The sequence below is a fragment of the Primorskyibacter sp. S87 genome, assembly GCF_049801055.1.
Lineage (GTDB): Bacteria > Pseudomonadota > Alphaproteobacteria > Rhodobacterales > Rhodobacteraceae > JBNAGF01.
Genome location: NZ_JBNAGF010000003.1, coordinates 1 through 57671 on the forward strand (window position 1 = coordinate 1; position 57671 = coordinate 57671).

Genomic DNA, 57671 nt, shown 5'->3' on the forward strand with positions numbered 1-57671 from the left:
GCTTTGTTGCACAAATCCTGTGAGGATGGGACTTCCCCTTTCCCCGGACGGATTTAGCCTACGGCTTCTGTGACGGGAATGCCAAGAGCGGTATAGCGGTTGAGGACTGCGACACGGATTTGGATCTCTGCGACCTGCCGATCAAAGTCTCTCGCCATGAGACTTTGCCCCATCAGCTTCACACAGTGCATCTTGGTCTCGACACGGCTTCTTCGGTGGTATCCGCTCCATTGTCGCCAAATGGCGCGGCCCAAGTATCGTGAGGCGTTAACCGCTTCGTTCCGGGCGATGGCTCCGGCGCTGCTGGGTTTCCACGGCTTGGCGTTCTTACGCGGCGGAATGACAGCGTGGGCATTCCGGGCGGCAATCGCGTCATGGCATTTGCGCGTATCATAGGCCCCGTCGCCGGTTACTGATCCGATGTCCTGGTCGTTGGGGATCTGGTTCAGCAACTCAGGCAACATGGGCGCGTCACCGATGTTGCTGCTGGTAACCTCGACCGCTCGAACCTCCAACGTTTCCTCGTCGATCCCTATGTGTATCTTGCGCCAAATGCGTCGTTTGGGACCGCCATGCTTGCGTGCGTTCCATTCGCCTTCACCTTCAGCTTTGATGCCTGTGCTATCAACCAGAAGGTTCAGCGGGCCGGTACTGCCACGATACGACAGGTCCACGTTCAGCGTCCTCTGGCGGCGGCACAGCGTGCTGAAATCGGGAACTGCCCAGTCCAGCCCGACCAACTGCAACAAGCTTTCCACAAAGCCTGTCGTCTGTCGGAGCGGAAGGCCAAACAGCACCTTGATCGTCAGGCAGGTTTGGATCGCAGCATCACTAAAGCTGTGTCGCCGACCGCGCTTGCCGCTCGGTGGCGGAACCCAGACCATATCAGGGTCAAACCAAATCGACAGCGACCCGCGCCGTCTCAACGCCTCATTGTAAGATGACCAATTCCTGGTCTTGTATTTCGTGGGGGCCCAACTGCTCATGACGCACAGCTATCACGCTGGATTCACACAGTGAATCCCTCAACCGATTTGTGCAACAAAGCCCTGTTGCGATCAACTACGGTGTGGCTGGTTTGCAGTTTGACAAATCAGGAAAATTCGATTGGCTTGTGAAATCCGGGCAGGGAAGGCGCCAAATGGACAGAAACTTGATAATTCGACCATTGAAGCGGAGCGACCACGATGAATGGCGGCGGTTGTGGACGTCCTATCTGGATTTCTATGAAACCGCTGTAAGCGAAGAAGTGTATCAGGTTTCCTTTCAGCGATTGTTGTCCCATGAAATCGGAGAATATCGCTGTTTCATTGCTGAAATGGCAGGCAAGCCGGTGGGCTTGGCGCATTTTCTCTATCATCGGACCATGTGGTCGGTGGAGGATACGTGCTACTTGATGGACCTTTTTATAGATCCCGAAGTGCGTGGGAAAGGGATCGGGCGGGCGCTCATCGAAAAGGTCCACGAAACCGCAAAGCAGGATGGAGTTCCCGGGATCTATTGGGCAACGCAGGAATTCAACTACAAAGGCCGAATGCTATACGATCAGGTGGCCACGCGTACGCCCTTTATCATTTACGAAAAGAACGACTAGAGACCGGCTGGCACTCCCCTGACGAGCCGACGTTTTGAGCCTGCATTGGGTTGCTCGGCACCGTCAAAGCGCCCGTAGGGCCAACCAAAATGCATTCACTGCCGGGCTGAATCCTTCGTTCGTACGAGAGATCTTTCTAAGGTCGCGGCGGGTTCGGGGGTCGGATGGAACAAGGAAAACCAGATCATCCTGTCCCTCGTCAACGGCGCTGCGCGGCAGGATCGTTGCGCCCAGACCTGCCCGGACAAACGATAGCAATGCGGACGTGTTCCGGGCCTCGAGATTGCAGCTTTCGATTGCCCGATCGACAACCGGGTGAGAGACCAGCTTGCAAAGCGGATTGGCGATCAACGCCTCAAGCGCAAGTAGATCCCACGACAGGGCACTGCCCGCGTTCACGTGACTACGGATCCGTCCGTCTGGTTTACACGCGATGCCCAGATCATCCCTAAAAATGGTGATCCCCCCCGAATTGTCGTCAGACAATGCCGAAATTATTCCGATATCCGCTTCGTCCAGCATGACACGCCGACGCACCCGGTCGCTGTCGACATCACTGATTTCGAGGCGCACATCAGGCCGCTCGGCGCGAAACTCTGCAATGACGCCCGGCAGAACGGTCGCAACGGCCGAAGGAACTGCTGCAACGCGAACCGTGCCCGCCAGAGATGCAGCATGGCGGCGGATTGCGTCGAGACTGCGAGAGAATGCGTCAGTGGCGCGGCTGCTTTCATCGAGTACGAGTTGTCCTAACGGGCTGAGTTTGCTCTTGCGGTCAGTTTCGAACAACTGGGCACCGATGTCGTCTTCGAGTTGGGCCAGCATCATGGATATGGCTGAGGGCGTGCGGCCCAGTACTTCGGCTGCACCGGCCAAGCTTCCTTTTTCGGCAACCGTTCGAAAGACACGGAGCATCTCAAGCTTTATCAATATTTCAACTTTCCTGAAGTTATATTAAGTGCTTCAAGATTGCCTAAAGCAAATTCCCTCGTCTAGTAGTAAATTTAACAGAAGCGAGGCACCGATGACCGATATGAACGGTATTTATGTAGGGGGTCGCTGGCGCCAGGGCGCATCGACCATCGAAAACCGCAACCCTTCCGATTTGACCGACGTTATCGGGCAATTCGGGCAAGCCAGTGCGGCGGATCTTGACGAGGCACTGATCGTGGCCCGCAAGGCGCAAGCTGAATGGTGGGCGGCCGGGGTGCAGAAGCGGCACGACGTGCTGATGGCAATCGGCACCGAGTTGATGGCACGCTCCGCCGAGATCGGACGTCTGCTGTCCCGGGAAGAAGGCAAGCCGCTGGCCGAAGGAACCGGTGAAGTTTACCGCGCCGGTCAGTTCTTTACCTATTTTGCTGCTGAGGTCCTGCGTTTGCATGGCGACCTCGCAGAAAGCGTGCGGCCGGGTATCGAAATTGACGTGCGGCGTGAACCGGTTGGAACGGTCGCAATCATTAGCCCTTGGAACTTCCCGGTGGCCACCCCGGCGTGGAAGATTGCCCCGGCGCTGGCCTTTGGGAATGCGGTTGTCTGGAAGCCGGCAAACGCCACCCCGGCCTCTGCCGTTGCCCTGACCGAGATCATCTCCCGGCAGGATATCCCCGTAGGACTGTTCAACTTGGTAACCGGCCCTGGAGCTGAAGTCGGCCAACGTTTGGTTGAAAGCACCGCTGTAGACGCGATCAGTTTCACCGGGTCGGTTCCGGTCGGGCGCGGTGTCGCGGCTTCGGCAATTTCGACGATGCCGAAACTGCAGATGGAAATGGGATCAAAGAACCCGTTTCTTGTTATGGATGATGCGGATCTTGATCTCGCCGTCGCGCATGTTACCAACGCCGCCTTTGGTGGAACTGGCCAAAAATGCACGGCGGCTTCACGGGTCATCGTCCATGAGCGGATCCATGACGTTTTTGTCGAACGTTTGGTGGCTTCTGCGCAAGGTCTTCGCGTGGGACATGCGCTGGAGGATGGCACGCAGATCGGGCCCGTGGTCAGCCAGAGCCAATTGGACAAAAACCTTGAATATATCCGGATCGGTCAGGAGGAAGGTGCAGAGTTGCTCTGTGGTGGTCAACGGCTGGAAAGGCCAACCGACGGATTTTACATGGCGCCGGCTGTGTTTGCCGGAACCAGCAATGACATGCGCATCAACCGCGAAGAAATGTTTGCACCCGTCACTTGCGTTATCAAGGCCGGTGGATATGAAGAGGCTCTTTCGGTCGCCAATGACAGCGAGTTTGGCCTAACTGCTGGAATCATGACGCGTTCACTGGCACGGGCATCGCACTTCCGCGCTAACATGCGGGCGGGATGCGTAATGGTGAACTTGCCAACCGCAGGAACGGACTATCACGTGCCGTTTGGCGGTCGTGGCGCATCTTCTTATGGGCCCCGGGAGCAAGGCAGCTACGCCGCCGAGTTCTATACCACGGTCAAAACCGCATATGTCGCAGCGGGAGCACCGGAATGAGCGTCCTGATCGATGGCCTGCAATACGCAAACTGGTCCGAACAGATCTTTCGGCAGTTGAAGGAAGGCGGCGTTGACGCCGTGCATGCCACGATCACCTACCACGAGACGTTTCGCGAAACTGTCCTGAATATTGAACAGTGGAACCGTTGGTTCGAAGCCTACCCTGACCTGATTTTTCAGGGCTCGACGGCAGCTGATGTCAAACTGGCGCAAGAGACAGGGCGCACGGCCATTTTCTTCGGGTCGCAAAACCCGTCCTGCATGGAGGACGACATCGGCCTGGTCGAAGTTTTGCACAAACTCGGACTCCGGTTCATGCAGTTGACTTACAACAACCAGTCTTTGCTGGCGACAGGTTGCTACGAAGCCGAAGACAGCGGTTTGACCCGGATGGGCCGCGAAGTGGTGGCAGAGATGAACCGCGTCGGGCTGGTTGTGGATATGAGCCATTCTGGCGAGCGATCGACGCTGGAAGCTATTGAACACTCGGCGCGACCGATTGCTATCACCCATGCCAATCCGGCCAGCTGGCACCCGGCCCTGAGAAACAAGTCTGACACTGTGCTCAGAGCATTGGCGGAAACCGGTGGAATGCTCGGCTTTTCGATTTACCCTCATCACCTCAAGGGAGGTGGCGACTGCGCGCTCGAGGATTTCTGTTCGATGATTGCTCGCATGATTGACGTTATGGGGCCGGACCATATCGGGATCGGCACCGATCTCTGTCAGGAGCAGCCGGATAGTGTCGTAGACTGGATGCGTATGGGACGCTGGACAAAACGCATGGACTACGGCGAAGGCAGCGCCGCCGCGCCGGGCTTTCCTCCGATGCCGTCGTGGTTTTCGGACAATCGCGATTTCGGTAATATTTCCAGTGGACTTCGTGCCGTGGGCCTGAGTGACGACGAGGTTGGCCGGGTTATGGGCGGAAATTGGCTCCGATTTTTTGAGGAAAGCTTCGGAGCGCAGGCCGCCGGCACTAAGGTGGATACACGCGTGGCCCAATAGCCAACAAGGGGATCGTCATGTCAGCACTGCCGGAGCCCGATGATGTCGCCCGTTTCAGGCGCTCTCCGGATGTCGTGATGCGCCTGTCCCGGATGGGATCTGCACATCCCACTCGCCTTTCGTTTTTGCGCTCCCTGATGCGGCGCATTCAGCGGGAACAGTGGCAGTTCGATCGCCCGGTCTGGGACGTGAATGAAAATGGAGTAGGCCGTGCAGTTTACCGCGCCAAAGGGCCGGATGGAACTTACTCACTGGTTGCCTTTTCGCATGACTTACCCGCTGCCATGCGAACCGACAGGGTTATCGCCACCGCTTGGGATGCAACTTTTGCGCTGTTCGATGGTGAGCCTACCGAGGCAGATCTTGACCGTTTGGAAGCCAATGTTCCCCTACAGGAAGCAGGCAGGATCAGCCCCCGCGAACTTTGCCTGAGCCGCGCCAACCGGTCAGTTCGGTTGTTTGCACATGTTGTGGATCGCCTATCCTCGGGAAAGCAGCCTGACCGGAAAGAGGTCGAGGCCGTCGGATATCTGATGCGCACAACTGCCGTTTATGGATCTGGCAAGTTCGGTGCCGCCGATCGCGACCAAATTGCCAATCGGCCCGAGCTGTCTGCGCCATTTCAGGCAGAAATGCTTCTGGTCTGGTTGGTCCGGGATTTCACGGTAGATATTGTGGAACATCTTGCGGCTGCCCGTGGAGGGTCGGATGCCGTGCGGCTGGATCCAGAGATCAAGCGCGGATTGGGCGTCGGAAATTCGACGGGGTTGGGCATGGCTCCGTTTATCGTGCGTCACCCGGTTTTGCTGAACAATTGGATGTTTGCTCGCGAAGAGGCACTTGCCCGCGTCCGGTCACTGAAACGGGCAACCCCAGAGGCCATATCAAAACTGCGGGCTGCTCTCGAAGCCGCACATGAAAACGCGGCACATTGGCATTCGGAACATCCTATACAGACCGTTAAACTCGCCGATCTCAACGCCGATCTCGACAAGATTTCAGCACAGTTAGAGAATTGGTCCGGCCCCAGCACGCACCCTTGGGACGCGCTTTGGACATGGGGAGAGCAAACCCTTTCTCTGGAAGGTCAGGAAGTACTGTTGTCATTGCTTTTGGAACCGCACGGGGATCTCGTCGATGGGCTTGCCGATTGCATGTATGCAGACGAAGCAGCGAATTTCCCGATCGACGGAACGATGACTGTGGGTGAGATGAAGGCTTTGCTGGAAAGGAACTTTGCCTGGGCGCTGGGCATGGATTTCGAGCAACCGCGAAACGTTGCAAGATTCTGGTATGTTTCCGAGGAGAAACTCGAACCGCGTCTGGGAAACCGGCAGGACGACGCCGGCGCTGAACTAGAGCAACCTCTGGGAATTGCATGGTTGGCAAAGGATCTGCACGACGCTTTGAATGAGGTGGATGAGCAACTAACGCTGGCAGAGTTTCTGCTGTCGAACCCCGACCACCGCCTGATGGCTCGCCGGGCTCAGGTCAGTTTGCGCCACCCGTATTCGGAAGTTCGCGACAACCTTCTCGGCCACGAGATGCTGCCGATCGATCTCATGCGCTGCAAGCTCGCCTTTTTTGGTGCCAGCAGGTTTGATCCCCGGTCAGATAAATGGGTCAGGATAAGCCTGTTTCAGGATTTGCCCTACCCATCCGAGATAAGCCGAGATCATTCGTTATGATGCGTGAAAAGAACGACCCGACTCGTGCCGGTTTCACTCCGGTTTCGGTACCAAATGCGAAGCTTTCTGGTAACGAGATCGACGCGATATGCCAGAAGGCAGCTCGGGGCGCCGGGTTCAGCTGGGGGTTGGCCGAAGAATCAGGGTTTGCCGCGCGCTGGCTATGCATGCGGGGCATTGACGGGTGCGGTTCGCTGCTGGCTCGTCTGGATTTTGAAACCGGGATTAGCCGCAGCATGGAACTAAAAGACGGAGAGATCCAATCGTTGGACGCTTCGCCGCTTTGCCCGATAGCTACGGGCGCAGCTCTCTCGGACTTTGCCGGTTCTCAGAAAAAATGCACCAAAGCCGGTCCGGTTTTTCTGCCTGTTCTGGTCCTGCCGTTTGCTCACCAGATTGCCCGCGTTGCTGGCGGCACCGTTGGGCTGGAGTGGCAGCAAGGTAAGGTCACGGTCTCCGAAACCGGACAGATTAACGGCGCGCTGGACAGGCTTTTTTTGACCAAAATCGCAGATATTGGCATTTCGCCGGTTGCCGGGGTTATTGATGGAAGCGCAGGTGAGCACGCGCCTGTCAGCGCCTCGAAAGACACGCTCGAACAGCTGAACACCTATGCGTCGCGAACCTATGTGCCAGCCTCGGCAGCGTCACGCGCAGATGCCGGTTCGGCTGGTGGCGACAATGACTAGTTGGCCCGCGAAAACTTGCGTTGGGCCTATGGACGATCCAAAGGAGTGACCCTCGATGCAAGTTGCTGTTGAAGACATCGAACGCAAGAGCGCCGATGCCCTGATGGCGCACGGCGCCGGGCCTTGGCAGGCGGCCGAGGTGGCAAGGGCCGTGGCCCGTGCAGAAGAGACCGGCAACATCATATGTGGGCTATACTATCTGGAAAGCTACTGTGTGCAGCTTGCCTCCGGGCGGGTGAATGGCACGGTCGAGCCTGTGGTCAATGCATCGCGTGCGGGCGCCGTGGCCGTCGATGCAGGTCTTGGGTTTGCACAACCTGCTTTTGCACGGGCGCTGCCCAAGGCCGTCGAAGCTGCGCGGGCATGCGGTATCGCCTCGTTGTCCGTCTGTCATTCACACACCTGCACGTCGCTCGGCTTTTTTACCGAACAGATCGCCGCCAAAGGGTTGATCGGTATCGGGTTCACGAATGCGTCGGCTATCGTGGCCGGACCCGGTGGCCGGAAACGTGTCGTTGGGACCAACCCGATTGCGTTCACTTTGCCAGGTGAGGACGGGCCGGCAATGCACGCTGATTTTTCGACGGCGGCAGTGGCTTTGGGCAAGATCACAATGGCAAAGGCTGCGGGAGAAAGCATTCCACTGGGTTGGGCCGTTGACAGCGAAGGCCGTCCAACCACCGACCCGGATGCTGCGCTTCAGGGGTCGTTGGTCAGTGCGGCGGACTACAAAGGTTGGGCCTTGGGTCTTTTGGTCGAGTTTCTTGCGGCTGGCCTGACCGGTTCCGTCAACTCCGTTGACGTAATGGGGCTGAAACTGCGCGACGGACTGCCTCACGATCTTGGCCAGTTCTACATTCTGATTGATCCGGCAGGCCATGCGAATGCATTGGCCGACAGGATTGGCCGTGTGGCATCCGAGATTTCCGATGATGCCCCGGTTCGAATTCCGGGGTCCCGCAGCAAAGCGAGGCAGCAGATAACGGTGGACGCAGATCTGTGGGCAAAAGTCGGCGCATTGGCCGCGGGTTCATCAAGCTAAGCCCGACGCATCCGGAAGGTAAAGAAAATCTGAAATTAGTTTCAGAAGTTTCTGTTTGAGTGAAGTGCAGCCGCTGCTTACGCTGAGGCGAACGAGAGTTTGCCGCGCCGCTTTACCGACGCTCGTGGTTGACGGTGCGACTGAACGTGACAATGGGGAGGAAGACCATGAAATCACTCGTAACCGCCGGAGTTTTCGCTTTGGCATCAGGAATCGGACTTGGAATTCCCGCAGCAGCGCAAGCAGACTGTGGCGAAGTATCGATCACCGAAATGAACTGGGCGTCGTCCCAGATCATCACCGAAGTCTCGAAGTTCCTGATGGAACAGGGCTATGGCTGCACGGTGGAAAAGGTTCCATCTGCGACCACTACATCGGTTGCGTCGCTGGCTGAAAACGGTGAGCCGGATATCGTCACCGAGCTCTGGCTGAACTCGACCGGTGATGTTTATGCCAAGCTGGAAGCCGAAGGCAAGGTGTCACGCCTTGCCGACGTGTTCAATCCCGGTGGCGTCGAAGGATGGTGGGTTCCGAAATACCTCGCCGACGCACATCCCGAACTGACCACGATCGAAGGTATCCTTGCCAATCCCGATCTGGTTGGCGGCCGCTTCAACAATTGCCCCGACGGGTGGGGTTGCCGGATTGTAAACGACAATCTGATCACCGCGCTGGGCATGCGCGACGGCATCGAGATCTTCGATCACGGATCGGGCGAAACGCTGGCAACCTCGATTGCTGCAGCCTACGAGAACAAGGAACCCTGGTTCGGGTACTACTGGGGTCCTACTGCGGTTCTGGGCAAGTATGAAATGACCAAGGTCGAGATCGGAAGCATCGACACTGATGTCCACGCAATGAACTCGAACAAGGACAATGCCAATCCGGGTGTATCCGATTTCCCGCCGGCACCCGTTCTGACGGTTGCTACGGCCGCTCTGACCGATCGTGAACCCGAGGTTGCGGAGCTCATGGGCAAGGTCAGCTTTGAAATCGGGCTGCTGAGCTCACTGTTGGCATGGCAGGAAGAAAACAGTGCCTCGGCCGAAGAAGCAGCTGTGTATTTCCTCACTACTCAATCTGGTGTCTGGTCCCAGTGGGTGAACGATGGAGCGCGCGAGAACCTCAAGGCGTTCATCAAGTAAACCCGTATGTTAAGCCAGGTGGCTCCGAACAGTGAGCCACCGCCTGAACATGCGACAGAATTCCGGTCCGGGGCGGGAGAGATTCCGCCCCGAACTGTCAGAAAAGGGGATCGACGATGGCCACCTACGACTTTGTTTTTGATGGCCTCGGGTTGCGCGACTGGTGCGATGCGGGTGCTGAAAGTGACGCTCCGCTGTCAATGGCGGACCTGCTGGCAAAGGGCGGGGCAGGTGAGGAAGTGTCGCTTTGGACACTACCGTTCCCGTCGCTGGATGCTCTGAACGAGGCTTGCGGTCGCATCCCCCAGTCCCGCGATCTGAGCAAGGGTGTCGAAAACGGGTTCCTTGCGATCAAGGATGCTTTGCGCGTTGTGCTTGATCCGATCACCCAGCCCTTGTCCTGGATACTCGATTTTGCGCTGGCGGTTGCCGAAGGAACTCCTTGGTGGATCATGTTCCCGGTATTGCTGGCGGTTGTGTATCTTGCCTCGAAATCGGTCCGGCTTGTGTTTCTCGTCCTTGCCTGCCTGGGTTTCCTGGCATTCATCGACCATTATGACTATGCCATGCAGACGCTGGCGATCATATTCGTTTGCGCCTTCCTATGTGTCCTGCTGGGTGTCCCCATAGGCATTGCCATGTCACGCAGTGACCGGCTCCAGAAGGCGGTGATACCTGTTCTGGACATGCTTCAGACACTGCCACCTTTTGTCTATCTTATTCCGCTGATCTTCCTGTTCTCGGTGACAGAACCAAAGCTCTACGGAATTGCCATCATCCTCTATGCGATTGTTCCGGTGATCCGACTGACCGATCTCGGGATACGGCTGGTGGATCAGGATGTAATCGAAGCCGCGGATTCCTTTGGTATGACGGATCGGCAAAAACTGTTTGGTGTGCAGATCCCACTGGCTCTGCCCAACATCATGGCCGGTGTGAACCAGACAATCATGATGAGCCTCGCGATGGTCGTGATTGCGTCGCTCGTCTCTGCGCCGGGTTTGGGTGTGCTGGTTCTGCGCGGAATTCGCAATCTTGAACTCGGCGTAGGCCTGATTTCCGGGCTGGGCATCGTGCTTCTCGCGATCATTCTGGACCGGGTGACAAAGGCAGCACTGGACCGCGTGAACGCGGCTCAGAAGCACTAGAAGGAGCAGGGACGTGACCGGCAAGATCAAGATCTCGATCCGCAATCTCTATAAGTTGTTCGGCGCCAATCCCAGCGCCGCACTGGAACATGTACTGGCAGGTGCCGGAAAGGCGGACCTGCTGAACCAGCACGGGCACGTGCTGGGCCTGAAAGACATAAACGTCGATATGCGCGAAGGCGAAATCACCGTCATCATGGGGCTGTCCGGGTCTGGGAAGTCGACTCTGATTCGTCATTTGAACCGCCTGATCGAGCCAACTTCTGGCCGGATCGAAGTCGATGGAAACGACGTGCTTGCCTATGACGAGGAACAGCTTCGCAACTTGCGTCGCGAAGTCATGTCGATGGTTTTTCAGAAATTCGCACTGCTGCCGCACCGCACAGTCGCCGAAAATGCGGGAACCACGCTCAAGGTCCGTGGCGTCAGGCACAGTGAATACCTGGCCGAAGCGCACAAGTGGCTTGAGCGCGTAGGGCTCAAGGGGTTCGATGGCCACTACCCGCATCAATTGTCCGGCGGAATGCAGCAACGCGTTGGAATTGCACGGGCGCTGACGTCAAACTCGCCCATCATGCTGATGGACGAAGCGTTTTCAGCGCTTGATCCGTTAATCCGAACTGACATGCAGGACCTTCTGTTGGAATTGCAGACCGAGCTGCACAAGACGATCGTCTTCATCACCCATGATCTGGACGAGGCCCTGAAGCTGGCTGACCATCTCGTCATTCTGAAAGATGGTGAGGTTGTTCAGCAGGGTGAGCCGCAACATATCCTTTTGAACCCGAACGACCCCTACATCGAAGACTTCGTAAGCGATATCAACCGAGCCCGCGTCCTGCGGGTGCGTTCGATCATGACTCCGCTTGAGGGCGGAGTCGTTCCGCCGGATGCGCACGGCGAAGTTGGCATTAACGATACCCTTGAGAGTATGATTGCCAAGTCTGGTGGGGATACGTCTCATTCCTATGTCGTCTTGCGCGATGGTGCGCCGGTCGGGACGCTGGAAATGACCAACCTCGTGAAGGCTCTGGTCCCCCGGGTGGCGTCGGAAGCAGGCGCCCGAAACTTCTGAGCAGGAGCCATCACCCATAGCGGGGCAAGGGCGCTGCTACGGACCAGACCTATCCGATTGGAGATTTGGGTGAACGGGATGGTCTTTTTCCGCTCAGGACCTGTCGCTCTGTTCGAGGTGTATTTCCCGGTCCGATTTGTCACCGGCTTGCCGCGTATAGGAATCGTTTGTCGCAAACTCAGTATCTTAGGTGCCGGTCGCATACTAAGCTGAGACAGGCTTGGTATGGGGTGACAGAATGGCTGGAACAATACTGGACGAGGCAATTTCCAGAACGTCTGAACTTCAGGCGCGGCTGAGGGATCAAGGAATTGCTCATGCCGTTTTCACATCAGAAAGCTCAATTGCCTATCTCGCAGGGTTCTGGGGTTATCTCGGGATAGAATTTGGCCGGCCCACCATGCTTGTCGTTCCGGCAGACGCAGCCCCCATCGTCATCACGCCTTTGATGGAAAGTGAGATGGTCGCCGAGATGACTTGGATCGAAGACGTTCGGACATGGGAGGATGCGGGTCAGAAGAGTTGGGGGCGGGCTCTTGCCGGCACTTTGCCCGAGAACCCGGCCGAGATATGGGTGGAGTGTTCAGAGTTGCCGCCGATCGTCCGCAACTTTCTGGATGACCGCTACCCCGCCTCTTTGCTCAAAGACGTTTGCCCGGTTCTGGGCGCACAGCGCATGATCAAATCTCCGCTGGAAGTCACCATTATGAAACAGGCGGGGAAAATCGCGGGCGCGATGATGGCCGCAGCCCACGGCTCCCTCCGGGAGGGGGTACGTGAATACGAGAGTGCGCTGGCCGTAATCGATGCGGGAACCCGAGCTGCCGCCGATTTTCTGACGGACAAAGGCTGGGAGCGGTTCGTTTCGCCGTTGATCCACAATTTGCAGATCCTGCAAAGCGGCAAGGATGTCTCGATGGTGCACCGTCGCGCATCCGTCAAACCTTATGAGCGTTTCGACCCGGTCTATTTCTGTTTCTGCAACATGGCCCAGTTCCAACAATACAAGCTGGGCTTCGACCGAATGTTTCACGTTGGTGCCGTGACGGACGAAGCCGCACGGGTCCAACAGGCCGCCATTGACGCGCAACAGGCTGCCATTGCCGCGATCCGCCCGGGGATAGAAGCACAGGACATCGCGGCCGCCGCCAACGAGGTTTATGCAGAAAGAGGTTACCAAACCGGGTATCGGACAGGCCGTTCCATCGGAATGGCCTATCTTGAAGCGCCTGAGTTAAAAGCAGGGGACACCACCGTCCTGAAGCCCGGCATGACATTTGCAGTGGATGGTGGGATTTCTGTCGACGGGGTGACCGCAGGGCGTATCGGAGACAGTATTGTTGTGACCGAAACAGGCTGTGAGTATCTGACCGACTACCCGCGTGAATTGATGGTTACGGAGGCATAAGCGGTGAACAGGTTCCGGCTGTCAGTCGCTCAATCGCCGGCCGGTCTGAAAACATCCTCGGACCGGTTGGGCTGGCTTCGCGCAAAATTGCCGGGTATCGCTGCAAACAAGGCGGACCTGGTTCTTCTGCCCGAGCTGTTTGCTTGCGGCTACAACATCGGTGATGAAGTTGAGCGCTGCGCGGAACATCTGGATGGTCCCAGTTTTGCGGCAATCTCGAACTTGGCGCGCGAATTTGGCGTCGCGATCCACTACGGGTTTGCCGAACGAGCGAAAGAGGGGATTTTCAACTCGGCAGTTTGTGCATCTCCGACCGGACAGTTGCTGGGCCATCAGCGAAAGCTGGCAATTCCTCCGGGGTTCGAGCGGTCGTATTTTACACCAGGAACTGGATGTAATCTGTTTGACTATGGCGGACTGAGAATTGCGACCCTGATTTGTTACGATGCTGAGTTTCCCGAGACCGTCCGCCATGTGACCGAGCTTGGTGCGGAACTGGTACTTGTGCCAACGGCTCTCGGTTCCCAATGGTCATGGGTGGCGCACAGTTTGATTCCGTCCCGCGCTTATGAGAACGGCGTATATCTGGCCTATGCAAACTCTGTGGGTGAGCAAGGCGATACGGAGTTTCTGGGGGCCAGTGTCATATCGGCACCTGATGGTATCGAACTGGCACGGGCCGGTCGTGACCCGGAAATCATCCACGCCGAGCTGGACAAGGCGCGACTGGTCGCGGCGCGTCGTCGTTTGCCCTATCTCGAAGACCTTCGTGAAATCAGGTTTTGATTTCGGAATGCGCGACCGACGTACCCGGAAGACGTTGTGCACCTATCCGTTTCAATCAGAACCGAGAAGGCGCCGAACGCTTCCAATCTGACTATGTGTGGAGAATGGTGGGTGATGAGAGACTCGAACTCCCGACATCTTCGGTGTAAACGAAGCGCTCTACCAACTGAGCTAATCACCCTTGCCGGACGCATTTAGCCAAGACTTTCCGACCCTGCAAGGGGGGGCAGCAAATATTCTGAGTCAATTGGTGGTAAGACGCTGATCTGTATCCAAGCGCTTTCGGCGGTGACGAGGTTGCTTTCGCAATCCGGCCTGCTCTGCAAAAAAGGCTGAGCCGGACCAAGCTGCGATGCCCGTCCGGCTCATAATCAGGCGTCAGAACGTTCAGATATCGAATTTCACGCCTTGCGCAAGCGGCAACTCGTCAGAGTAGTTGATCGTGTTGGTTTGCCGGCGCATGTAGCTTTTCCATGCATCCGAGCCGCTTTCACGCCCACCGCCGGTTTCCTTTTCTCCGCCAAACGCACCGCCGATTTCGGCGCCTGATGGGCCAATGTTGACGTTGGCGATGCCACAATCTGACCCGGCCGCCGACAGAAACTGCTCAGCCTCGCGCATGTTGAGCGTGAAAACGCAGGAACTGAGGCCTTGCGGAACACCATTCTGGATCGCCAGTGCATCCGCAAAGTCATCATATCCCATCACATAAAGAATGGGTGCAAAGGTCTCGGTCTTAACGGTGGCCGTCTGATTGGGCATCTCCACGATGGCCGGTTCCATGTAGACGCCTGATGGGACGCCTTCGGTTACGCGCTTGCCCCCGAACACGAGACCGCCCTCAGCTTTGGCAGCTTCCAGTGCAGCGGTCATTGCCGCTCCGGCTGCCTCATCCACCAGTGGTCCGACAAGTGTACCCTCTTGAAGGGGATTGCCAATTGGCAGTCCCGCATAGGCGGAGCGAAGCCGCGCAACGAGATCATCGCGGATTGAGTTATGCACGATCAGACGGCGCAGACTGGTGCAACGTTGACCTGCGGTTCCGACGGCAGAAAACACGATCGCTCGCACTGCCATTTCCAGATCCGCGGAGGGGCCCACGATCATTGCGTTGTTCCCGCCAAGTTCCAGAATGCACTTGCCGAACCGTTCTGCCACGACAGGTGCAACAGCGCGCCCCATCCGGGTCGACCCGGTCGCCGAAATGATCGGGACCGTCTCGCTCTGCACCAGTGCTTCGCCCAGATCGGCTTGACCGATCACGGTTTGCAGCAGGCCGTCCGGAGCATCACCGAAACGTTCCGCCGCCCTAAAGAAGATCTTGTGACAGGCGAGAGCTGTGAGTGGTGACTTTTCGGATGGTTTCCAGATTACCGGGTCACCGCACACGAGTGCCAGCGCAGCGTTCCAAGACCATACGGCAACGGGAAAATTGAAGGCGGTGATGACGCCAATCGGGCCAGCCGGGTGCCATGTCTCCATCATTCGATGCCCAGGGCGTTCGCTGGCGATGGTGAGGCCATAGAGCTGACGGGAAAGGCCGACGGCGAAATCGCAGATATCGATCATCTCCTGCACTTCGCCAAGGCCCTCGGACGTGATCTTGCCTGCTTCCCAGCTGACCAGCGCGCCAAGTTCATCCTTGGCTGCTCGCAGTTCCTCGCCCAGAAGGCGGATCAGTTCTCCGCGCCTTGGGGCCGGAACCGTTCGCCATTCCCTGAAAGCCTTTGTTGCGCGGTCAAAGACATCGCCCATCTTTGAAACAGGGGTTTCGTGCACGTTGCCGAGCAGGGATCCGTCGATGGGTGAGTGAACCGTCAATGTGCCGCCGGTCAGTTCTGCGGCAGAGAATCCCAGTTTGGCAAGGGTGGTATCGGGGGTCATGACAACATCTTTCATGTCTCAGGCTGCCTTATTCTGTTGGGTAACATCGCCCGCCCGGTATAGGCGGCCGAATTCTGTTTCGAGGAAATCTGCTAGCTTGACCTGCTCCTGGCGGACAAAGCCCTGACTCGGCAGCGCGGCTGAGCGCATCAGATCAACCACACCAAGGATGCCCGCGGCAGTCGTGACCTGGATAGCGCTCCAGACCTGTCCATCAATCACTCGCGAGAGCGACTTGTTGATATGGCTCTTTTCTCGCAGTTCACCGCCGATCATGCCCTTGGCGGTGCAGTAAACCAGCACGACATCCTGATCCGTGCGCGGCAGGGCTGTTTCGAACACATCCTTCAGAAGGTCGCGTCGACGCTCAAGCCCAAGGTCGTTGAGCAGCATCTTCAGAATGTCACGATGGCCGGGATACCTGATCGTGCGATAAGATACCGCGCGCGCCTTGCCCTCAAGCGTTTCCGGCAAGGTGCCAAGGCCGCCTGACGTGTTGAAACACTCGTATTCCACACCGTCATGTCCAAGGATTTCATAGTCTTCCAACGGCGCGGTCTTTACACGTTCGCCGTTCACGATGGCGTCGCAGGGATTGCAATACTCGTTGATCAAACCGTCGGTCGACCAGGTCAGATTGTATTTCATAGCGTTTGTCGGGTAGAGCGGCAGCGCTCCCACTCGCATGTGCAAACTGTCCAGCGTATCGAACTCGGCGGCCAGAGCTGCGCCGGAAATGCCGACGAAACCCGGGGCAAGCCCGCATTGCGGCATGAAGGCAGTATTGCTGTTTCGGGCCAGTTCCCGGACCGCGTTTGTGGCCGCTACGTCTTCGGTCAGATCAAAGTAATGGGCGCCTGCCTTTTTGGCTGCTGTCGCAATTGCCGGGGTCAGGAAGAATGGTGCCGCAGACAAAACGGCGTCAAACTCCTCAAGTGCTTTGGCTAACCCGGCGTCGTCTCGCGCGTCAATTTGCTTGGTGGCAATTCCCATTCGGTTAATCACGCCGAGTGCGGCCAAATCGTGATCGGCCACGGTCACGCTGTAGTTCGGTGAAATCTTCAACAGTGTCGCGATCATCTGCCCGATTTTCCCGGCGCCGATGACACAGATGTTCCAGCTCGTCATGCCTCTCTCCTTTTCTATCGCAAGGATGAGTGGCGAAGCTGTCGAATCGAAGGATGATTTTTGCCGAATAGCTAAATGTTTTCGGCAAAACGAATATAGATTTCGGCAAACTGCCGGATTTAAAGAGGAGTGTCTCTCTTTCGATCAATCCGGCTGCCGAAAACCACTGATGTGTTTGTGCGTATCACACCGGGGATTTGGCCAATCTCGTCGACAAGAAGATCGAGGTCTTCTATTTGCGGGGCCTCGGCGCTGATGCACAAATCATACTCTCCGTTGATCGACAGGCATTTTCGGATCTCGGGGTAGGATTCCAGCCGGGAAATCACCTTTTTCGTTTCCTTTTGCTGCACTTCCAACAAGATCAGGACCTGCACGCGCGGAGCATCGGGCCGGGCATTCAGAATTACGGTGTATCCGTCGATTATGCCGTCGCGCTCCATTCGGGATATGCGCTCCTGAACCGTCGTGCGGGCCAAGCCCAAGGTGGCGGCAATTCTGGTCGCGGATTCCCGGGCATTGGCTTGAAGGAGGGAAATGATCTTTCTATCTGTCTCGTCCCTCATCTCCCAGTCCTGTGCTGCTCAAAAAAAACTGTCACTGGGGCATTGTCGCCACCTGCATAGTGTCGGTTTTTTGCCCACCAGTGTCACGGAGAATTCTAGGCGGGCCCGAAACGACTAGCTGATCCTAGCTCCTTGCGGATTGTTCCGCTTGAGCTGCGGTGACAGCAATCATGTGGAGAATATCCTCTGAGCTGCATCCTCTCGAAAGGTCATTCGCGGGTTGGGCAAGGCCCTGTAGGATCGGGCCGATCGCTACGGCACCGCCGACCCGTTGTGCGATCTTGTAGGCGATATTGCCGCTTTCTAGATTGGGAAATACAAAGATGTTCGCGTCACCGCCTAGCGGTGAGTCACTGGCCTTGGAGGCGGCCACATCCGGAACGAAAGCCGCGTCGAATTGCAATTCTCCATCAATCAGCAAATCCGGGTTTGCCGTCTTGGCCTTCTCGGTCGCAGTTACCACTTTGCTCACGGCGTCGTGGCTGGCACTGCCTCGTGTCGAAAATGAAAGCATCGCCACCCTTGGGATCTCCCCAGTAAGGGTCGCAAAGGATTGAGCAGAAGCAAGCGCGATCTGTGCCATTTCGTCGGCTGTCGGATCAACGACTAACCCGCTGTCGGCAAAGATATATGCACCCTTCTTTTCGTGATGGGACTGGCAGAACAACATCAGAAAGAAACTGGAAACCAGAGGCGACCCGGGTTGCGGACCGATTACCTGAAGCGCCGTTCGCACAATATTTGCCGTTGTAGCAACCGCGCCCCCGACCGTTCCATCGGCATAGCCCGCTTTTACCAGCAGGGCGGCAAAGACATGTGGTTGCGAAATGGCCGCCTGCGCTTCTTTGGTGGTGACACCTTTGTGCTTGCGCAACTGACAATAGAGCTCTGCCAATTCGCTGCGGATTGAGGAGGATTGCGGGTCGTGGATCTCGATACCCTCGTCCGGGGCAAGGTCGAGCTGGCCGAACTGCCGCTTGATCCGGTCTTCGGATCCGATCAGGGCGATCTGAGCTATTCCGCGATCCCGCGCCACAATGGCTGCGGCAATGGCGCGGGGATCTTCGCCTTCGGACAGCACGATCTTCTTCTGTGACCGGGCAGCATTCCGAAGCAGCATCTCCAGAGGCTTCATGGCAGATCCTTTGAACCAAAGGGCAGCGCCGCGATCAGATGATCGCGCCTGCCAGCCTACAGTTGGGCCAAGATAGCCCCTAGCCTGTAGGGCCAGTGGTGTCGTGTCTCTATGTCCAAATTTCGAATGTTGCGGTGTCAGCGCTGTCCGATCGCTACGGAGATCGACCAGGTGCCGGACAAAAGGCACCAAATGCACTGTTTGGCGGCTTGCCAGTTGTCTGCTGGCTGACTTACCGTTGGAGACCGCGCCGCGGCAGAATGCTGGAGAACCCGGAATGCAAACCGAATCCGAGACCCGCTTTAGGGCTTACCGGGAGACCCGGAGATTTGCCAATCTCGACGGTCTTCGGTTCATTTGCATTACCATGGTGATGTGGCACCACGCACAGCCAATAGAAAAAGGCGCGGTCCGGTTTCTGGATCTCGGTTTTCTGGGGGTCGACTTCTTTTTCGTGCTGAGCGGTTTTCTGATCACGACGCTTCTATTGCGCGAGGTGGATCAATACGGGCGATTCTCGCTGAAAAATTTTTACATCCGCAGGGCTCTCAGGATTGTCCCGGTCTACTTCTTCGTCGTGAGCTGCGTGTCATTGTATTACATAGTTTTAGACGGGCAGAGCGAACTGGCAAAACTGGTTCCGTATTACTTTCTCTTTCTGTCGAACTTCCTGGTCGATCATATTCCGCTGCTCTCAATAACTTGGTCCTTGTCGGTGGAAGAGCAGTACTATCTGCTCTGGCCGCTTTTGCTGTTGCTGCTGCCGGTTCGGGTGTTGCTGCCCGTCGGAATCGCGCTGGTAATCGTGAATGTAGCAGGAGGACTTGGTCTGTTCGGGCGGGATCCACCAGTGCTCGGACCTCTACGTTTTGCGCTGCCCAATGCGACTTATGCCCCTATTATTCTTGGATCTTTATTGGCGTTGTTGATGAATCGGGAGCGTGGATTTGCCGTTCTGTTCCGACTGCTCGGGCGAAGATGGACAGCCTTGGCCGGGTTCGCGGTGCTCTTGATCCTCTTTCAGATCGTGCCTGAGGATATCAGAGGGCTTCCAAACCTCGCCATTCATCTGACGATGACGTCCACGCTGGCCGCATTGGTTCTGCGCGAAGACAATACCCTTTTGGGCTTTCTGCAGAACTCCGTGTTGGCGCGGATCGGGGCTATCAGCTATGGCATCTACCTTTACCATCTGATCGGGTTGGATATCGTCAACCGCGTGTTTGCGAAACTGGGCGCAGAAAATCTCTGGATCGTGTTTTTTGTCTACTACGCGGTGTCGGTGGCAATCGCAGAGTTCAGCTTCCGAACCCTCGAAGCCTATTTCCAGAACCTGCGGCCCAAGTTCTTGCGGAGCCCTTCCTCGCGCAAAGTCGACCCAAAAACCGGCACGGCGAAGAGTTGGCCTAGCGACCCAAAAACCGACTACTGATATCGGGTTCATGCGTCCAAGTCGGTCTGCAATCTTCTGGATCGTCTTCGGCAGGGCGTAGGAAAGGAATCATCGCCGAATTTGGTAACCCGGCCCAATCGTGGATATGTCTTCCGAGGGATTCTCTGACACAATCGATCCGCCTTTGGGTGGATTGTTCGGGTATCGACGAAAGTGCCAAATGCCTCGGACCAAGGGTTTCGAATTGCGCCCGGACTGGTTCAATCTGACCCGCCGCGCTCCTTACGTTCCGCCGCCCTTGCTTCGTTGGTCAATGGTTCGCGGGCTCCGGCTCGGATCACGGCCGGGTCGTAGGGCGTCCGAGAGAAAACTTCCCTTACCAGTCCGGAAAAAAAATCCAGCGATTTGCTCGGGTAAGACGGATCAAAGCTTGCCTGATCCCAGCGCTCACAGAACTCAGAACAATCGTCAAAATATGGGCTGCCCTTGTGGCTCTCTCTTTTATTGGGATCTGCGCCGACATGCTCTCCAAAGTAACGCAGCTGAAAGTCCCCATGCGCTTGCACGCACCATGTGACTTGTTCCCGGACAAAAGGTTTCAGGATCGTCGCGGCGTATTCGTCGTGGTTATGGGGCGCAAAGATGTCTCCGATGTCGTGCAGAAGCGCTGCCACGATCCAATCTGTGTCAGCCCCGTCGCGCCACGCACGTGTGGCGGATTGGACAGAATGGCCAAGGCGAGTGATCTGATATCCCGAAAGGCTTTCGTCCAACTCCACCAGCGCACCCAGAAGCCGATTTGCGGTTTCCTTCGTGTATTCGCGCTCTAGACGATCGAGCAGGCGATAGTCTTCCTTATCGCCGTCCTTCATCTGAGTGAACTTGACCTTCTCCATGGCTGACCTCCGAGGTTTGTCGCCGCTCTCAAGATTTACTGCCGCGATCCAACAAGAAATCAATGAATTTGTGTGTTCTAGGCTTGTCTGACTACAAAGGCGCCGAATGAAACATGATACCCAGTCCGATCACCGCGCCTGCTCAGCGAATACTTGAACAAAAGGCTGATGACGTTTCTACTGCTTTCGAAAAGTCAAAAAGCTGAGCCGAATGAACCCTCGACCCTCAAAGAGAACGCAATTTTCGACATGGTTCTTTGCTCTGGGAACTATGACGTTGATTGTTGGCATCCTGTGGGTTGCCCGAGATTTTTTGATCCCTTTGGCCATAACGGGATTGCTATTCATTCTTTCCTCTGCGCTTGTAGACAAGATCCGCCGATCACGGTTGTTTGGTTGGTCACCGCCCAATTGGCTGGCCCAAATTCTCAGTGTTGCGGTGATCATTGGCGCACTCCTTTTACTTGGGCTGATTGTCTCTTCTTCCGCAGATGACCTGCAGAGCGCCCTGCCCAGATACCGCGAACGACTGACAAATCTGATCGGCAAGATAGAAGGCCTCTTGGGCCCGAGACTTGTCGATGCTGGGCACAAAGCGGCTGAAAATGTCGAAATCGGGTCTTGGTTGGGGGCAGCGGTCGGCCAGTTCGGCGGCGTGCTTTCGACCTTGGGTCTTGTTGCTCTCTATCTGGCGTTTCTGGTTTCCGAAAGACTCGCATGGATGGAGAAACTGCCTCGGCTTGTCGCGTCAGAAGAGGAAGCTCAACGCACCCAGAATATCCTGACGAGAATCTCGATTGGCGTGAAGCAGTACATGTGGGTCAACGCTGTCACCAGCGCGATGAGTGGCGTGGTTGCGTTTGTGATCTTCTCTTGGGTTGGGCTCGATTTTGCCCCTCTGCTGGCTCTCACAGTTTTTGTTGCCGGTTTCATTCCGAATATCGGGGCCTTTATCGGGATCGCTCTTCCGTCTCTCGTCGCATTGATCCAGTTCGACAGCCTGACACCATTCCTGATCGTGCTCTTTGGTTACGGGGCCGCCGATCAGTTCATCGCTAATGTCATCCAGCCGTCTATGCAGGGAAAATCCCTGAACCTCAGCACCTTTATGGTCATGGTTTCGCTAACGTTCTGGGCAACCTTATGGGGCGGCATCGGTGCTTTTCTTGCTATTCCACTGATGGTTGTGACGATGGTTGTTTGTTCGGAAATTCCCGCGACTCGTTGGCTAGCAGTCTTGCTGTCAAGCGACGGCCAATTGCAGGACGGGCAATCTGCGGAACCAAAAAACCAAAAGGTCGATTCCGAAAAGCCCGTGCGGCGCAAACGATCTAAGGAGCAACAGGAATTTGACGAAGAACTGGAACAGTTGCGCGCGGAGTTCGAAGGAAGAGATCGGTAGTCCGGTCCATGTCCAAGGCCTGAAATGAGTCCGTGCCGAAACGTCTTTGGCAATGAAATGAGTAGCATTGCCACTCGGGACCAGAACCGGAGCCTGTAGAGCGGAAGGATTCTCGCTCATCTGAACCATCAATGAGTGAAGGCCAGGCGAAATTCTGGAAACGACAAACCTTCGGTCGAAAGAGGCGCCGGTGGTTTCGGCCGCAAGTCTCGCGAGTCGGCGCGTCGAGACCTTCAACACAATCTCCGCACAGCGGACCTTGGGTCGATTCAGCGGCTCAAAGCCCGACTGAGAGTGCAGATGACCGGATTGAGCCCAATGCGGGCCTAACCTTCTTACTTTCTTACGCAGTGCATTGGAGCTTGCAGTTGAGCCGCGGAGCAGGCAAGCGAGGTGTATGAAAGCTGCTGGTTTCTTCGTCCAGAATGCCCCTTTTCTCGCCGCCGGGGCACTGATGACGTTCATGTCCAGTTTTGGGCAGACGTTCTTTATCTCGATTTTCGCAGGTGAAATTCAGGAGGCCTTTGGCCTGAGCCACGGCCAGTGGGGCGGTATCTATATGATGGGTACAACCTTGTCGGCCTTGGTGATGGTCTGGGCTGGCGGGTTGACCGATATTTTCCGGGTTCGCGTTCTCGGGCCGGTGGTTTTGATCGGGCTGGCAGCAGCCTGTATGGCTATGTCGCTGAACCGGCTGGTTTGGTTGTTACCCTTGGTGGTTTTCTCTTTGCGGTTCTTCGGTCAGGGTATGAGCAGTCACATTGCCGTGGTCGCTATGGCGCGCTGGTTCGTGGCAACGCGCGGACGGGCATTGTCGACGGCATCGCTCGGGTTTGCCTTTGGCGAGGCTTTTCTCCCTATCCTGTTCGTAGCATTGATGACCTTAATAGATTGGCGATACCTTTGGCTTGTGGGTGCAGTACTTTGTCTTGCAGGTGTTCCGCTGCTGGGTTGGTTGCTTGGCAAGGAGCGCACACCAAAAAAGCTGGCGAAAAGTCCGGGCAATGTGGGTATGCACGGATTGCACTGGACCCGCGGCCAAGCGCTGCGAGCCCCGTTATTCTGGATCATGGTGCCAGCAACTTTGGGACCGGCGGCTTTCAACACCGCTCTGTTCTTTCATCAGGTCCACCTAGCAGAGGTTAAGGGCTGGAGCCATATTGAGCTGGTATCGTTCTTCCCGCTCTACACGCTGGTGTCGATCATGGCGATGGTGCTTTCGGGCTGGGCGCTTGATCGGTTTGGCGCTGCCCGGCTGACGCCTTTCTACCAATTGCCGATGGTCGCAAGTTTTCTTATTCTTGCTATGGCATCAGGGCCGGTTGCAATGTTTTTTGGCTTCTTATTCCTCGCGCTGACAACAGGAGCGAATGCAATTCTGCCCAACGCCTTCTGGGCGGATTTCTATGGCACCGCCCATATCGGCTCGATCAAGGCGATGGCGGCGGCGGTGATGGTCTTGGGATCGGCCATTGGCCCGGGACTGACAGGGCTGATGATCGATCTAGGTTTTGGGCTGGAAAGCCAGTTCATCGCAATTGCAGGGTATTTTGTCTTTGCAACGGTTCTGATGGCACTTGGAATCGGAAAAGCGGCACCAACACTGCGCCGCGGTTCGGACCAGCCAAACTCGCGCAGCCAAAGTCACGAGAGGACATGAGGTAGCGTGTTATAAATCAAATGAAGTTGCGCGATTGAGTTGCCCGCTTTTAGCGGGCAAACAGGCCATCGGCACCGAACCTAATTCGGTCATTCGTTGAGCTGCATCCGGGGCCTTGAAGGTAGGAGAATAAATTACTCGAGGTGTCTTTGCCCCCTTAAAACTGGGCCACTATTTTGGCTGAGAAAGGGAACTATGAAATGGGTCGGAAGCGATACTCGGACGAAGACATTCTGAAGCTGCTGTGTGAGATCGAGTTGAAGCTGGCGGATGGCAACGATGTGCGTTTGGCCTGTCGTAGCGTTGGCGTCAGTGATGCGACTTTGCCCGGCGTCGCCAAGCAGATCCTCAGGTCGCTCGCAGCCTTTCAGAATTTCATCCAGCATTTCTTTGGAAATTGTGATCCTTGCTTCCTATTGAAGAAACATGGACCAGATCAGCCATACACAGAAGATCCGACACTCTCGCTGCGAGGACTAGGTCGAGGAACCACTGCCTTTGGCGAAATGCCCTCAGACTAAGAAAATTTCCAGCCGCAATTTCTCGCGGCTGGCCGTGTTTTGCGCTTGCGCAACTACTCCAGTGTAAGATTCACGACGACTTTCTCGATCCCACCGGGGAAGTCGAAGGGAACATGGTAGCTTTCGCTCACCGGCTCACCTGCATCCGACCCGACGTCGAAGGTCTCGTCCAACGAGATCCGGTAACCCATGGTCCGGTCGATCCGGCCTTCGGCAACCATTGTATCGTCGACAAACAATTTGCCTGTGCCACCCTTGCCAGCTCCGCCGCCGTCATACTCGAACTCGTAGTGGATCACGTGCTTGCCGGGTGTCAGTACATCGCCCTGAATGTTGTATCGCTCCAGGTTGGCAACATTGTAGGTGTAGATGGGTTTGCCATCGAGCACATAGAGCGCCCAGCCGCCGAAGCGGCCGCCCTGAGTGACCAGCATTCCGTCCGTGTCGCCTTCGCCGATCTCAATATGTGCCGTGATCGTATGTGACTTGTTCTTGAAGTCAGGTGCAGTGCCTTCCGGGATACGCCTCATGTTGTCGTAATAGGTGAACGTATCCCGTCCCAAAGTCAGGCTGGGGCGTAATGCAACGTCCAAACGCGGAACCTTGTCGTTGTCGATGGGGAACACGTCATACTTCCGTGCTTCGCCATAGAACAGGTACTGAAGCTCCTTGAGTTTCTCAGGATGTTTGTCAGCCAGATTCTCCGATTGCGAGAAGTCTTCTGCCACGTTGTAGAGTTCCCACGGCCAATCGTTGATGACGTCACTTTTCTTTGTCACACTGATCCAAGGTGCTTCTGGTGGTGTCGTAGTGGCAACCCATCCGTCACTGTAGATGGCACGATTGCCCATCATTTCGAAGTATTGGGTTCTTCGCGTCGATGGCGCTTCGGCATCATTGAATGCATACATCATGCTGGTGCCTTCAATCTGAGACTGTGCCACTCCATTGATCGAATGTGGTGCTGGAACGCCGACCGCCTCCAGGATCGTTGGCATGATGTCGATCACATGGTGGAACTGGCTGCGCACCTCTCCTTTGCCTTCAATCTTGGCAGGCCAGGAAATGATCATCCCGTTCCGGGTTCCGCCAAAGTGGCTGGCAATCTGCTTGGTCCACTGGAACGGTGTATTCATTGCGTGCGCCCAGGCCGCGGGGAAGTGGCCAAAGGTATTCGGGCCCCCGAGTTCATCCATGCGTGCATAGGTGTCTTCAAAGGGCACCATAATGTTGTTGAAGAACGTCATTTCGTTCAACAACCCATCTGGACTACCTTCGGCGCTCGCACCGTTGTCACCCATGAGATAGATCACCAGCGTGTTGTCCATCTCGCCGGTTTCCTCGATGGCATCCAGAATCCGGTTGATCTGGTGGTCCATGTGCGCAAGCGCAGCGGCATAAACCTCCATCATCCGGGCATAGAGCTCCTTTTGTTGGTCATTCAACGAATCCCAGGCCCGCAGTTGCTCAGGGCGAGGTGTCAACTTGGTGCCTGGTGGGATGATCCCTTTTTTGATCATGTTGGCGTGGATCTGCTTGCGCATCTCATCCCAACCCATGTCGAACTGACCCTTGAACCTGTCGATCCATTCTTTGGGCGCATGGTGAGGCGCGTGAGACGTGCCAGGCGCATAGTAGACAAAGAATGGCTTGTCAGGTGCCAGAGCGTTTTGTTCGCGGATATAGTTTATGGCTCGATCCGCCATGTCTTCGTCGAGGTGATAATCCTCGGTGTTCGGTGGCTCAACCGGCTTTGTGCCGTCAAAGATAGCCGGGGTGAACTGGCTTGTATCGCCGCCGATGAACCCGAAGAACTGTTCGAAACCAAGCCCTGTTGGCCACAGATCAAACGGGCCGGCCTGGCTCGATTGCCAATCTGGGACATTGTGGTTCTTCCCGTACCAGGCCGTGTTGTAACCGTTGCCCTTGAGAATCTCGGCAATGCTTCCGTTTTCCTTGGGCATCAAGGAGTTGTACCCTGGAAATCCGGTTCCGATCTCCATGATGACGCCAGTGGCGTTGGAATGGTGGTTGCGGCCGGTAATCAGAGCAGAGCGTGTCGGAGAGCAAAGAGCCGTGGTGTGCATCTGGGTAAAGAGAAGCCCTTCAGCCGCCAACCTGTCGTACGCCTCTGTCGGAACCGGACCACCAAAGGCTGTCGGTGCCCCGAAGCCTACATCATCCGGCATGATCAGAAGGATATTTGGAGCGCCTTCCGGTGCAGTAACCTGTCTCGGAAAATCCAGGGTAGATTCGCCGGTCCGAAGCCCCATGTGGCCCTGAAACTCAGTCATTGGAATTGGAAGGACCGATCTATCCCAACTGTCTCCGTCTGCGGCTTGTCCCACTGACGGCGACAAGCCCGCCAGCCCTACAACTCCAGCCAGCGCAATAGATAACGCCACTCTCATAGTTTGCTCTCCCGTAACCAACTAAAATGTTTTGAAATGCGGCTATCAAAATGACCGAGGGAACGTTCATTTCGGAATCAGCCGCTTCTCGGTGAACCCGCTGAGAATACCGGCCCAGACGGCTCAAATGTCGGAAAATGCGCGGCCCCGAAATTTTTCTTCAATGCCATGATCAGGACAACCAAATTTGGCTTCCACATAGATCGGGGCTGTGTAGACCAGTCACCCGAGCGCTTCCCTACAGCCGAGCTTCGGCTGTAGGGAATACAAGGGCACATTGGTCAGCCTAGCGTATACCAAATTGGTGCACTTGTTCTTCGGGTTCTCAATTTTTTGGAACCTGGATCCATCGCAGGTGCGGTCAGTCGAAAGGGCGGCCCGTGACCAGGCCGCCCCCTTTTGTTCAGTCTACTTTGTCCACTTGTCGAAACTCTCGACCCGGTGGATGCTGGGCAGTTGGAATGTGCCGTCAAAGAACTCGGCATGCGCCCCATAAGCCCTGATGTAGGGGAACCAGCCACGGTCCGGCAGGGTGCGGACATAGTTGCTTTCCCATCCCTCCGGCGCGGCATCTGGCCCGAGCATCACGACAAAGGACCCATCGTCGTTCTTCTTGGGCTTGTGGTCCAGCTATCGACGGTCACATCATCGCCGGACTCCAGCCCACGATTGTCCAGAAGGACCCGGGTGTCTGGGTCGTATATAGTCAGCGACCAGAACAAATCGGTCTCGGGCTCTCGGTCGAATTTCATGACATAGCGCTCTTCGCCCTTGAGCCGCTCGCCGTCGGAACCCTCGAACTTGGCGACATATCCCTGCGCCTTGCCCGGTCGCGGAACGGTCATTGATGGAGACGTCAACTGCGCCTCGTAGGTGTAGCGTGCACGGGGGTCGAAGATGTCGAAATTCTGTGTGCTCTGATCATACTTGATGCCGTCGCCCCATTCGCCGCCCAGGACATAACGCCAGTCAAATTCACGCAGAACACCGTCCAGACGTTCGCTGAAGACAAAGGATTTGGCCATCATTTCGCCGACTTTCGCACCGTCCAGCAATGCAGCAGTCTGCCGCTCGTTCGGCTCGAACGGCTTGCCACGCTCTATGCCGAGCGACCGCAGCCAGTACATGAACAAGCGGTCACGTTCGGCCAGGGCCTCGTTGTTGATTGCTGCATGAAGTACCTTCCAGAAGGCCATGCCCCGAGGCTGAATCGTGGGAAGGAACTTGTCCCCGCCCGGGTGAACCGTAGTGTCGGGCTCGGACCCGTACTGGTACATCTGAATCTGGTTCCAGGTTTCCTGAACCAGTTCGACATCTGCACCGGCAACCCTAGCGAGTACAACCGCTCGGTCTGTTCCGATCTCGTGGACCTGGAAGTCGTCACCTAGTTTCTTCTGGTCCGGGCGCATATGTTGTGGGGTGTTTGGACCCACGATCACGTGCTTACCGCCCTTGCCCGAAAACGGACCAAAGATACCGATGTCTGTAGGGGATTCCTGCCACATGTCGATGACCATACCGATTACAATGCCCGGCGGAACCTCGAGCACTGTTGCGGCACCTTTGGTGTTGAGCAGGCCCAGGGCATAGTTGGTGGTCTCATTCGCGGTCAGGTATCCACGGCGCTCGTTGAACGATTCTATTCGCACGAAATCGCCATAGTCGAAATCGAAGTTCCGGAAATAGTTCTGAGCCATTCTTTCCTGGGCAACGATGGGCAGAGCCCAAAGGTACAACTGCGCCGCACGCTGGTGGTCAATCAGTTCATAGATACGGGCTGCGGTCTCCTCTGTGGGAAAGCTGTGCTCCAGTTCAAAGTCGCCGAAGAACGTTTCTACTGTTCCCGTCACCGGCATTTCAGCAGCGAATTCCTCTTGGGATTGAACCACAGGAATTCGAATTTCCCCTGACGCCAACACGCCGTGTCCAAACGTCATCGTGGCGACAGCGACACCGGCCATGAAACTTGATTTCATCAGTGCATTCTCCTTCGGAACACTGGAACAGAAATGAGGGGAAACGTGACACCGCCGGGTGGCAAACCCGGCAGCATCGGCAAAGCTTAGCCCGCCGGAGATACCGGACACGCGAGGAAGCGCGGCAAGATATCTTTGAGTACATTGAGCTATTCTACAACCCGAAGCGCAAGCACACCAACAACGGCTTGCTGTCGCCGATTGACTTCGAAGAAAGACAGCGCAAACTGAAAAAGGCAGGTGTCTAGGAAACTAGGGGGGTAATCCCCCCGGAAATTGGGGGTGTTTAGAAGTAGAATTTTCTCAACATTGAACGAGGAGATTCTGATGAAGAAATCAAAGTACAGCCACGCTCAGATCCTGAGTATTTTGAAGCAGGCGGAGAACGGTGTGCCTGTTGCTGATCTGTGCCGTGAGCATGGAATGAGTTCGGCCAGCTTTTACAAATGGCGTGCGAAGTATGGCGGGATGGATGCGTCGTTGATCTCGCGGATGAAGGCGCTCGACGAAGAGAACAAGCGTCTGAAGAAGATGTATGCCGAGAAAAGCATGCAGAATGATTTGCTGAAGGAGGCCCTGGGAAAAAAGTGGTAAGGCCGTCTCAGCGCAAGGAGATGGCCCAATGGGCCGTAATGTACAGGTCGGCCAGTATCCGGTTTGCGTGCCGAACGTTCAGCATCAGCGAGACCTGCTATCGGTATCAACCAAAGCTGAGTGACGAGAATGAGCTGATCGCCGATTGGTTGGTGGCATTGACAAATGCCAAGAAGGCGTGGGGCTTTGGCCTGTGCTTTCTGCATCTGCGCAACGTCAAAGGCTTTGGCTGGAACCACAAGCGGGTTTACCGCATTTACCGTGAGTTGGAGCTCAATATGCGGATCAAGCCACGCAAACGCCTGCATCGAGACAAGCCTGAACCACTGGCTGTGCCAGAAGCACCCAACGAGGTCTGGTCCATGGACTTCATGGCAGACCAACTGGTGGATGGCCGGTCGTTCCGCACGCTGAACGTGCTGGATGACTTCAGCCGTGAGGGGTTGGCCATCGAGGTGGACTTCTCTCTGCCTTCAGAACGGGTTGTCAGGACGTTGAACCAGGTCATCGGCTGGCGTGGAAAGCCACTGGCCATTCGCGTTGACAACGGCCCCGAATATATCAGTGGTAGGTTGCAGACATGGGCTGAGAAGGCCGGGATCGCGTTGATGTACATTCAGCCCGGCAAGCCCCAGCAGAATGCCTAAGTCGAGCGCTACAACCGCACCGTCAGGACTGAATGGCTGGGACGGTATCACTTTGAAACCATCGAAGAGGTTCAGGATCATGCAACCCGCTGGCTCTGGACATACAACAATGAAAGGCCAAACATGGGCATCGGAGGTATGACACCAATCCAGAAACTGAAAGCAGCATAGATTCTACTTTTGGACCCCATCAAAAATGGGGGGATTACCGGGGCGCCTCACAGATCACGTATCGCATCGGTTCCCCTGAAGGCAGCCTCTTCGGTGTCGAATACAACAGCTACGAATTTTTCCACGCTTCTTCTCCTTGTACAGTTCGAAGGACTTGGTTCAGAGGAATTGCATGTTCAGGGCAAAGTAGACCTGCATCTTGGGTTTGCCGGGCCCCTTGTCGTGAACCGACCACTGTGGCTCGACAAACAGGTTGTACACAGTTTTGTCACGCTTGAAGACTTTGCCGAGACGTATGCCCAAGGGCACCGAGTAGGTGTCGTTCTGGAAGTCGTAGGTCCAGATTGGGGCTCCACCCGTATACCAGCCCTTGCCCAACTGGTAGAATGCGAAAGGTTGGAATGCACCAAGGCTGGCCCGAGGCCTGCCCTTGGTGTCGCCCACGCCGGCACGGTATGTCAGAAGATATCCGTACTGGAACTTGGGCGACCGCGCATTGAAATAGACATTGGCAATGCCGAGTTGCCACTGGTCCGAGCCAACACGATCATCTGTTGCGGTCGGGATGACCAACTGAGGGCCCACAGCAAAACTGACGGCCGGATCACCGGTGTCGATCTGGTAGGCTGCAAACACATCGAAGTCTCCCAGGCCATTTACGGTTGAACCACCAGCACCCACCGGCAAACTATTGTAGGGAAGCGAGGCGCGGATCAGCCATTTCGAGTTGCCCCATTGTACAGGTTTTGCGTAGCGCAGGACAAACTGGTTACCCGATTGGTTACCTGGCCCTGTGAAGCTATCGATGTAGTAGTTCTGAATGTTGAAGGCTGTGATGTCCGCGAGAGGGTTGTTTGCCTGTGCCTCAGCATTGCCTGGCGCCTGGGCTGGGCTTGGGGCTTGGTCTTGCTCCTGAGCCTTCGAGCCACCAACGCCAAACAGTGACAAACTCAAAACAATCCCAAATGTCTTCAGAATTTTAGCGCCTCTAACCCAATGACTCATCTGACAAATTCCACCTTTCTGTTTGCCTTCCTCGGATTCACAATATGATCTGTGAGAATGGAAAGACCAATCGAAACTCATTTCCGCAGCCTCTATCGAAGCACCGAAGCGTCACAGGATTTCTCGGGTGAGCACACGCGGCATTTCCCCGGCAAAGGACCACTGTTCTGCGACGATACGTCAGGACAAAGATGATTCTGTCGGAAAAGGCGCAGAGCACAGGAAGTTTTGGAGATTCCGAAGTGCGACCGACCAAATCCTCTCGATAGTGATCGCGCTCAGGCAAGGCGCAGGTCTTTGACCGGTGGCTCAGGTTTCTACCAAGCGCTCCGCTGGATAAACCTGACGAGACTTCTTGTGGTTAGGGAAATCAGGCCTCAGTTCAGCCTTCCACTGGAAACAAAAACTGAAGGAGTCACCCCTTCCGTAGCCGTGAACGCTTCGGAAAAGGTCTGACGATGCGAATACCCGACCTTTGCCGCAACATCCTCGATAGTATAGCCTTCGAAGAGTGCTTCTCTGGCAATCTTGTGCCGCGCCCGGGATCGAAGTTTGGAAAACCTGGCGCCTTCCAGATTCAGCTTCTCTTGTAGTGTTCTCGAGGATAATCCCAGCAGGGCCGCGGCCTGTCCCAACTTTAACGGTGCATGTGTGTGTTCAATGGAGTTCGTCAACAGCCGCTGTACAAGAGGCTTGTATTCAGTGGTCTCTTCCAGACCAGCGCCCTTGCTTTCCACCAGTGGCTTGAGAGTTGCATACAAACCCGCATCCGAGGTCCTCAGAGGGCTCCGCAGCAAGATATCGTCAAATTCGATTACGCCATTTGGGCTGTGATGCACAATGTTTGCATATGGAAAAAAATGCTTATGATTACTCTTGGCGCCAGGATACCCAATGCGCATGTTAGCTGTGGGCATCCATTTGGCCTGATTGACAACGTTGGCTAACAGGCCAACGGAGTACTGTATTTCCAAATTGCTGCCTAAAGATGGCGGTGTAAGAAGGTCGTAGGCTATTCTGCATCGACCAAACCGCATTGATACCGAAAAATCGCCCGCATTCGTCAGATAACTTAAGCCTTTTCTAACGATTTGAAGACTATCCCAAAGTGTTTCGCTGGTTAGAACCGCCTTACCGAAGAGCCCTAACTCACCTACACTTTGCCCGAGACCCGTCCGAATTAAGAACGCCTCATCATAGGCAGCTTTCTCCATCTTCTCGAACGTTTCAAGATAAAGCCCAAAATCAACATACTCTTCGCTCATGCTTATCTCAGAAGCCATGTCCAGACATGGGGAGATCCGAAGGCACCGCTCCACCGAAAATCTTTGAAGCGGCCCCGCCAGCGCGCCTGCTCTGATGCGCATTGGCATGCTGTCAACGGCGGAACCGTTCGGAGTTCCCTTCACTGTCTTGTTCATTTTTTGACCTCTGACCAGATCTCGGATCACGCTGCGCAGGCCATCTGGTGGTTTCAGCCCGTCGAAAAGGTGAATGCAAATTGTGCATTTATCAATGTATTTGTTGCGAGGCAGCTTGGTCACCAGATTGCTGTTCATACGTTCTGGCGTGGTTGATCGGCCCCACTTGAGTGGTCCCGTTCGATTGTTAGTGCATGACCGGCCTTTGGTCCATCGGGATGACAGTTTCCGGGGCCAACATGATCCGTTGGTGCCAAGCGATGATTATGGCCGGTTCGCCGTCAGTGGTGCTTTATTGACCTCAGACCTATTCAGGGTCAAAGGCGATCATTAAGCTTGCTTTTTCAGATGCAGGTGTGTGGTTCAATCGTCGGAAGCTTGGCGGCTCACGGTTCCAGAACTGGCGAACTGGAGCTAACGGCCCATACCGGTCATGCACCGTGCATCTCGTCGCGCTGCGATGCAGCCCGTTAAAGCAGAAATTCGCTGCGACCGCGAAATTCGACGACCGGTAAATTCACGCAATGCGGGACGAAATTGCCATTCGCTGCATCTGCAACCTGGACAGATCCGAATTTCGGTACTGCGCAGGAAGCTGACTTTGCAAAGCTTCCTGTTTCACCCTCATTCTGCCATTCAAACTCGGATGGCCACTTCAATTCCCGAGGCCAATGTTTTTTGTTCGGAGGCATTTGTCTTGAGCCAACCGAGATCCTTCGAGCACAGGTTCAACAGCCCTCTTTTCGAGACTGGCCCGCTTGAATAAGCTCCACCCAAACAGCAAAGGGGCAAGAAATCAGCTATTTTTACTCAATGGCGGCAGCTATGGGTCTGCTCTTGGGGGGTATTCAGCTCGTAATCTGGGTGCGTCTGAAGTCTGGACCCGAGTTTCTTCTAGCTGCCATTATGGCGTTTTCCGCCGGAGCTCTGGCAATTTGCGAAGCTGGGTTTCTTGGTCAACCCACGGCCCAAGCGATCCAGTTTCGCCTCGAAATCCAGAATGTCGCGATTGCAACCATGCTGATTGCAATGGTTTGGTTTGTATATCTCCGGCTTCAATCTGGCCGAAAATGGCTGGCCTGGAGTATTACCGCCACATGGATCGTTTGCGCGATTTCCAGCCTTGCCAGCCCCGGTAACCTGACATTCTCCTCGGTCGATCACGTCGAGTACCTCACGACGCCCTGGGGCGAAACTTATAGCGTTGCATCAGGGCAGTTTCATCCGCTTAAGATCCTTGCCGATCTGGCCAGCCTCGCGATTGCGGTATTTGTCACAGACGCGACTGTGGCGGCTTACAAGGCGGGCCGGAGGCGGCAGGCCCTTCGCTCCGGGGGTTCGATCCTGCTGTTCATTGTTGTGGCTGGCGTGCACACCCCATTGGTGGACGCGGGCATCGTTCAAACGCCGTTCATCATTTCTCTGGTGTTCGTGGCGATCTGTTTTTCCCTTGCGCTCGACCTTGCCGATGATGCGGCCCGATCCGTGCGTTTGAACGCCGTGCTGCTAAAGGAGCGACAGCGATGGAATGCGCTGACAGAGAATGTCGACCTCGCGGTGATCCGGGTCGATGCCGAGGGGCGCATCGCCTACGTGAACCCTTTCCTGGAGAGGATCAGCGGTAGAGCAAGCGGTGAGCTCGATGGCGTTTTGGTAACAGTTTTGGTTCCCGATGAGCACAAGTCCGAGGTCGCGGAACTCGCGTATACGACACACAACTGGACAACCCGTGCCCGAAAAAGACGGGCACTAAGAACTGTGCAAGGGGATACACGAGAAATTGTCTGGTATAGCGTGGCGCTGACCTCGGAAGCGGGTCATCCTGATGGCTTCATCTCCTTCGGGCAGGACATTACGGATCTGCTGAAAGCCGAAGACGAAAGCCAATCCACCCGGCAAGAGATCGAGCGGCTCACTCGTGCGGTGGCACTTGGCGAGTTGTCTTCCTCGCTCGCGCACGAGCTCAGTCAGCCGATAGCGGCCATCTTGAGCAATACCCAGACCCTGCAAATCCTGCGTGGCAGATCAGGCAAGCAGCTCGATGAAACAGACGAGATCCTGAAAGACATCTTTGCAGACTCCCAAAGAGCCAAGGATCTCATGCACCGTGTGAGGGGCTTCATGTTCAATCAGGCGCCTATTGCAGAACCTTTTGATCTCGGAGAAGCCGCTGCCGAAGTTCTGGATATGGTGTCCGGCGAGGCTCAGAGGAACAGGGTTAGCATCGAACTGCCAGATAAGGACAGGGAGTTTCCAGTGGAAGGTGCTCGACTGGAGATCCAGCAGGTCTTGATGAACCTGTTGCTCAACGCCATTCAAGCGATTGGAAATGCAGGGCCGACCGGAGTGATCTCTGTTACCTGGGACCGAACAGGCGAGAAGAATGTGAAAATCCAGGTTGACGATACCGGTCCGGGGCTGACCGCCGAGATGCGCGCGTCGATTTTTGATCCCTTCGTCACGACAAAGCCAACGGGCACGGGAATTGGACTGGCCGTTTCCAAGCGGATTGTCGAACGTCATGGTGGCGACATCGCTGCTGGTAATAGCGATTTGGGTGGTGCACAGTTTTCACTAGAACTTCCGATATACTTGAACGAGGCAAGCAAGTTACGTGCCTGAACGCCGTGCAGAAATTGTAGTGGTTGACGATGACCGGTCGGTACTCAAGGCCATGTCGCGCCAGATCAGTCTGATGGGGCACAGGCCCGTCGTTTTCGATGATCCTAGGCAAGGCGTTTGCCATGTCCGCGAAGGGAACGGAGATTGCCTGCTTCTGGATTTGCAGATGCCGGATGCTTCAGGTTTGGACGTGCAGGACATGCTTTCCGGGCTGCCTGTTCCGATAGTATTTGTAAGCGGATTTGCGACTATTCCGGCAACTGTTCAGGCCATGCAAAACGGTGCCGTAACCTTCCTTGAAAAACCGGTTGAGTATGCCGAGCTTGAACTGGCGATTGAAACCGCGCTGAAAAAAGGCGCCGATCTGCGCGCCAACCCAGATGACCAGTCTGCTGCGGACGAATTGCTCGCCTCCCTCACCGAGAGGCAGAAGGATGTGTTCCGAATTCTGGTGACGGGGGTCACGAATAAGGAGATCGCCCAAGAGCTCGGCATCGGCGAAAGAACGGTCAAAGCCCACCGGCACGCGATCATGGAACGTCTCGAAGCAGACAGCATCGCAGACATCTACCGGCTGGCGGCCAGACTCGGACTGAACTGATCCCCGGAAACAGACCGGCTTACAAAAAAACGGACCAAGATTCCCTTTGGTACAATATCGGGCTGACCGATACGCTGGCAGAATGGCCTTCAGGAGGACCAATCTGTGTCTCGGTTCCGTGGCCATGTATTTGTTGTGGATGACGATTCCAGCTTTCTGGCTGCCATTTGTCGTCTGATCCGTGTGGGTGGGTTCGAGGCAACCGGCGTGGTTCGGTTAAGCGACCTCTATGCCTACCTGCCCTTTCCGGAAGAGAGTTGTGTCCTGGCAGACATTATTCTCGACGGCGAGAGTGGGTTAGAGATTCCAAGTGTCCTTTTTGACCGGGGTGAACCCGCTCCAGTGATCTTCATGTCGGCAACTGACGACGTCGAGACACTGGTTGCTGCGGATCATGCCGGGTCTGCACGCTGCCTTCGAAAACCCTTCGAAGCTGACGAACTTTTCCACTCCCTGACCGCAGTGTTGCCCGAACCGGGTCAAGCCACTGATCCCAACGCATATGCCAACGAGGATTCCCGATGAAAAAAGATCTTTTGCTCTCAACCAGATTACCGGCCGCCGCATTGGCCTCACTTGTGGTCAGCTCAGCCGCATTTGCACTGGAGGTCACACCCCAACAAGTGGGCGAGGTGCAGCCGGAATACTCGCCCCATGTGAACGAAAGCTTTCCTCAGCGGGTGTTCTGGGGGGACACGCACTTGCACACGACCTATTCCCCCGATGCAGGAATGCTAAAGAACTTCGACCTAGGCCCGGAAGAAGCCTATCGCATGGCTCGGGGCGAGCAGGTGACCGCCAACAACGGGATGCAGGCAAAGCTGGTTCGGCCTCTCGATTTCCTCGTCGTTTCCGATCACTCGGAATACATGGGCCTGATCCCCGAAATCCGCGGGGGCAACCCCGATCTGCTGAAAGACCCTGTCGGCAAGCAATGGTATGACTGGTACAACGAAGGCGAGGACGGTCAGTACAAGGTCTTCCTTAATTTCGCAGAGGACCTGAGCAACAATACCGGCCGGATTGAGTTCAGCAAGATTGCCCGGTCGACCTGGGACTACATGACCGAGACAGCGGATCAGTACAACAATCCCGGGTCCTTTACGGCCTTTATCGGCTATGAATGGTCCTCTACGCCAAAAGGCGACAATCTGCACCGGGTCGTCATTTTCAAGGATGATGCGGACAAGGCCAGCCGGGTTGTTCCGTTCTCGTCCTTCGACAGTGCCGATCCGGAGGATCTCTGGAAATTCCTTGCCGATTATGAGGACAAGACTGGGGGGCGTGTCATGGCCATCCCGCATAATGGCAATGTCTCAAATGGCGCGATGTTCGATACCGAGACCCGCAGTGGCGAACCGATCAGCGCCGAATACGCCAAAATGCGGATGCGCTTCGAGCGACTTCACGAGATGACCCAGATGAAAGGGGACAGCGAAACTCATCCTATGTTGTCTCCAGAAGATGAATTTGCGGATTATGGTACGTGGGACAAAGCCAACCTGACAGGTGAAGCTTCGCCAACTCCGGAAGATCTGCCGGGCAGCTACGCACGATCCGCCCTCAAGCGCGGAATGCAGATCGAAGCCGAAGTCGGAGCAAACCCCTACAAGCAGGGTTTCATTGGATCGACCGACAGCCACACCTCATTGGCGACAGCTGGCGAAATGAACTTCTTTGGCAAAGCGTCTATAGCCGAGCCCTATGCGGGTCGTTGGGATCATGTCCTGATTCAGAGCCAGACCGATGACAGCCTGACCACTTACAACTACGAAACTTTGGCGGCAGGTCTGGCCGGCGTCTGGGCCGAAGAGAATACCCGGGAATCGCTGTTTGAGGCTATGGAACGCCGGGAAACCTATGCCACCACCGGCACACGCATGACCGTCCGCAATTTCTGCGGATTTGGCTTTGAGTCCGGCGACGTGCATCGTTCGGATTTCGCACGTCACGGATATGTCACCGGGGTGCCGATGGGAGGAGAGTTAAACGGTGCTGAGGAAGGCATGGCGCCGACCTGTGTCATCCGGGCCCTGCGTGATCCGGATGGGGCCAATCTCGACCGGTTGCAGATCGTCAAGGGCTGGCTCAATCCGGATGGGTCTACGGGGGAGCAGGTCTATAACGTTACCGTCTCTGACGGGCGAGAGATCAAACCGGACGGTTCTGTTGATCCTGTGGGAAATACGGTCGACCTGTCGATCCCCAGCTACACCAACACGATTGGCGATGCATTGATGTTCGGTGAGTGGACCGATCCGGACTTCGACCCGTCCAAACCGTCGTTCTATTACGTGCGGGTGCTGGAAATCCCGACCCCAACCTGGGCGGCAAAGGACTCCGTGTTTTTTGGGGTTGAGATGCCGGACGAGGTTCCCATGGTGCATCAGGAACGCGCGTACACCTCGCCCATCTGGTACACGCCCGAAAGTTGATCCCCCTTAGTCTTTAGCCGCATGAGAAAGAACAACTAATGCTAAAGAGCCTACTTTTTCCGACCGCCTTGTCGCTCCTGGCCGCGTCAGCTTTTGCTCAGGAAGAGCCGATGTATCCAAACGAAGTTGAGACCCGGATTGGACCGCTGTCCTTCGACCACGGCATCCCGACCGAGGAAACGTCAGAGAAGCTGTACGACTATCTCGACTTCAACAGGGCCGTACAGGCTTATCTGTGGTCGTTGCCGATCATGGGACACACGCAGTGGCGCCAAACCTATCTCGATGAATACGACATAAAGCCAAACGAGTTGATTTTCGCACGCGAGTTTAACGAGCGTTCACTGATCCTGACCGCAAATGAGTCGACCCCGTATCTTTTCGGCTGGCTCAACGTCAAGGAAAAGGCCGCAATCATCGAAGTGCCTGAGGGACCAATCATCGGTCTGATGACCGACTTCTGGCAGCGCGGTTTGGCAGATCTCGGTGTCTTCGGGCCAAACGCAGGGCGAGGTGGAACTTGGGTGATCCATGGTCCGGAAACCCCGGTGGCTGAAATTCCGGTCATCGAGGGCGCGCAATACGTCAAATCCAATACCAACAACCTTTGGTGGCTGATGCGTGTTAACAGTCCCCCGGAAGAGCGCGAAGCACTGGCCAGCGGCATTCTGACCGGCTTTAATGGCGAGGAACTGCGCTCTCAGCTTCGGGACGGCGAGAACAAGGTCGGGCGGAATTTCCAGCCTCGCGGTATGCGATACTGGGAAATGTTACACATGATCCTTCAGGAAGAGCCGGTCGAGGAACGTGACCAGTTCTTCATGTATTTCCTCAAGGAGCTCGGCATTGAAAAGGGTAAGCCATTTAAGCCGACCGAGCGTCAGCGGGCATTGCTCGAAGAGGGTGCCGTACTTGGCGAGGCTATGGCCAAGAATTTTGTATTCCGCGAACGTTTGCCGGGTGTTTTGCGTGACGATGGGTGGCGACTGATCTTAGGTCGGGTTGAGGGAACCGAACCGGGAGACGCCATGGATCATACGCAGACAATCGGAGAAATTGGGCGTTTCGATCCGCGGGCTCGATATACTTATGAGGCCACGACCACGTCACCGAAGATCGTTTATCCCAAGGTTGGGTACGGCATGGGATATGGCGGCATGTTCCTAGACAGTGAAGAGCGCGCTTTGGCGGGCGACAGGTCGTATGTCATCAATGTTCCCGCTGATCCACCGGTCGAGATTTTCTGGGCGATCACGGTTTATGATGTTGATACCCGTGGCATGGTTCGCACCGACCAGGAACGCGCTGAGCGCGGCTCCAAGCACGAAGGTATTCGAGCACTTCCCGACGGAACGACACCGATCCTTGTCGGGCCGGAAGCCCCACCTTCCGACTGGGAAAACAACTGGATCAAGTCAATCCCAGGTCGCGCGTGGTTTCCCTATTTCCGCTTCTATGGGCCGAAGCAGGGGTACTTTGACCAGAGTTGGAAACTACCGCAGATCGAAGAAGTCAACTTCGACGAATTACCAAAGTAAGCGATGGAGCCGCGCTTGAGTACGACTTCTTTTGCCTTCTAACTCAAAGGACCTAAAAAAATGATCCGCCTTTCAGCTGCCCTTCTTGCCCTGTGCTTTGGTTTGAGCAGCACAGCCTCGGCTGAATCTAATCTTGGAGCCGCCGTTCAGAACCCGATCAGTTCTCTGGTGAGTGTTCCCTTCAAGTTTACTTTCGACAATGGTGCTCCAAACGGAAAGGCCAATTCCATGGCCATCCAGCCGGTGATCCCTGTTACCGTCGGCAATTGGAACCTAGTCTCGCGATTCATCATTCCCCTTTACGACGCACCGGGCGGTATTGCCGGCCTGCCGGGCAATCCAGGCATCGGGAATCCATCTACACCGGGGCGGGTCACGGGTTTAGGTGATATCAACTACACGCTGTTCTTTAGCCCGGTGAAGCCAGTCAATGGCTGGATCTGGGGGATTGGACCGTCGATCACCGCCGACAGCGCAACCGATGATCGACTGGGTAGCGGAAAATGGAGCGCAGGCGTATCAGCAGTTGCTCTGAACCAGCCCGGCTGGGGAACCTGGGGCGCGTTAGTCAGGCATCTTTGGTCCTTTGCAGGAGACAGTTCCCGAAAGGATGTGAACCAGACATTGTTCGAACCCTTCATCAACTACAATCTCGACAATGGCTGGTATCTAATTAGCGATATGGTCATCACCTACGACTGGAAAGCGTCCTCCGGGGACGGCTTGTTGCTGCCGGTCGGCGGTGGCGTCGGCAAGATCACAAGATGGGGAAACCAACCGGTAAACCTCCGAGCAGAGGCATATTACAACGTGGAACGCCCGGCCAGCGCACCGAAATGGCAGGTCGGCTTTACCGTGCAGTTGCTGTTTCCGAAAGGGTAAGCATGCTCAAGACAACGGTCATAGGCGGAATTCTGTTCCTGGTCCCGTTTGGAATTCTTCTGTTGGTATTGCACGAAGTTCTTCTGCTGGCGTTGCTGATTGTAGATCCAATTGCCTCCCTGTTTCCGAAAGATGACTACTGGGGGATCTCTCTCGCTGTCATTCTGGCCGTGCTGCTGATCCTTGTCGTGTGCTTTGTGGCAGGTTTGGCCGCCCGACATGCCGCGTTTTCAGGGGTTTCTTCCAAAACCGATCAGTTTCTTGAGCAGATCATACCGGGTTACGAAATGCTTCGAGCCCGGATTTCTGGCGCAATTGCTGAAGGACAAAAGTCGTCGAGCAGCAAGGTTGTTTCAGTTATGTCTGGGGGCTTAAAACGCTATGCACTTTTGGTCGAAGAGTTTGCGGATTCCGAGGAAGCGCTTGTATTTCTCCCAGGATCACCAAATGCCGAATCCGGTGTCATAGGCCGCGTTCCACTTTCCGACCTGGAGTTTGAGAACATCCCAGTCAGCAAACTCCACCGTGCCTTCAAGTTCTATGGTCGTGGATTGGGTGAAATCGAGCTTCAATAACCCGGTCGGTCCTATCAGTTTTGAAATCTTGAGAACTCTGCCAACTTAGCTTTTGAGGCGCTGGATACAGCTCAGCGAATGGCAGCTTTTCGCTTGATGCCGCTGTGTTCCATGTCCGCTTAGGACTGCTTGCGACCGACTGCGCACGCAGCATTAAGACCGCCTAGCCGTGGCGGCTGTGGGCTCAGAGCCGACTTGCGGCAGTGCAGAGAAGATCTCGGTTTCAAGCGAATGTGGATTTCGGCTTTCGACGTTGCGGCTTGATCGGTTCGCACCTGTGGAGAACGACCGGATTCCGCCCAACGTGAGGAATGTAAGCGTCTGCTAGGAACCGCCCGTAGCTCAACGAACATGGAGCGTTTTTGGCTCATCCAGAAAGTCCGCGAACTCCCTTGAGTCCTTGCACGTCACCTTCAATTTCTTCCTATAGTTGAAAACAATGCAATGTTTGGGCATATCGTGCAATGTTATGGGCAAAATGCAAAGCTATGAGCACACCTACAACAACCATGTAGGTGTACGCATAACGCTGCATTCACGACATTGACTTTATTAAAGAAATTCGCGGAGTTTCGCCCATAACGTAGCACAGCGTTTGCGCATAACTTTGCACGATTTGCCCTTAAGATTGCATTGTCACCTGAAGTTGCCGTCTCATTAGACGAGTGGCACTATCGGAATCAACTTTGAGGAACTTCTCTCTAGTATTACGTGCATTTGCTGTCGCAAGTTGCAAGATTTCGGTGAGGTAGGCCCTCGATTTGTGCGTCCTGTTTTCAGGGCCCTGAATGGAAGGACTTGGGGCTCAGCATTCGACAAGATGGGCGGAGAGTGGTCGTTCTGTGCGTTCGACATAAGGGTCAGCTATGCGAACTTTGCCGCCGACCGCTGTAGATATTCCAAAGACTGCTTTGCCTCTGACGCCGAAGCAGATATGCTGGCGCTAAACGCAAAAAAAGGCGAGATATGCGATACTTACTCAGTTGTGTTGTCATCCTAGTTGGATTGTCGACCGCATTATCGGCAAACGAAGATCTCACGGATCCAATTACTCTTATGAACAATTGCGAGCGGATTGCCTCCGGCCGTTTGGGAATGCCAATTGAAGATGTTCGAGTGGAGCTGCAAACCGCGAGGGTTGACGGTTCGATCCCGGTCAATGGCGAAGTTTTAGGGTATGAAGGCGGTGAGCTTACCTTCCAATGCAATTTCGATGCAAAGGGTATGCCTGAAAACTTCTGGAACTCAAAAGACATTGTTGGTTGTCCAGCAGACATCTCTGAGGCTGACCGATGGTTGTTTCCTCGCTGCTGAGATAATGTCTATTCGGCCCCGACGTCGAGTAATTTTTTCCCTGCCGAATAGACAACTGCACGAGATCTACGTGCCAGCGACAAGCATCTGTGCATTTGCTTGTTGAAAGAGGTACGGTTGTCAATTCTTGCATAACGAACCAAACCCGTAACTCGGTCTGGCCTTGGCCGTTGGACCGGCTACGCGTCAATAAACCGACACTTGCGTGTTTTCGCAACACCGTCCGTCGTCAGGGATTGTGGGACAGATGGCCGCCTGAACTAAGAGAGGGTCTGGCTCAACTGGTTGTTGTGATTATGCGGCGGATTTGCGGTGAAGCAAGCGCCGGGTTTCGATGGTCTTTCGTTTGATCCTTTCTCGTTGTTTTAGAATGGTCTGTCCACGCCCGAAGTAGACATCGGCCGGTGTGAGGTTTTGCAGGCTCTCGTGATAGCGCCGGTGATTGTAGTGATCGAAGAAATCAGCGACGGCTTCCAAGTCCGGTCTGTCATCAATAACTGGATGGTATTCTACAACACCGAACGGCCCCATTCCGCGCTTGAACGGCAGACGCCCGACGATGCATATTGGCCTGGCTTGAAAGAGCAAAAGGCAGCATGAAACCTAAACCCGATACACCTTAGCAAAGCTGCAAAACTGTCCGAAAAGGTGGGACCACTTCAGGTCTTCCAACTGCCTTTGCGCGAACTCAACAGCCCTGACATTCCCGGGCTTGAGGACAGCGACAACAGCGACCATCCGGTGTTGTCGGCATTCTTCCCGACTTTGGGGCATTACATGTATGCGTTCACGGCTGCCATTCTCTATCAGTTTCGGGAGATTACACTGCGAGGTAAGACAACCCGAGTTTCGCATTTTGATCAACCCACCTTTGCCTGGAAGTAGTCGCAAGGCGAATGGTCTTCTGATTTTTTGACTGAAGAAGGTATCACTTTTCTGGAACAAAGCGATCCACGATTGCAAAGGCAAAACTGAGGTAGGCGAAGGCAATGCCGAGCTGCCACAAGCGGAAAACCATTTTCGTTTGAGCATCATCAGAAAATGGCATCAGTGTTCCACCCAACAGAATAAGAAAGGCAGTGATTGCTGAAACCATGCGCACGTCGCCGTTTATGAACCTGTGGGAGAACCAAATCATGGCGGCCAGCGAAACCACCAAAATAAATGGCAGGAACGGGACGGCAACCATCAACTCATAAATCATGATGGCGCCGATACCGCCAATGGCGTTTGCGATCAGCATATCCTGAGTAGCGCGCCCCTGTACACTGGTATCTGCTACAAACTGAGACGATTGAATAGCAACAAAGACCAACACAAATGGTGTGATAAAGTCGAATACGAAGGCGCAGAACACAAACGGGATGACGATCACAACCAGACGAAACATGCGCCGCTCAACATCATACGAAGTGTCGTCAGCGACCTCTTTGTCAGATGTGGCTTCCACTAGGGTCGCGTCAGGCAGGAGCAGAAACACCAGCCAGGAAACGATCATTGCCACAGAAACGTTTGCGATTAGCCAGAACGCAATTTGGCCAGCAAGTTCCGGGCCTGTTCGAACGAGATAGGGCACGAGAAGAGCAGCGATTACTGCAAAGACCGAAAGCAACATATCACCGGTTTTGATTTGCAATCGGTAGGCCAATAGTACCCCGACACAGACTACGATCAAGAAGACGACGGGGTATGGAAGCAGCCAGATCGACAACCCCCAGGAGAGTAACAGGATTGCCGCCGACTTTGTTAACAGCGAAATCCCATAGGAGACTGGAACAGGTTTCAGGCCAAGCGCGAACAAGGCCGCAAATACGGAACCTATGAAAGCCAGTTGCAGATATCCCAGAAGCCCCAGCGAAAATACGATCCACGGTGCAAGTGCAAGCCGCAATCCATGGCGCAGGTTCTCTGGAGGGGAGAGCGCAGCAACCGAGCTTGTTTCAGTACGCATAGTTGAGCCACGAAACGACACGAATATAGGCGCTTCCTACTGCATTTAGGACAGTATTTTCTCCGGTGAACACAACAACATCGGCCTGGCCATTCAAAAGAAACATCACATCGTCATCCTGATCGCCGGTCTCGTAGCCTGGCAAGACGATGCGTACAGGATAGCGTTGCGCAGCTCTTAGCCAGCCCGAGGTCGACGGTGGGCGAGGCAATCCATCGCGTGTTGGATTTCCCAAAGACGCTGCCCCGGTAATACTCTCAACTCGCCCAACAAGCACACGCCCAGGATGAGTATCGAGTACAAGCTTTACCGGATCCCCAATTGATATATTCCCCAGATTGTTCTCTTTCAGATATGCCTCGACCCAAACGTTGCGGGCGTCCACAAATGTCATCAAGGGTTGGCCAGCTTGTGCAGATGCACCCTCGGAAATCGTCAGGTCAGCCACGCCGCCCTCGGCTGGAGAACGAAGTTCGGTGTATGCCAGATCAAGCTGGGCTGCGGCTAGATTTGCCAATGCGGCTTTGATACGTGGATTTTCTTCTCCATCAGAACCCAAGTTTTGCCGGGCCCGCTCTAAATCTGCTCTGGCGACATCAACAGCCGCTTCAGCATCTGCAAGTGCCGTGCGTGCATCATCCGCCCTTGCCGTTGCAATAAGCCCCTTATTTTCCAGCTCAAATACACGCGATGACTGAAGCTGAGTGTTTTCCAGATCCGTTTGCGTGCGAACCAATTGCGCTTGCGCACGTTCCACCTCGGCCGAGCTTGCCCCTACTGCCTGAGTTGCGCTTTCAAGTTCAGCCTGAGCCCGAGCCAGATTGATTTCAAAGGGGCGCGGGTCGATCCGAGCTAACAGCTCTCCTCCTGAAACGAACGACGCATTGGCAATCGGCACTTCGATCACTGTGCCCGAAACCTTGGGAACCACCGGAGTAACGATGGCCTTCACACGTGCATTGGACGTGAACGGGGTGTGTCTGTCCGCCATGAGATACCAAACGAAAATCAAGGCTGCGACTGCGACGGCTGCTCGGAACATGGTTTTCATGGAAACCAAGGGGCAAATTCCTTCTCTTGCTGACAATGCTTAGGTCTGATTTTCAAGAAAACAATGCCTTGAACAAACACCAAGTTCATGGAGACCCTCAGCCTTTCGAAACTCTTGTTTCACGGTGAGGCCGTGACATATCTTCTCTGCCATTTTCCCAACCACATCTCCTTGATTTAAATCCGAAAACCGACAACGAAAGCTCGACGCAATTCATACATTCGAGTAACATGATTTTACTACGAATGCGCTGCGTTAGTCGAGTTTTCTTTGTGCCGATTCCGCACTCGAAACTGATGAAGATTTCATATGTGGAGGATCCAAAATTGAAGCCGGAAACAGACCAACTCAGCAAAGCTGTATCTGACGCTCTAACGTCGTCGCTGATACAGTTCTCGATCATCGCCTTTACGGTTTTGGCCTGCACCTGGGCCTTCGCTCCATTCCTGCCGATCATGTTATGGGCCCTGGTTCTGGCAATCGCTTTAAACCCCGTTTACTTGCCGCTCAAAGAGAAAATGGGGGGATCGTCGGGACGGGCGGCCACCCTCTTGGTTGTGGTTGGCCTTCTGTTGATCGGGGTTCCCACTGTCCTGATGGGCAGCACATTTGCCACTCAGCTTCTAACTTTGGCCGAAGGGTTGTCAGAAGGAACCATCAAAATTCCAGCACCAAAACAGGATGTCGCGGAACTACCTTTGATCGGTGAGGACCTGCACGAAGCCTGGGCCGCAGCTTCAAAAGACCTGCCAGCGTTCCTCAGTGATATTGCGCCTCATCTGAAATCCTTTGCGGGATGGATCGCGGGCGTTGCCGCGGGAACTGCCGGCGGTGTCTTCAAACTTCTTGGTGCTTTGATTGTAGCGGGCATCATGTTGGCCTGGGCCGAAGAAGGGTCCCGCGCAATGAGCAAGATCTTCTCGCGGTTTGCGGGTCCGGACAGGGGCCCTGCTCTTCAAGATCTCACCACCAAAACAGTTCGTTCCGTGGCGATAGGCATCATCGGGATCGCATTTATTACCGCATTCCTACTGGGTGTTATTTTCTTCCTGTCCGGTATTCCTGGCGCAGGGATCCTTGCTGTCATCGCCCTGTTGTTTGGGATCATGCAAATCCCGATCACGTTGGTTGCCTTGGTTGGGGTTGCCCTGCTTTGGTCAACCGGGGCCGACAATTCCACAATATTCAACGTGATTTTCACGGTCCTGATGATCGTGGGGAGCATGGTAGACAACATATTGAAACCGGTTGTTTTGGGACGTGGCCTGGATGTTCCAATGCCCGTCATTCTGATTGGTGCACTTGGTGGGATGATGTCGGGCGGCTTTCTGGGCATGTTTGTCGGCGCTTCGTTTCTTGCCGCCGGATACAAACTGTTCATGGGCTGGGTCGATGCAGGGACGTCCGAGAGCGCATCCATGGACAATCAAACCACGTAACACGGGAATGGCGAGCTCAAATCGAGACCGATCTCTGACATCAACCCACTTCTTTGAACTGCGCGGAAAGAGTTAGCTATGCAGATTTACACATTGCGTGAAAACCAAAATGGCAAAACGGCTTTCGAACACGACAACTTGGCGCTGCGTGGTAGTGGGACCATGATGTCAGAGGTTTCGACCTTGGTATCTGATCCTGAAAACTGCGAGCGGTTTTTCTTTGCAGAGTTGCCGCCGGGTACGTCGACGGGTTTTGCCCCCGCGACCCGGAAGCAGCTTTGCGTCTGTTTGTCCGGGCGGCTTGACGTTGAAATTGGGAGCGAACAAAGGCTTGAGTTGGAAGCGGGGGATGTTCTGCGTCTGAAAAACACCTCAGGTTCTGGCCATGCATATACGGTGAAAGGCGAGAAAGCCGTGAAGCTCTTGATTGTTCAGATGGAGTAGTTCGTCGGTGCCGATCTGGCCAGAATGTCGAACCAACAGGGCGCTTTGAAACTGTCAAAGAGCCTATTCGGTTCGACCAAACTCAGGCAAATGAACAACGTTAAATGGTCATCACCACTCGACCTTCGATCTGACCTTCTTCCATCTGTTCAAAGATCGAGTTGACGTTGTCGAGTGTATCCATGCTGAAGTGGCTGGCAACTTTGCCTTCTGCCGCAAACGACAAGCTTTCTGCCAGATCGGCCCGAGTGCCGACAATAGACCCACGAATGGTCTTTCTGTTTAGCACAACATCAAAGATATCGAGTGGGAACTCTCCGGGTGGCAGACCCACAAGGCTCATTGTTCCGCCGGGTGCGAGCATACCGACACCTTGCGAAAACGCCGAGTTCGACACTGCCGTTACCAGCACACCTTCTGCGCCACCCAATCTCGTTACTTCCTCTATCGGGTTTTGAGACATTGCATTGATTGCGACCTCGGCACCCAGTTCACGGGCAAGCGCCAACTTGTCCTCGGCAATATCTACAGCAATGACATGCAAGCCCATTGCTCGCGCATATTGCACAGCGAGATGTCCGAGCCCGCCGATCCCCGAGATAACAATCGTTTGCCCTGGCCGCAGATCGCATTCCTTGATGCCCTTGTAGACGGTGACACCAGCGCAAAGTATCGGAGCCGCGGGCGCGAAATCGAGCTCTTTGGGTAAGTGACCCAGATAAACCGGATCCGCTTCGACGAATTCCGCAAACCCTCCATTCACAGTATATCCAGTGTATTGCGGATCAGCCCGGCAGAGTGTTTCCCACCCTGTAATACAAGCATTGCAGCATCCACATGCATGGTGCAGCCAAGGAACACCGACACGGTCTCCTTCTTTTACGGACGTAACACCTCGGCCAACTTCAGCGACCACACCAACGCCTTCGTGCCCAGGAATAAATGGAGGCTCAGGTTTCACAGGCCAATCGCCGCGCGCCGCGTGCAGATCGGTGTGGCATACACCACTTGCTTCTATTTTTATGACGACTTTCCCTTCGGACGCCGTCGGTTTTTGGACTTCACGGATTTCCAATGGTTTGGAAAACCCCGTGACAACTGCCGCTTTCATCATTTTCATTCGATTGCCTCTCCCTGGCTTGAACTAAAGTGTCTTGGTTGCCCTCCGGCGAAAATCCTCTTGGTTGGAATGGAAGCCCTGCGATTGATGTACTCGGGTGAAGCTTTCATTCCGGCCATTTCTTTCGCGCCTTGTCCGGGCTTGGCAGGAAGGCCATCAGAATTGAAACCGGGACGAGCAGCGCGCCAAAAATCAGAAATGCCATGTCGTATGACTGAGTAGCGTCATAGATGAGACCGGCAAAGAGCGACCCGAAGCTGCCAACAACAAGCACCAAAGTCACGAAACCCAGAACGATGCCGATGGATCTTGTGCCAAATCGTGACGAATACATGATTGGCAACATTGGCAAAGTTGCACCGGATGCACCGCCCATCAATGCTGCGGCCAGGTACAGGGTGCTTTGACTGGGGCCACCGGAAAAAAGGTACATCGCTGCACCCATCATAATTGCCATCACCCAGTAGATTATTCGGTGATCGACTTTTTCGCTCAAACTGCCTGCTGCAAGTTTTCCAACAACCTGTCCGATTGCAGCAACAGTTATCAACTGCGCCGCAAGAGATTGATCATACTGTAAGTCGGAAACATAAGCCCCAAGATTGAACTGAACACCGGTGAACCCTGCCATCAGAGGAATGATACCAAGCACCGGTATCCAAAACATTGGCATCCTGACCACTTGACCCGTTGTCCAAAGTGGTTCCGCGCTTTCTTGCGGCTGTTCGCCCTCGCGCTCGCCTTCAGCTTCTGCCACAGGTTTGGGCGGTTCTTTTCTAAGGATGATCCCATTCAGAGGTATCAGCGTCACAAGGCAAACCACTGCCAAAATTATCAGGGCCTGCCTCCACGAGAAGGCCACGATCAATGCCGAGATTACGGCAGGAAGTATGAACCCCCCAATCGAACTGCCCAGGGAAGATATCCCTAGTGCAAATCCCCGACCCTCGGTGAACCACTTGCTGACAAGGGTCTGAGAGCTCAGCGAGCCACACATGACCAGAGAAACGGGCAAAAGCGTCGCGTAGGCCACAAGGATCATCCAGAAAGAACTTGCGATTGAAATGAGAACCAGCCCTGCCGCCAAACAGACGACGCCCAGCAAAATGAGAGTTCTCAGGCTGAGGCGATCCATAAGTCTGCCTGCAAACGGGCTGAGCAAACTGTTGACGACAAGGATGAATGTCGACCCAAGCAAAACCTGACTACGAGCGACCTGAAATTCCTCGACCCAAGGAACAACAAAAAGGGCGAAACCCGCCAGAAGAATTCCCATCGATAGGCTTTGGTTTACAAGCGTAGTGCCTACAACAAACCAGCCATAATTTTTGTTGGTACTCACAGTCTCTATCCCTTGGCGCCTACCGCTTCTCTAAGCTTCGCGGGTTCTACATTTGCGCCTGCCCGCACTAAGACGCGCGCAGAGCAATAGTAAATTCAATAGTTCAAAGAGCTGTTTGACCGCCGTCCGCCATGTGAACCGTTCCGTTGATCCAGGACGAAGCGTCGCTGCTCATGTAGAGTAGCGCTTCGGCGATCTCCATCGGGTCAGCCCAGCGGTTGAGCGGGATCTTCTGCTTGTATGCCGTGGCCCAGTCTTCGCCCAAACTCTCCTCAACCCTTAGGAACATCGGTGTCGCAATTGGGCCAGGATTCACCGAATTCACCCGAATGTTGTGCTTTGCCAATTGCTTTGCACCACAACGGACAAGCCCCGTGACACCGTGTTTTGACACATTATAGGCAGTGGTTGTTCCACCGTTTGTCGCTCCGACAGAAGAGGTGATCACCACACTTCCGCCGCCACGCTTGACCATCGATGGCACGCAGGCTTGCATGTTGAACAGAGGGCCTTTGACATTGACCGCAAAAGGAAAGTCGAAGTCTGCTTCTGTCACGTCCATGATCTCAAGCGGCTTGCCTTCGACACCTGCATTGGCGACGAGCGCGTCAATGCCGCCGAACTTCTCTTCTGCAACTGCGGCCATTCTGAAACTGTCGTCCCGGTTAGTCACGTCACCTGCGACATAGGTCACATCATCCGACGCAAGATGTTCCACTGCGGCTTGGCACGATTCTTCGTTCAGATCGAAGATTACAACTTTTGCACCCTCTTTGAGAAAGAGTTCTGAAGCGGCGAGGCCGACTCCGCTGGCCCCACCTGTGATAATGGCGACCTTCCCTTGCATTCTGTTCATTTGGTTTATCCCATATTCATGTTTCGTTTCAGTAGTTGTTCAAAGATTTCGCCTTCTTAGATTGGCTAGAAAGTCAGCCTGGTTCGGATACCCAACAGCCAAACCTCATCATCAACAGGATTCAGAAGAGGGTTGCCGATCCGCTGGATATCAAAGGTCATGGCCAGGTTCTTGGCGAAGTAGTAGTTGTAGAAAAGCTCAGTCGCGCTCTGCCAACCGAGGCCCGCCGAGGATTCACCACGTGAATGGGCAAACCCCATAACGTCGGCGCCGTTTCGCATTTTTTTGCGAAACCCCATCAAGAGATGTTTGTTGTATGGAGGGGCATTTCCATTGGACCAACCAACACGAGTGAACGGATTCCAGTCGCCAAATGTCCAGCTTGCCGTAAAAGTGCTACCATAGCTTTCTTCAGTGCCTGCACCGTCTCGAGCGTCAACATGCCAGAGGGACAGGCTGATCTTCTTCTCCAAACGTTCTTTACGAGACGGCACATAGCCTACTTCAAAACCAGACCAGAATTCGGCACCTCCGCTAAAAAATTCCAGGTTGTCGGATGTTGACCCGTTTGCATCAAAAACACCCGCAAGCGCATAGACGTTTTCATTGAAGTAAAGACCGCTCAATATCCCCCAGCTTGACTGAGGCTGTGCCAAGCTGACCGAATTGACGACTTCGTTGTTCATGAAGCCCGTCCAGGGACTCGAAAATCCGTGTGTATTGAAATAGTTATTGGGATCTATACGACCTACGACAAGGCCGGAATCTCCGCGACCAAATGGTCGTACATAGTACAAGGAGTACAGATCGAACTTGGTATCTCCGAGAATTGCGTTTGTTGTTCCAACGTAACCAAATTGACGACCAAGGTCACTTGGAGGTGTCCCATCCCCAATCGCGTGTCGGTAGTCGAAAGTAAACTCCAGCCGCCCGGCCTCGGGGTTGTCCAGCCCTCCGGGTTTCCAGATACCGGTAAAGCGAAACAGCCCTCCGAACCCATAGTCCGGTTGGTTCAGAACGCGGTCAGCTTTTTGGTAGTTGACCTGGTAATGTCCACCGAACCTGAAGTTGGCCTGATTTTCAATTCTGTCTTTGAACGCAAACCAGGGCTCCATTGCCCTGTCGATACCAGGGAAGATGTAGTTCGGCCCCGAATCCCTGCTTCTTTCACGTATGTCATCCAAGAATACCTCAGGTGAGCTGGGCCCGCCAAAGAGTGATCCTGACGTTTGCGATCTATCTGAAGCGGATTGCTGCGCAAACGCACTCGAAGATAAAAGGGCAAAGCCCACCACACAGAACATCAATCCGATCAGGGCATTTGACACCCATTCACGGATGTCTAAGCCGACGGTTTGGACGCTGTTATGGGGCATTGCCATACAGTCTCATCAGTTCGTGCTCCAGCATTCTGAGGATCACAGCAAGCAGGCGCTAAGGTTAGGGGTCCTATTCAAGTGCTCGCTGCTGCTAACTCTCGCTTAGCTGGCAGACCAGCCACTGTCCGCCGGAATGATTGCGCCGTTCACACAGGAACTCTCATCACTGGCCAGGAAAAGCGCCAAATTAGCCACTTCTCTGGGGTGGGCACGACGTGGATTGATCACCGCAGACCCCATGATCCGGTCTTTGATAAGATCAGAAACATCGTCGAAGTCGCCAATTGTCTCTGAGATGTTGGTAGCAGTGGAACCAGGGCAAATCATGTTACAGCGAATGCCCATCTTGGCATACATATGCGCGGCACTCTTGGTCATCCCGACCATCGCATGCTTGGCCGAGGTATAGGAGTATCCCGCTACGCCGCCTTTGATGCCAGCAATTGATCCGTTGTTCACGATAACGCCGTGACCTTGCTCGACGAAGATCTTCGCGGCTGCCCTCATCCCAAAAAACGGGCCATCGACATCTACTTTGTAGATGAGATCCCAGCCCTTGTTCTCGACCTCATGCACGGGCTGGAACTGATCCATAATTCCTGCGTTGTTGACCATGACATCCAGCTTTCCATAGGTGTCCACGGCAAGTTGGACCATTGCCTCTACAGCGGATTGATCAGCTACATTGCAGATTGTGGTAGTAACTTCTTGCCCTTTGGCACCCACCTCGGACTTAAGCTCGTCCAAGCGATCCTGGTTGATGTCAGCGGCCACCACTTTCCCGCCTTCATCTAGAAACAACAGTGCCATTTCTTTGCCCATTCCGGACGCTGCGCCAGTGATAACGGAAACCTTCCCGTCCATTCTTCCCATAGTGTTCTCTCCCCTTGTTTTGCTCACGGTCTCCGAGAAACGTGGCTTAGGCTCCCGCGGTGAACCGTTTGTTTCCATTTTTCAAATAATTACGTTCAGCATACACTGGTCTACTGTGCCATTTTTTTGGTTCACCTTTGCCAGAACCGTCCTTTTTTGCAGCCACGTGTGCTCCGCAAAGCAACCAAGCGATTGAGGCTGTAATGCGTATTTTGAACTCAAGTTTCACAAAAGTGTGCGCTTGAATCACTAGCCGAATATCGCCAAATTCTGGCTATTTCTCGCCATCAAATTACAATTGCTGTGGGCATAGGCCATCATGGAATTAAATTTCTTCAAAGGTTTATCAAGTATGAAAAGACGTATGGGGTCCATCCACACTGTCCGGGCACGCCAACTTCTCCAATTGGTGTCAGATCAAGGGTTGGACGCGCGTGAACTGGCGAAACGCGCCGGTCTCAGTCTGCGCGAAGCCCAATCCGCTGGTGAGACCATGCCAATGGAGAAGTTTGTCACTCTCTTTGAAGAAGCGGCTTCTCTGGTGAATGATGACCTGCTTGGATTTCGGTTTGGTCAAACTCGGGATCCACGGGACATGGGGTTGTTGGGGTATGTTGGTGTGTCGTCCCCGACAGTCCTGTCGTTGTTTGAAAACACGATCAGATACCAGCGCATTCTTGGGTCCGCGATGCGCTTTGACATCAGTTACCTTCGAAACAATGGATTATTTCGGTGGCAAACAGAACCCAGGAACGCAAAACAGTATTGGGAATACAACACCGCAAACTGCCTGAACCAGCTGCGCGCTGCGACGGGAGTGCAGATTAAGCCTGTTCGAGCAAGCTTCACCCACGAGCGTGCCAACGACCGTGACGAAGTCTGTGCGTACCTAGGCTGCCCGGTAGAGTGGTCTACTGATCGAAATGAGATCGAATTCAGGCCAAGCGATCTTTCGCTTGGCCTCAAGTCATCGGACCAACGATTGTTGAGTGTCCTGAATAATAGTGCGGAGCGAGTCGTTGAAATGCTGGCGGAGGGAACCTCTGCAACCCTAACGGAAATCCGCGAGGTATTGGCAAAACAAGCTGCGCAGGGCAGACCGACAAGCGATGCGGTCGCCTCGGCTTTGGGGATCAGCAACAGGACCCTTTCCAGACGGCTGGCAACCGAGGGTACAGACTTCAGAACACTACTTGACGAAACACGAGAGGGGCTGGCTCGTGAGTATCTCAAGGACGTGAACATGTCTTTCGGCGAAATTGCTTACCTGCTGGGTTTCGCAGATCCAAGTAGCTTCAGCGCAGCCTGCAAGAGATGGACAGGAAAAACACCTACCGAACTGCGAAAAGCTACACTTCGCCAATGACAGTCAAACATTTTGCTAAGGCAAAACCGATGGAGAGCATTCAAATATGATTTATTTTGTGGCCAGAATTTTGAAATGGGCACTTGCTCTGGGAATCGCGTTGGTCACAATCGGATGGCTCTTGTTGGCAGCACCGTTCTTTTCGGGCACCCGACAACAGATTGTAGCGGATGTTTTGACTGAACAGTTGGGCCAAGCGGTCATGGTCGAGGACGATGTCAGTGTGGTGCTAGGTCCGATCAGTCGAATTCGCGCTGGAGGGGTTCTAATCCCCAGCGAAAACGTCGATGGCACCAACCTGGCCGAACTCGCACTACTAGAGTTGGATCTGGATGTTCTGGCACTGCTGAATGGTCAGATCGATCTGGACAACATCACCGTCGACGGCTTGCAAGTGAATATGGTGACGTTGGAAAACGGCACGACAAGCTGGACACCGACAAATCGCCCAGAAACGACAGAGGAACCGGAGAAAGCCCCGGAGGAAGTAGCCGAAGCGCCAGAGAGGAGTAACGGTGGCATTTGGGGGTTTCTTCGGCACCGTACGGCGTCATTTACCTCCATCGGGCTGAAAATCGACAACCAGGTTTCCGGCTTTGTCTTTGCCTTCGATTTGGAGCACCTCAAATTCGACCAACTGGACGATGGCAACCGGTTGGGTGTGAGTGGGCGTGGCACATTGAATGAACAGACCTTTGAGCTTGATGGGAGCTACCCGACAGATGCGCCGTTCACCACGCGTGCCAACTTTGGCGAGATGAAATTGACGTTTGATGGAGATCCACTTCCCGCCAACCAGGGCGGTGGGTTTACCGGAGTGCTGACATTGGACACCGGTGAGTTCGGAGATTTCCTCGATGTGATCGGGCTGGATCGGGTGCTGGAAGGATCCGGGAAGCTATCGGCCGGACTAACCAGCCAAAACGGCACACTGAAAGTAGCTGACTTTGCGACCGTGGTGGACTTGGACGAAGGGCAGCAGATCAAGGCCCAAGGTGATGTTGAAAACCTGCTGAAAGCAAAGGGGTTCGATATCAGGCTCAATGCACGGTTCCATCCAGAGGGCGGCCCTCCCGCCGATGCCGCCAATCTGAAAGACCTTAAATTGACGGGTCTGTCCGCACATATACTTGGTGATGGAAAGGCGGTCGAACTTGATGAGTTTCTGATAACCACCAATGCCTTTGACCAGGGATTGGATCAAGTCGGCCCCGTATCCATAGGACGGCTTCGGCGCACTCCTGGAGGCCATTTGGCGATGGAGGAATTTAAGCTCCAAGCCGGACCAATCGATGCACCCTATATTGTGGCGCAAGGAAACATTCGGAACCTCTTACAACTCAAGCAGTTAGACCTGACCGGCAAACTGGCGGCACCGGCCTCTCTGTTGCTCAAAGAACTTGGGGACGATGTGGCCAAGGCATTTGGCGGGGTTGAAGCCGACTTTTCGGTTGATGATACGCAGGGACATCTGAGCTTGAAAACGCTTGATGCTCGCACGGTGAACACCGACGTCTGGGCTCTCGACGCGCATCTGGCTCTTGGGGATGTCACAGGACTGGACGGGATCGAATTCGATTTTGATCTGGACATCGCCGATGGTGCGCATTTCCTTGGGGCACTGAAACTGGAAGAGGTGGACACAGGTCCGCTGGAAATCAGCGCAGCCGCACAAGGCAAGGGCAAGGACTTCACCACTCGGCTTGGTCTGGCGGCGGGTTCGTCAAAACTGAATGCTTCCCTGGAAACGTCCGTGTCCGAAGGACGCCCCACCGTAGATGGACGAATTTTCAGTGAGCGTTTGGATGTCGAAGACCTTAGAAAAGCAATCTCCGGCGTGGTCGAGTTAGGTAAGATTGGCAACGAAGCGGGCATAGAAAAAGAAGACGCGGTAGCCGATGAAGAGGCGGATGAAACGGATTTTCAGCCACTTGTCTTACCCAAGGAAGAAGGCAAGCCTACCGATCTTGTTGATTTGGAAGAGTTGGTTTTGAACACTGACCTGACGGTGAAGCTCGAGATCAGAGAGATTACCGGTCAACAGGGCGTTTCAAGTCTGGCGAGCGAATTGGTGTCCAAAGACGGCCAAGCACGGCTTGGGCCCGCCGAAGTCACCTACGGCGGCGGATACTTCAAAGTGGCCGCAGAAATGGACCTTGTTGAAACCCCAGAGCTTTTGTCAGTGTCCGGAGCTACCAGCGGCTGGGATTTCGGAAAGATCCTCGATGCGGTCGGGTTGGGGATCGATGCCCATGGCACGCTGAGCGGCAATTTCGACATTACCGGAAACCATAGTTCCGCCCGAACTTTCATCAATTCGATGTACGGCTCGGCCTCTATTTCGATGAGCAAGGGGGATGTTGCAACCAGCCTTCTTGAATTGGCTGGGTTGGGAATATTCCCATGGCTGTTCTCCGAGGAGTTTCAGCAAGGATACACTGACATCGTCTGTGTGGTCGCCCCAGTGCAAATCAATGCCGGTAAGATAAGCTTTGATTCCATGGTCGCCGAAACCGAGAGCGTCCAGTTGGTGGCACAGGGTCATGTAGACTGGATCAACGACTCCATCGCCTTGCGAGCCGAGCCCCGCCGTGTGGGCAAGCCATTGGCCCGCAGTGCTTGGCCCTTCGATGTGACCGGCAGGCTAAGTGAACCCAAGTTCAAGTTGGATGTCGGCGGATCTCGCAGTAAACGAGCAGATGGTGCTGATGAAATGCCCGCTGAACGGAAGCCTTGCGTGCCTGACTTACTTCAGTTGGAATGAACTCATAACTAGCAGTCGAACAGCTTGGATTGCGGGATCCTGCTGTTGCAATCGTAGTGTCCGAGCACAAGGAACCGGGTGAGGCCTGCGTGTTGATGACATTGATGCCCCTAAAGCTAAACCGCCACGGTGGTCACTATACCTTGCCGGTCTGTCGCTTGGACGAGGGTGAGCTTGAGGTCGATGCCGCTCTCAGGGAACTGTACGAAGAACTGGGACTCGACTTAGGTTCAGATGACGTCCTTGGT

The 57671-nt window shown here is 54.8% G+C and carries 48 protein-coding genes, 1 tRNA gene and 4 pseudogenes (1 of these 53 running past the window's edge); 32 read left to right on the plus strand and 21 right to left on the minus strand.

Going from position 1 to position 57671, the window contains the following annotated elements; genetic code table 11:
• Positions 1–53: 53 nt before the first annotated feature.
• Positions 54–986 (minus strand): IS5 family transposase, encoded by a 933-nt coding sequence (locus ACP15U_RS06200; protein WP_425043710.1) that lies wholly within the window; start codon positions 984–986, stop codon positions 54–56.
• Positions 987–1141: 155 nt separating this feature from the next.
• Here ACP15U_RS06200 and ACP15U_RS06205 point away from each other — a divergent pair, with 155 nt between their 5' ends.
• Complete coding sequence (locus ACP15U_RS06205) at positions 1142–1594, plus strand: N-acetyltransferase family protein (RefSeq protein ID WP_425044283.1); 453 nt, start codon at positions 1142–1144, stop codon at positions 1592–1594.
• Between the two features lie 63 nt (positions 1595–1657).
• Here the strand turns inward: ACP15U_RS06205 and ACP15U_RS06210 are convergent, their stop codons facing one another.
• The gene (locus tag ACP15U_RS06210) at positions 1658–2524 is read right to left on the minus strand and encodes a LysR family transcriptional regulator (RefSeq protein ID WP_425044284.1); all 867 of its coding nucleotides are present in this window, start codon (positions 2522–2524) and stop codon (positions 1658–1660) included.
• A gap of 94 nt (positions 2525–2618) precedes the next feature.
• On the opposite strand from ACP15U_RS06210, the gene ACP15U_RS06215 reads away from it, so the two are divergent.
• The 10 genes from ACP15U_RS06215 (at position 2619) to ACP15U_RS06260 (ending at position 14061) form a co-directional block, all read left to right on the plus strand.
• Entirely contained in the window at positions 2619–4070 is a 1452-nt protein-coding gene (locus ACP15U_RS06215; RefSeq protein WP_425044285.1) for an aldehyde dehydrogenase family protein, read from the plus strand.
• Positions 4067–5080, plus strand: coding sequence for a membrane dipeptidase (locus ACP15U_RS06220; RefSeq protein ID WP_425044286.1), 1014 nt, complete (start codon positions 4067–4069; stop codon positions 5078–5080). The genes ACP15U_RS06215 and ACP15U_RS06220 overlap by 4 nt, the downstream gene beginning before the upstream one ends.
• 17 nt (positions 5081–5097) lie before the next feature.
• Entirely contained in the window at positions 5098–6768 is a 1671-nt protein-coding gene (locus ACP15U_RS06225) for a hypothetical protein (protein ID WP_425044287.1), read from the plus strand.
• Positions 6768–7457: a DUF3726 domain-containing protein gene (locus ACP15U_RS06230; RefSeq protein ID WP_425044288.1), complete on the plus strand. Its 690-nt coding sequence runs from the start codon at positions 6768–6770 to the stop codon at positions 7455–7457. Before ACP15U_RS06225 ends, ACP15U_RS06230 begins: the two co-directional genes overlap by 1 nt.
• Positions 7458–7512: 55 nt before the next feature.
• Entirely contained in the window at positions 7513–8499 is a 987-nt protein-coding gene (locus tag ACP15U_RS06235) for an Ldh family oxidoreductase (RefSeq protein ID WP_425044289.1), read from the plus strand.
• A gap of 167 nt (positions 8500–8666) precedes the next feature.
• Positions 8667–9644, plus strand: a complete 978-nt coding sequence (locus ACP15U_RS06240) for an ABC transporter substrate-binding protein (RefSeq protein ID WP_425044290.1) — start codon at positions 8667–8669, stop codon at positions 9642–9644.
• Positions 9645–9760: 116 nt separating this feature from the next.
• Positions 9761–10792 (plus strand): ABC transporter permease, encoded by a 1032-nt coding sequence (locus ACP15U_RS06245; RefSeq protein ID WP_425044291.1) that lies wholly within the window; start codon positions 9761–9763, stop codon positions 10790–10792.
• Between the two features lie 13 nt (positions 10793–10805).
• Positions 10806–11867 carry a quaternary amine ABC transporter ATP-binding protein gene (locus ACP15U_RS06250; RefSeq protein WP_425044292.1) on the plus strand — a complete coding sequence of 354 codons (1062 nt, stop codon included), beginning with the start codon at positions 10806–10808 and terminating at the stop codon, positions 11865–11867.
• 238 nt (positions 11868–12105) lie between these two features.
• Positions 12106–13275: a M24 family metallopeptidase gene (locus ACP15U_RS06255; protein WP_425044293.1), complete on the plus strand. Its 1170-nt coding sequence runs from the start codon at positions 12106–12108 to the stop codon at positions 13273–13275.
• Between the two features lie 3 nt (positions 13276–13278).
• Positions 13279–14061: a carbon-nitrogen hydrolase family protein gene (locus ACP15U_RS06260; protein WP_425044294.1), complete on the plus strand. Its 783-nt coding sequence runs from the start codon at positions 13279–13281 to the stop codon at positions 14059–14061.
• A gap of 105 nt (positions 14062–14166) precedes the next feature.
• On the opposite strand, the gene ACP15U_RS06265 is transcribed toward ACP15U_RS06260, so the two are convergent.
• From ACP15U_RS06265 to pta, 5 genes are all read right to left on the minus strand, one after another.
• A tRNA-Val gene (locus ACP15U_RS06265) sits at positions 14167–14242 on the minus strand.
• Positions 14243–14448: 206 nt separating this feature from the next.
• Positions 14449–15945, minus strand: a complete 1497-nt coding sequence (locus tag ACP15U_RS06270) for an aldehyde dehydrogenase family protein (RefSeq protein ID WP_425044295.1) — start codon at positions 15943–15945, stop codon at positions 14449–14451.
• 18 nt (positions 15946–15963) lie between these two features.
• Positions 15964–17073: a saccharopine dehydrogenase family protein gene (locus tag ACP15U_RS06275; RefSeq protein ID WP_425044296.1), complete on the minus strand. Its 1110-nt coding sequence runs from the start codon at positions 17071–17073 to the stop codon at positions 15964–15966.
• Positions 17074–17192: 119 nt separating this feature from the next.
• Entirely contained in the window at positions 17193–17639 is a 447-nt protein-coding gene (locus ACP15U_RS06280; RefSeq protein WP_425044297.1) for an Lrp/AsnC family transcriptional regulator, read from the minus strand.
• 124 nt (positions 17640–17763) lie between these two features.
• Positions 17764–18774, minus strand: coding sequence for a phosphate acetyltransferase (gene pta, locus ACP15U_RS06285; RefSeq protein ID WP_425044298.1), 1011 nt, complete (start codon positions 18772–18774; stop codon positions 17764–17766).
• Positions 18775–19051: 277 nt separating this feature from the next.
• Here pta and ACP15U_RS06290 point away from each other — a divergent pair, with 277 nt between their 5' ends.
• Positions 19052–20206, plus strand: coding sequence for an acyltransferase family protein (locus tag ACP15U_RS06290; RefSeq protein WP_425044299.1), 1155 nt, complete (start codon positions 19052–19054; stop codon positions 20204–20206).
• A gap of 221 nt (positions 20207–20427) precedes the next feature.
• Here ACP15U_RS06290 and ACP15U_RS06295 read toward each other — a convergent pair whose 3' ends face one another.
• On the minus strand, positions 20428–21063 hold the full coding sequence (locus ACP15U_RS06295) for an HD domain-containing protein (RefSeq protein ID WP_425044300.1): 636 nt from the start codon (positions 21061–21063) through the stop codon (positions 20428–20430).
• A 271-nt stretch (positions 21064–21334) separates the two neighbouring features.
• On the opposite strand from ACP15U_RS06295, the gene ACP15U_RS06300 reads away from it, so the two are divergent.
• The 3 genes from ACP15U_RS06300 (at position 21335) to ACP15U_RS06310 (ending at position 24646) form a co-directional block, all read left to right on the plus strand.
• On the plus strand, positions 21335–22465 hold the full coding sequence (locus ACP15U_RS06300) for an AI-2E family transporter (RefSeq protein WP_425044301.1): 1131 nt from the start codon (positions 21335–21337) through the stop codon (positions 22463–22465).
• Positions 22466–22862: 397 nt separating this feature from the next.
• Positions 22863–24125: an MFS transporter gene (locus ACP15U_RS06305; RefSeq protein ID WP_425044302.1), complete on the plus strand. Its 1263-nt coding sequence runs from the start codon at positions 22863–22865 to the stop codon at positions 24123–24125.
• Positions 24126–24325: 200 nt separating this feature from the next.
• Positions 24326–24646, plus strand: coding sequence for a hypothetical protein (locus ACP15U_RS06310; protein WP_425044303.1), 321 nt, complete (start codon positions 24326–24328; stop codon positions 24644–24646).
• 53 nt (positions 24647–24699) lie between these two features.
• On the opposite strand, the gene ACP15U_RS06315 is transcribed toward ACP15U_RS06310, so the two are convergent.
• From ACP15U_RS06315 to ACP15U_RS06325, 3 genes are all read right to left on the minus strand, one after another.
• Positions 24700–26940: an arylsulfatase gene (locus tag ACP15U_RS06315; RefSeq protein WP_425044304.1), complete on the minus strand. Its 2241-nt coding sequence runs from the start codon at positions 26938–26940 to the stop codon at positions 24700–24702.
• 525 nt (positions 26941–27465) lie between these two features.
• The gene (locus tag ACP15U_RS06320; protein WP_425044305.1) at positions 27466–27642 is read right to left on the minus strand and encodes a hypothetical protein; all 177 of its coding nucleotides are present in this window, start codon (positions 27640–27642) and stop codon (positions 27466–27468) included.
• Positions 27642–29033, minus strand: a complete 1392-nt coding sequence (locus ACP15U_RS06325; protein ID WP_425044306.1) for a DUF1254 domain-containing protein — start codon at positions 29031–29033, stop codon at positions 27642–27644. The genes ACP15U_RS06320 and ACP15U_RS06325 overlap by 1 nt, the downstream gene beginning before the upstream one ends.
• A gap of 77 nt (positions 29034–29110) precedes the next feature.
• On the opposite strand from ACP15U_RS06325, the pseudogene ACP15U_RS06330 reads away from it, so the two are divergent.
• Positions 29111–29281, plus strand: a pseudogene (locus ACP15U_RS06330) (IS3 family transposase); the annotation flags it as partial.
• Positions 29282–29360: 79 nt separating this feature from the next.
• Positions 29361–30445 (plus strand): annotated as a pseudogene (locus ACP15U_RS06335) (IS3 family transposase).
• Between the two features lie 159 nt (positions 30446–30604).
• Here ACP15U_RS06335 and ACP15U_RS06340 read toward each other — a convergent pair.
• Positions 30605–31399 carry a hypothetical protein gene (locus ACP15U_RS06340; protein WP_425044307.1) on the minus strand — a complete coding sequence of 265 codons (795 nt, stop codon included), beginning with the start codon at positions 31397–31399 and terminating at the stop codon, positions 30605–30607.
• 428 nt (positions 31400–31827) lie between these two features.
• On the minus strand, positions 31828–33009 hold the full coding sequence (locus tag ACP15U_RS06345) for a helix-turn-helix domain-containing protein (RefSeq protein WP_425044308.1): 1182 nt from the start codon (positions 33007–33009) through the stop codon (positions 31828–31830).
• Between the two features lie 687 nt (positions 33010–33696).
• Here ACP15U_RS06345 and ACP15U_RS06350 point away from each other — a divergent pair.
• The 8 genes from ACP15U_RS06350 (at position 33697) to ACP15U_RS06385 (ending at position 42838) form a co-directional block, all read left to right on the plus strand.
• Positions 33697–35493, plus strand: coding sequence for a sensor histidine kinase (locus ACP15U_RS06350; protein ID WP_425044309.1), 1797 nt, complete (start codon positions 33697–33699; stop codon positions 35491–35493).
• Positions 35486–36094, plus strand: a complete 609-nt coding sequence (locus tag ACP15U_RS06355) for a response regulator transcription factor (protein ID WP_425044310.1) — start codon at positions 35486–35488, stop codon at positions 36092–36094. The genes ACP15U_RS06350 and ACP15U_RS06355 overlap by 8 nt, the downstream gene beginning before the upstream one ends.
• A gap of 105 nt (positions 36095–36199) precedes the next feature.
• The gene (locus ACP15U_RS06360) at positions 36200–36619 is read left to right on the plus strand and encodes a response regulator (protein WP_425044311.1); all 420 of its coding nucleotides are present in this window, start codon (positions 36200–36202) and stop codon (positions 36617–36619) included.
• Entirely contained in the window at positions 36616–38529 is a 1914-nt protein-coding gene (locus ACP15U_RS06365) for a DUF3604 domain-containing protein (protein WP_425044312.1), read from the plus strand. The genes ACP15U_RS06360 and ACP15U_RS06365 overlap by 4 nt, the downstream gene beginning before the upstream one ends.
• Positions 38530–38567: 38 nt before the next feature.
• Positions 38568–40067, plus strand: coding sequence for a DUF1214 domain-containing protein (locus ACP15U_RS06370; protein WP_425044313.1), 1500 nt, complete (start codon positions 38568–38570; stop codon positions 40065–40067).
• A gap of 60 nt (positions 40068–40127) precedes the next feature.
• Positions 40128–40949: a hypothetical protein gene (locus ACP15U_RS06375; protein ID WP_425044314.1), complete on the plus strand. Its 822-nt coding sequence runs from the start codon at positions 40128–40130 to the stop codon at positions 40947–40949.
• 2 nt (positions 40950–40951) lie between these two features.
• Positions 40952–41524, plus strand: coding sequence for a hypothetical protein (locus ACP15U_RS06380; protein WP_425044315.1), 573 nt, complete (start codon positions 40952–40954; stop codon positions 41522–41524).
• Positions 41525–42490: 966 nt separating this feature from the next.
• Positions 42491–42838: a hypothetical protein gene (locus ACP15U_RS06385; protein WP_425044316.1), complete on the plus strand. Its 348-nt coding sequence runs from the start codon at positions 42491–42493 to the stop codon at positions 42836–42838.
• Positions 42839–43132: 294 nt separating this feature from the next.
• On the opposite strand, the pseudogene ACP15U_RS06390 reads toward ACP15U_RS06385, so the two are convergent.
• Positions 43133–43318, minus strand: a pseudogene (locus ACP15U_RS06390) (integrase core domain-containing protein); the annotation flags it as partial.
• A 21-nt stretch (positions 43319–43339) separates the two neighbouring features.
• On the opposite strand from ACP15U_RS06390, the gene ACP15U_RS06395 reads away from it, so the two are divergent.
• Positions 43340–43438, plus strand: a complete 99-nt coding sequence (locus ACP15U_RS06395) for a hypothetical protein (RefSeq protein ID WP_425044317.1) — start codon at positions 43340–43342, stop codon at positions 43436–43438.
• Between the two features lie 78 nt (positions 43439–43516).
• Positions 43517–43723 (plus strand): hypothetical protein, encoded by a 207-nt coding sequence (locus ACP15U_RS06400; RefSeq protein WP_425044318.1) that lies wholly within the window; start codon positions 43517–43519, stop codon positions 43721–43723.
• 43 nt (positions 43724–43766) lie between these two features.
• Here the strand turns inward: ACP15U_RS06400 and ACP15U_RS06405 are convergent, their stop codons facing one another.
• The gene (locus ACP15U_RS06405) at positions 43767–44789 is read right to left on the minus strand and encodes a hypothetical protein (protein ID WP_425044319.1); all 1023 of its coding nucleotides are present in this window, start codon (positions 44787–44789) and stop codon (positions 43767–43769) included.
• Positions 44779–45840, minus strand: coding sequence for an HlyD family secretion protein (locus tag ACP15U_RS06410; RefSeq protein WP_425044663.1), 1062 nt, complete (start codon positions 45838–45840; stop codon positions 44779–44781). The genes ACP15U_RS06405 and ACP15U_RS06410 overlap by 11 nt, the downstream gene beginning before the upstream one ends.
• A 326-nt stretch (positions 45841–46166) precedes the next feature.
• Here ACP15U_RS06410 and ACP15U_RS06415 point away from each other — a divergent pair, with 326 nt between their 5' ends.
• Both ACP15U_RS06415 and ACP15U_RS06420 read left to right on the plus strand, forming a co-directional pair.
• A complete protein-coding gene (locus ACP15U_RS06415; RefSeq protein WP_425044320.1) occupies positions 46167–47279 on the plus strand; it encodes an AI-2E family transporter in 1113 nt (370 codons plus the stop codon).
• Positions 47280–47357: 78 nt separating this feature from the next.
• Complete coding sequence (locus ACP15U_RS06420) at positions 47358–47723, plus strand: cupin domain-containing protein (RefSeq protein ID WP_425044321.1); 366 nt, start codon at positions 47358–47360, stop codon at positions 47721–47723.
• A 100-nt stretch (positions 47724–47823) separates the two neighbouring features.
• Here ACP15U_RS06420 and adhP read toward each other — a convergent pair whose 3' ends face one another.
• The 5 genes from adhP to ACP15U_RS06445 form a co-directional block, all read right to left on the minus strand.
• A complete protein-coding gene (adhP, locus tag ACP15U_RS06425; protein WP_425044322.1) occupies positions 47824–48843 on the minus strand; it encodes an alcohol dehydrogenase AdhP in 1020 nt (339 codons plus the stop codon).
• Positions 48844–48949: 106 nt separating this feature from the next.
• Positions 48950–50185 carry an MFS transporter gene (locus tag ACP15U_RS06430; protein WP_425044323.1) on the minus strand — a complete coding sequence of 412 codons (1236 nt, stop codon included), beginning with the start codon at positions 50183–50185 and terminating at the stop codon, positions 48950–48952.
• A 103-nt stretch (positions 50186–50288) separates the two neighbouring features.
• Positions 50289–51041: an SDR family NAD(P)-dependent oxidoreductase gene (locus ACP15U_RS06435; protein ID WP_425044324.1), complete on the minus strand. Its 753-nt coding sequence runs from the start codon at positions 51039–51041 to the stop codon at positions 50289–50291.
• A 65-nt stretch (positions 51042–51106) separates the two neighbouring features.
• Positions 51107–52423, minus strand: a complete 1317-nt coding sequence (locus ACP15U_RS06440; RefSeq protein WP_425044325.1) for a hypothetical protein — start codon at positions 52421–52423, stop codon at positions 51107–51109.
• 99 nt (positions 52424–52522) lie between these two features.
• The gene (locus ACP15U_RS06445; RefSeq protein ID WP_425044326.1) at positions 52523–53293 is read right to left on the minus strand and encodes an SDR family NAD(P)-dependent oxidoreductase; all 771 of its coding nucleotides are present in this window, start codon (positions 53291–53293) and stop codon (positions 52523–52525) included.
• A gap of 319 nt (positions 53294–53612) precedes the next feature.
• Between ACP15U_RS06445 and ACP15U_RS06450 the strand changes: the two genes are divergently transcribed.
• From ACP15U_RS06450 to ACP15U_RS06460, 3 genes and pseudogenes are all read left to right on the plus strand, one after another.
• Complete coding sequence (locus ACP15U_RS06450; protein ID WP_425044327.1) at positions 53613–54659, plus strand: AraC family transcriptional regulator ligand-binding domain-containing protein; 1047 nt, start codon at positions 53613–53615, stop codon at positions 54657–54659.
• 46 nt (positions 54660–54705) lie between these two features.
• Entirely contained in the window at positions 54706–57423 is a 2718-nt protein-coding gene (locus tag ACP15U_RS06455; RefSeq protein WP_425044328.1) for an AsmA family protein, read from the plus strand.
• Between the two features lie 29 nt (positions 57424–57452).
• Positions 57453–57671: pseudogene (locus tag ACP15U_RS06460) on the plus strand (NUDIX hydrolase) (its annotated part continues 120 nt past the right edge of the window); the annotation flags it as partial.

What these genes read in the sequence shown, in the direction of transcription:
- ACP15U_RS06385 (WP_425044316.1), top strand. Translation starts at nt 42,491, where the DNA reads ATGCGATACTTACTCAGTTGTGTTGTCATCCTAGTTGGATTGTCGACC.
- ACP15U_RS06370 (WP_425044313.1), top strand. Translation starts at nt 38,568, where the DNA reads ATGCTAAAGAGCCTACTTTTTCCGACCGCCTTGTCGCTCCTGGCCGCG.
- ACP15U_RS06300 (WP_425044301.1), top strand. Translation starts at nt 21,335, where the DNA reads ATGACGTTGATTGTTGGCATCCTGTGGGTTGCCCGAGATTTTTTGATC.
- ACP15U_RS06200 (WP_425043710.1), bottom strand. Translation starts at nt 986, where the DNA reads ATGAGCAGTTGGGCCCCCACGAAATACAAGACCAGGAATTGGTCATCT.
- ACP15U_RS06270 (WP_425044295.1), bottom strand. Translation starts at nt 15,945, where the DNA reads ATGACCCCCGATACCACCCTTGCCAAACTGGGATTCTCTGCCGCAGAA.
- ACP15U_RS06380 (WP_425044315.1), top strand. Translation starts at nt 40,952, where the DNA reads ATGCTCAAGACAACGGTCATAGGCGGAATTCTGTTCCTGGTCCCGTTT.
- ACP15U_RS06325 (WP_425044306.1), bottom strand. Translation starts at nt 29,033, where the DNA reads ATGAAATCAAGTTTCATGGCCGGTGTCGCTGTCGCCACGATGACGTTT.
- ACP15U_RS06295 (WP_425044300.1), bottom strand. Translation starts at nt 21,063, where the DNA reads ATGGAGAAGGTCAAGTTCACTCAGATGAAGGACGGCGATAAGGAAGAC.
- ACP15U_RS06350 (WP_425044309.1), top strand. Translation starts at nt 33,697, where the DNA reads ATGGGTCTGCTCTTGGGGGGTATTCAGCTCGTAATCTGGGTGCGTCTG.
- ACP15U_RS06320 (WP_425044305.1), bottom strand. Translation starts at nt 27,642, where the DNA reads ATGCTCGGGCCAGATGCCGCGCCGGAGGGATGGGAAAGCAACTATGTC.
- ACP15U_RS06280 (WP_425044297.1), bottom strand. Translation starts at nt 17,639, where the DNA reads ATGAGGGACGAGACAGATAGAAAGATCATTTCCCTCCTTCAAGCCAAT.
- ACP15U_RS06445 (WP_425044326.1), bottom strand. Translation starts at nt 53,293, where the DNA reads ATGGGAAGAATGGACGGGAAGGTTTCCGTTATCACTGGCGCAGCGTCC.
- ACP15U_RS06255 (WP_425044293.1), top strand. Translation starts at nt 12,106, where the DNA reads ATGGCTGGAACAATACTGGACGAGGCAATTTCCAGAACGTCTGAACTT.
- ACP15U_RS06435 (WP_425044324.1), bottom strand. Translation starts at nt 51,041, where the DNA reads ATGAACAGAATGCAAGGGAAGGTCGCCATTATCACAGGTGGGGCCAGC.
- ACP15U_RS06420 (WP_425044321.1), top strand. Translation starts at nt 47,358, where the DNA reads ATGCAGATTTACACATTGCGTGAAAACCAAAATGGCAAAACGGCTTTC.
- ACP15U_RS06275 (WP_425044296.1), bottom strand. Translation starts at nt 17,073, where the DNA reads ATGACGAGCTGGAACATCTGTGTCATCGGCGCCGGGAAAATCGGGCAG.
- ACP15U_RS06205 (WP_425044283.1), top strand. Translation starts at nt 1,142, where the DNA reads ATGGACAGAAACTTGATAATTCGACCATTGAAGCGGAGCGACCACGAT.
- pta (WP_425044298.1), bottom strand. Translation starts at nt 18,774, where the DNA reads ATGAAGCCTCTGGAGATGCTGCTTCGGAATGCTGCCCGGTCACAGAAG.
- ACP15U_RS06450 (WP_425044327.1), top strand. Translation starts at nt 53,613, where the DNA reads ATGGAATTAAATTTCTTCAAAGGTTTATCAAGTATGAAAAGACGTATG.
- ACP15U_RS06315 (WP_425044304.1), bottom strand. Translation starts at nt 26,940, where the DNA reads ATGACTGAGTTTCAGGGCCACATGGGGCTTCGGACCGGCGAATCTACC.
- ACP15U_RS06310 (WP_425044303.1), top strand. Translation starts at nt 24,326, where the DNA reads ATGGGTCGGAAGCGATACTCGGACGAAGACATTCTGAAGCTGCTGTGT.
- ACP15U_RS06365 (WP_425044312.1), top strand. Translation starts at nt 36,616, where the DNA reads ATGAAAAAAGATCTTTTGCTCTCAACCAGATTACCGGCCGCCGCATTG.
- ACP15U_RS06220 (WP_425044286.1), top strand. Translation starts at nt 4,067, where the DNA reads ATGAGCGTCCTGATCGATGGCCTGCAATACGCAAACTGGTCCGAACAG.
- ACP15U_RS06440 (WP_425044325.1), bottom strand. Translation starts at nt 52,423, where the DNA reads ATGGCAATGCCCCATAACAGCGTCCAAACCGTCGGCTTAGACATCCGT.
- ACP15U_RS06375 (WP_425044314.1), top strand. Translation starts at nt 40,128, where the DNA reads ATGATCCGCCTTTCAGCTGCCCTTCTTGCCCTGTGCTTTGGTTTGAGC.
- ACP15U_RS06345 (WP_425044308.1), bottom strand. Translation starts at nt 33,009, where the DNA reads ATGAACAGCAATCTGGTGACCAAGCTGCCTCGCAACAAATACATTGAT.
- ACP15U_RS06405 (WP_425044319.1), bottom strand. Translation starts at nt 44,789, where the DNA reads ATGCGTACTGAAACAAGCTCGGTTGCTGCGCTCTCCCCTCCAGAGAAC.
- ACP15U_RS06235 (WP_425044289.1), top strand. Translation starts at nt 7,513, where the DNA reads ATGCAAGTTGCTGTTGAAGACATCGAACGCAAGAGCGCCGATGCCCTG.
- ACP15U_RS06230 (WP_425044288.1), top strand. Translation starts at nt 6,768, where the DNA reads ATGCGTGAAAAGAACGACCCGACTCGTGCCGGTTTCACTCCGGTTTCG.
- ACP15U_RS06410 (WP_425044663.1), bottom strand. Translation starts at nt 45,840, where the DNA reads ATGAAAACCATGTTCCGAGCAGCCGTCGCAGTCGCAGCCTTGATTTTC.
- ACP15U_RS06245 (WP_425044291.1), top strand. Translation starts at nt 9,761, where the DNA reads ATGGCCACCTACGACTTTGTTTTTGATGGCCTCGGGTTGCGCGACTGG.
- ACP15U_RS06305 (WP_425044302.1), top strand. Translation starts at nt 22,863, where the DNA reads ATGAAAGCTGCTGGTTTCTTCGTCCAGAATGCCCCTTTTCTCGCCGCC.
- ACP15U_RS06225 (WP_425044287.1), top strand. Translation starts at nt 5,098, where the DNA reads ATGTCAGCACTGCCGGAGCCCGATGATGTCGCCCGTTTCAGGCGCTCT.
- adhP (WP_425044322.1), bottom strand. Translation starts at nt 48,843, where the DNA reads ATGAAAATGATGAAAGCGGCAGTTGTCACGGGGTTTTCCAAACCATTG.
- ACP15U_RS06290 (WP_425044299.1), top strand. Translation starts at nt 19,052, where the DNA reads ATGCAAACCGAATCCGAGACCCGCTTTAGGGCTTACCGGGAGACCCGG.
- ACP15U_RS06395 (WP_425044317.1), top strand. Translation starts at nt 43,340, where the DNA reads ATGGTATTCTACAACACCGAACGGCCCCATTCCGCGCTTGAACGGCAG.
- ACP15U_RS06240 (WP_425044290.1), top strand. Translation starts at nt 8,667, where the DNA reads ATGAAATCACTCGTAACCGCCGGAGTTTTCGCTTTGGCATCAGGAATC.
- ACP15U_RS06455 (WP_425044328.1), top strand. Translation starts at nt 54,706, where the DNA reads ATGATTTATTTTGTGGCCAGAATTTTGAAATGGGCACTTGCTCTGGGA.
- ACP15U_RS06215 (WP_425044285.1), top strand. Translation starts at nt 2,619, where the DNA reads ATGACCGATATGAACGGTATTTATGTAGGGGGTCGCTGGCGCCAGGGC.